Consider the following 57671-nt stretch of genomic DNA (forward strand, 5'->3'; position numbering starts at 1 on the left):
TTCGGCTTCCATCAAATAGCTCATCGGCTACAAAATCCATGCTCCAACACTCATTTTTGCAGCTTGCCAAGTTCGGCAATAGACGAGTCTTAAGACTGACCCTTCTTTTGGGAATCTTATTCCTCATTTTTGTATAATCTATAAACCCGCTTATGATTGATCTTCCATCCCTCTCTTTGCAATAGCGTATGAATACGCCTGTAGCCATATCTCACTCGTATTGAAGCAATTTCTTTAATTTTTAGCGTCAAAACAGCCTGGTCTCGCGCAACTGATTTATAGTAAAAGGAAGACCGATGAATCTTTAAAACCTTGCAAGCCTTCCTTTCGCTTAGTTTATAGTTATAGCAAATTTGCCTGACTAAAACTCGCTGACGAGCAGGCTTTAAAGCTTTTTTGAAAGAACATCCTGTAAAATCTGGCGATCTAAAGTCAGATCCGCCACCAGCCTTTTCAGACGGCTGTTTTCTTCTTCAAGCTGTTTAAGCCGTCTTACTTCTGATGGCATCAATCCACCAAATTTGCTTTTCCATTTATAAAATGTGGCTTCCGCTATTCCCATCTTGCGACAGATCTCAGAAACGGCTGTTCCCATTTCTGCTTGTTTCAAGGCAAATGCAATTTGCTCATCTGTAAACTTACTTTTTTTTCATATCAATCTCCCATTTTAAATGTCTTTATTCATAAAATTTTTCTCATTTAAAATGGTCCAGATTTTCGGGAACAGACCACAAATAGCTTAAAGATCAAAGAAATTGAGGTGCGCTCATACACAACTTTTGACAATATCTCTTTCCAGATTTGCTTTACCTGAATGCTTTCATACGCTTTTGACAAACACAAAATGCAATATTGATATGCCTTTCAATACTGAGACATTTAAAATATTTAACAATTTTCTCTTTAGAGGCCACATGTCCAATTTTTGGAGCTATTTTGCATGGTTGATTAGCTTTAGGATTCAGAGTGCTTTTGTTCTTCTTGTTTTAGCCTTTCAAGAGCTTCTTCATACGTTTCCTTGATTTTATCTTTATAGGACAATTGCTCTGGAGTATTTGTTAAATACATAATTACTCCTTCAGATGCAGCTACCGCACCAATATAAGGAGCAAAAATTTCCTTTCCATTAGAATCATAGTTAATAATTCCTAAACTAATATTACTTGGAGAGAAGGGATAATCTAACAGGTAGGGTCGTAAGGATTCATCCGAGTTAATATCTGTTAAAAATTCTTCTGCACATGCAACAATTAATCTTCTAGCTTCTTCTTGAGTTAAAGGCTCGCCATACCTGTGAAAATCAAGGATCATTAATCGCAGCCCATAAACGCCTCCAGCCCCAATAGCACTTGGCGACAAGCCATATTTTTGTCCGATTCGTTTTCCTGATTTATTTATTAAGGCATAGCAAAGTTTACCTTCTTCGAACAATCCTGAATTAAAAAGAGAACAACCAAAGATTCCCCCTAATAGAAGAATGCAAGCTAACTTCATTAAGATCTTCATGTAATTATTTAATATTTCAGGATTTAATGAATAAAACGATGACTATTACAAGCATTTGAATCGACTAACCTAGCGATTCAAATGAATAACTACCCTAATAAGCAAAGTATGTGATTTATTATTCTTAAAATGGGATTTTCTGGTGCCTTTCTAAAAATTTATTCCTAGCTAGATAGCTTTTTAATTATTTTGATTATGCGTTTGCTCTTCTTGTTTTAGCTTTTCAAGGGCTTCTTCATAAGTTTCTTTAAATTGAGAATTTTCATTTAACTGATCAAGAATATAAGTTACATAGCGAATATTACCCCTAGATAATGATACAACTCCAATATAAGGTTCGTAAATATCTCTTCCTTTATTGTCATAACTAAAAATAGATACATCTATATTTCTCTCAGAAAAAGGGAAATCCATTAGATATGACGTTAATTTTTCATCGGAGTTAATATCTTTTAAAAACTCCTCCGCACATAATATAATCAATTTTCTGGCTTCTTTTTGAGTTAAAGGCTCGCCATACCTGTTAAAATCAAGGATCATTAATCGCAGCCCATAAACTCCTCCAGCTCCAATACCGCTTGGTGACAAGCCATACTTTTGTCCGATTCGCTTTCCAGACTTTTTTATTAAGCCATAGCAAAGTTTACCTCCTTCCGACAATCCTGAATTAAAAAGAGAACAACCAAAGATTCCCCCTAATAGAAGAATGCAAACTAATTTCATTAAGATTTTCATGTGATTATCTAAATACTTCAGGATTTAATGAATAAAGCGATGACTATTACAAGCATTTGAATCGCTAGGATAGCCGATTCAAATGAATAGGCATCCTGATCTATAGATCACGCATACCGTATAAAGCTTGCTGTGCATCTAGATGTCCCTGTTCAGATGCTTTTGATAACCAAAAAACTGCCTTATCGGTATTTTTTTTAACACCTATACCTGCCTTATATAGCATGCCCAAGCCAAATTGAGCCTGTGCGTTATTTTGTTCTGCTGCTTTTGTAATCCATTTGATTGCCATGTTGTAATCTTGCTTAACTCCCTCTCCTTTTAAATACATGATGCCTAATTCTAATTGAGCTAGATCTTTTCCTTGCTGAGCTGCTTTTTCAAAAAAATTGGCCGCTTCTAAGTAGTCTTGCTGAACTCCTAGTGCTAAAAAATACATGATACCTAAATGATATTGAGCACCTGCCTCATTCTGTTCAGCTGCTTTCTTGAACCAATTAAATGCTCTTTCATAGTCCTTTTCTTCTTTATAATAACTTAAACCAATCATATATTGAGCAAAAGCTTCGTTCTGTTCTGCTGCCTTGGCTAACCAGGAGCGACCTTTCTTTAAGCTTTTTCCAATCTGCTTTCCTTCTAAATAAAGCATTCCCAATAGAATCTGAGATTTAGAATGTCCCTGTTGAGCCGACTTTTCTAAGCAGATAGCAGCTTCTTTTAATTTATTTTCTCTCCAATAAGAGACGCCCTTTAAATAGTCAATTTCGGCATTTCCTTCGTCTGTATATTGTTCCAAATTCTTAGCTGCTTCGCTAAATTTCTGTTGGCCAAGGTATGCTTTCGTCTGTTTTATAATCTCTTCTGGAGGCTTATTTTCTTCAGCATGACAAATCGAAACAAAAGAGAAAATTAGACTTAAGTACAGGCATGGTTTGTTGTGAAATAACATGAAATTTCCTTATTCATAAGTATTTTCAGGTAAAAAAATTCGGTATCTTTCTTTAATAGAGGCTAGATATTCAGTTTTGAAGCGGTCTTGCATGGTTGATTAGCTTTAGGATTCAGAGTGCTTTTGTTCTTCTTGTTTTAGCCTTTCAAGAGCTTCTTCATACGTTTCCTTGATTTTATCTTTATAGGACAATTGCTCTGGAGTATTTATTAAATAAGTAATTATCCCTTCGGATATCAATACAGTACCAATATAAGGAGCGAAAGTTCGCTCTCCCTTAGAATCATAATTAATAATCGCTATACTAATATTATTTGGGGAGAATGGATAATCTAACAGATAGGGTCGTAAGGATTCATCCGAGTTAATATCTGTTAAAAACTCTTCTGCACATGCAACAATTAATCTTCTAGCTTCTTCTTGAGTTAAAGGCTCGCCATACCTGTGAAAATCAAGGATCATTAATCGCAGCCCATAAACGCCTCCAGCCCCAATAGCACTTGGCGATAAGCCATATTTTTGTCCGATTCGCTTTCCAGACTTTTTTATTAAGCCATAGCAAAGTTTACTTCCTTTCGACAATCCCGAATCAAAAAGAGAACAACCACAGATTCCCCCTAATAGAAGAATGCAAACTAATTTCATTAAGATTTTCATGTGATTATCTAAATACTTCAGGATTTAATGAATAAAGCGATGACTATTACAAGCATTTGAATCGCTAGGATATTCTGATTCAAATGAATAACCACCCTGACCTTGACCCACTTTTAGGCCCATTATCACATAGGATTAGACTTGCTCTGGTCTTGGCCAAATAAATCTTGAATAGGCACATAAACCTGCTGCTTGATCTCAATGGCAACAACAGATAATTTAAATAAAATAGTTATTCAATTTTACTTGCTTCACTTCTAATTTTCTCTAGTGCCTCTCTATAATTTTCTTTCAAAACACATGTAAGAGAATATTTTTCTTCTGAATCACTCTGATAATAAATAATTTGCCCTTTATTCACTCCTGCACTGAAAAGACCTGGAGGGAATGATTGATACCCCTTTTTATCCAAAAAAATAATTGACAAATCAAGATTGTTTTCTGAAAAAGGATAATCTCTTAAGTAAGATTGAAATTCTTCTTTGCCATTAATTTCTTTTAAAAATTCTTCAGAAAATAGGATTATCATCTTTCTAGCTTCTTCAATACTCACAAGATCTCCTTTTCGGCTAAAGCCTGCAGTCATTAACCAACAGAGACCATTTATATCTCCTCCCCCAATAGCACCTAAATCCACTCCATACTCTTTATGCATTCGTTCACCAAATTGTTTAATAAAGGCATAAGACATACGGCTCTTTTCAGAAAGCCCGTCATTCATAGAACAGCTAACCATAAAAAAAAGGAATGTAATAAATAGCAAACCGCATATTTTTCTCATAAAATTATTGCTAACCTTAACTCATTTTTAGGCCCATTATCACATAGGATTTCTTGTTAATTTGGACTTGATCCAATTTCCAGATTTGCTTTACCTGAATGCTTTCATACGCTTTTGACAAACACAAAATGCAATATTGATATGCCTTTCAATACTGAGACATTTAAAATATTTAACAATTTTCTCTTTAGAGGCCACATGTCCAATTTTTGGAGCTATTTTGCATGATTGATTAGCTTTAGAATTCAGTGTGTTTTTGTTCTTCTTGTTTCAACTTTTCAAGGGCTTCTTCATAAGTTTCTGTAAATTCATCTTTATAAGCTAGTTGCTCAGGAATATTTGTTAAATACATAATCATTCCTCCAGATAACGCTACAGCACCAATATAAGGAGAAAAAATTTGTTTTCCATTAGAATCATAATTAATAATCGCCATACTAATATTATTTGGAGAGAAAGGATAATCTAACAGGAAAGGCCTTAAGGGTTCATCCGAGTTAATATCTGTTAAAAATTCTTCTGCGCATGCAATAATTAATCTTCTAGCTTCTTCTTGAGTTAAAGGCTCGCCATACCTGTTAAAATCAAGGATCATTAATCGCAGCCCATAAACTCCTCCAGCTCCAATACCGCTTGGTGACAAGCCATACTTTTGTCCGATTCGCTTTCCAGACTTTTTTATTAAGCCATAGCAAAGTTTACCTCCTTCCGACAATCCTGAATTAAAAAGAGAACAACCAAAGATTCCCCCTAATAGAAGAATGCAAGCTAACTTCTTTAAAATTTTCATTGATATCTAACCTTTTTAAAATTAACTCTTATAGAATCTTGAAAGGTTGGACTTTGACAACCATGATCATGCCAATCTGCATCAGAATGTGGATTTAAGTATATAATTGATTCATGGCAACGTATCATACCAATAGGATCAGCAAGAGGAACAAAATCTCTTTTACTTAATATATGGAAAACACTCTTGCATAATCCAGGATCAATATATCCTCCGGGCGCTAGCGCTATTACATCAATTCTTTGCCTTAAGTCCTCAGGGAACATAGCTAAACCATTTCTTGTATAACTTACACCACGACTATGAGGGATCATCGCAATTCTGTTATCTAGAGAACTCTTAAGAAAATTGTCCCACTCTTTACACATAACATCAACTGTTTCATAAGCCTTAAAACGGTAATGATTTTGAGAATAATAGTATAAATCCATCACGGGCCCGAACGAAGGCGAATAAATACCCATAACATTATAATTTAATGTTTTCGAAAGGTGAATCATATTTTCGATGCATTCTTTCTTACTCGTATTTATTCCATTTGAATAATAAACGCGAAAGTTTGGATCTTCTGGAAAATTAAATGCTTTACCTGTTTCCGGATCGATAAAGCCATCATTTAAGTTAAACACTGTAGACTGCTTATGATAAAAAGAATCTGGAATAGGGCGAGTTTGATCCCAATAATCTAACAATCCATCCTCTATGGGATAAACTTTATTTGATTCACATTTTGCCGACTGAATAGGAAGATTAATGGGATCTTGCATTGCATAGTTCATAAAGAAATTAATTGCAATTGGGAGCAATTCGGTAAACAGCCCAAACTGATCGTGGTAAATTAACGGGCTGTTATGCACATAGGCATATAGGTTAGGGCCGTCTTCAAAGCCGGCGGGATCCGCCGTCACCCAACGCCCTAAATCCGGATCATAGTAGCGCAGGCCAAATGCCACAAAGCCTGTCTCGCCATCCCAGCGCTTGTTGGCATAGCGCCATGGATTGCCTGTCAGGGATTCCGACAGCACTTGATCTGTAGAATCTAGAATTTGCGTTTCTCCAAAAGCTGTATAGCGATAGCGCTCAACCACTTGTCCTTGCAAATCCAGCAAGCAAGCGACATGGCCAAATAAATCTTGAATAGGCACATAAACCTGCTGCTTGATCTCAATGGCAACAGCCGGACTGCGCTTGCCTTTGCTAAGCAGCTTCAATTCAGTGATTGCTCCATTCTCCCATGCGCCAATTTCTTCCTGGCCTTGATAGAAGAAATGCTGGTCAGGCCTGCCCTCTTGCCTTTTTGTCAGCCTGCGGTTAAAGGCATCATAGGCATAGCGAATCACCATTCCTTCTTTAGAGACTTGAACAAGCCTGTCCAAGGCATCGTAAGTATAAGAGGTGGTCTCTGTACCCGTCTTTCGTTGAATTAAATTACCGTTGGCATCATAGCTATAGTGCTCTTCTCCCCGCTGGATAAGTTGGTTGAGCGCATTCAAGACATGCACTTGGCCGTCTTTCAACCTGCGATTGGCTAAAGAGTCATTTTGATAGGTATGTTGGACATGCCCGGCTTCCGCTTTGATTTGATAGAGGTCGTCGTATTGGAAGGAGTAGTCCAGCCCTTGCGCCTGATACTGGCGAAGGTTTCCAGCTGCGTCATAGCCGCCGGCAGGAACGCTCTGCCTTAAAGCATCTGCTTGAATACCTGTGCATCGGTTCAAGGCATCATATTGATAATGGATACCGCCATTTTGCCCGACTAGTTGCGCCTCTGTGGTCAATCCGGATAGGTTATGAAAGGATTCAATGTGCGAATAGAGGCGCTTGCCTTCCTTGAGACGATGAATTTCTTTAAGGTCAAGGGCATTGTAGACATACTCGATGCCGGTCTGGTCCGGCAAAATGACAAAGCGCGCCCGCCCGGCCCGATCAAAGCAATAGGCTAGGTTAAGGCCGTTGCCCAGTTTCTCGCCGATCACTTGTCCCAGGCTATCATAAGCGCGCTCGGTTGCCGTTTGGTGAATCAAGTCCGTGACCTTTACAATCTGATTGCTTCGATTATAGTCATAGATATACCAGAGTGTGCCATCCGAGGAACGCATGCTCTTCATGCGGCCTTCGGCATCATAGTCATAAAATAGGATGGTCCCATCCGGCTTGATCTTTGCGGCTTGCTGCCCAAATTCATTATAGCTATAACGCGTGATCTTCTGCTCCGGCTGCCAGGCGGCTTCAACCAGGGCTTCAACTTGATTGTCCAGCGTATAGAAATAAATGGTCTCGATTGCGCGCTGGAACTGTCCTTCAAGGATCACTCCATCGATCACGCGCACTTTATTGCCGCATAGGTCATAAAAGATATGCTGGTGGGCTGTCAGCACGCCAAAAGGATTGAGCCGCTTTTCGTCGACTAGGCGGTTGGCTGTATCATAGGTATGAATGATTTGATAGCCCAATGGATCGGTCGTTGTCGTTTGCAAGACATATTGCTGATATTCATTCAAGAAGGCTGTATTATATACAACATGCGTCATCTGCCCCAATGCATCGATGATTTTAACCGGATTGCCGTGCGCATTGTATTCAGTTAGCGTGACCTGATTGCCCGATTGCACAAGCGTTTTATTGCCGCGGCAATCATAGGCAAAGCGGTCGACATGCAAAACAGTTCCATCGGGCGCCTCAATGCGTTCTTCCGTAATGCGATCCAATAAATCATAGGCTTTGACATAGCGACGGAAATCTTGCGGCTGATCGCCGGTCAGCTCTTTGATTTCGACCAAGCGGCCTAGCGTGTCATAAGTATGCTCTTTGCGCTGGTCTCCTTTCACGAGAACGCTTAGGCGCCCGGCGCTATCGTATTCATAGGTTGTCAGCAAGCCTTCTTCATCTATGAAAGACAGCATATGAAAGGCATTGTAATCCCATGCCCGGCATTTTAAGATTTCGCCATTAGCGGCGTATACCGTCTCGGTTAAGACGCGACCTTGGTAGTCGCGCAGGTAAGCCGTGCGTTTGCCGTTTTTCTCCACTTTTTGCCAAAGCTGGCCATCTAATCGGTAAAAGAATTGCTCTTGCGATCCATCCGGATAAGTAATGCGAAGAGGCTGCCCGCGGATATTATACTCTGTCCTTGTGACTCTTCCCTTTGCATCCGTCACGCAAATGGGATTGCCTGCAACATCATACTCCTTCCTAATCACCGGATGCTCAAGCTCACCCCTTTCATTGGCAATGGCAGGCAGATGAATGGCCACCACGCGGCCTAAATCGTCATACTCCTGTACCGTTTCATGGCCATAGGGATTGACAGCCGCAATGCATTGGTTCAAGTAATTATAGCGGTTATGGGTGACAAAGCATTTGCCATCGGTATGTTTCTCCTCTTGACGTATGAGGCGGTTCGCCTGGTCATACGTATTGGCAATGCAATAGTCCAATCCGGGGCCCTGCTGGGATGCCAGATTGCCATATTCATCATATTTCCTTGTAATCGTCTCTCCCAAGGCGTTTGTTTCCCGGATGGCGTGGCCCTGGGCATCATAGTCCCAAAACTGCGAATAGACATATTGTCCGTTGCTATCGAAAATATCCTGCTTCAGAAGATGGCCTTCCGTGGAATAATGACATCCGGTTCGCTTGAGGAGTTTCTCCGTTCCGGAATAAGGATCCAGATACATCTCATCGATCCGCTCGGGCAGTCCGACGGGCATGGCCATGCGCGGAAAATAGTAAGTAATATGCCTCTCTTTAAAGCCTGTCAGATCATTTTCATCGCGGCTTGTGCCGTTATCGATGATTTTTTTAATCATGACGCCATTGTGATCATAATGGTAAAATTCACGCAGGCTAATTTGGTGGTTCACATAAGTGAGCTTAGAAGCAAGCAAGTCTGTTTTTGACTTATCCGGGTTTGTTTTATAAGTATAGCGGATGACCGTCCCATTACTATCTTCTTCTTTTTTAAGCAGGTTTAAACCGTCATCGGAATATTTATAAAATTTCCTTTCGCATTCGTAGCCATTATTCTTCGGCAGCTGGCTTTCATTTAATTCAATGTCCGGGCAAGGCAGACCTGTCAAGCGGCCGCATAGGGCTTTGACGGTCACATTGCCGCTTTCATCATAGGCAAAATAACGTCCATGATGGACACGGCCATCTTTATCTTTCAGGTATTTGCCAAGCAAAAACCCTTCATAGGGCGTCTCTTCTTTTCCCCAGACATACCCTTCCGTACTGTAGGGTGCGTAATCCGCTGTTCCCGTGTACTTCAAATGAGACTTCAAGCGATGGTTTCTATCGAAGGCATAGGTCTGCTTATGCCAATAGGCATCATAGACATTCGTTTTGCCGTCTAGCAGTTCCTCTTCGCCATGCGAATTTTTCTTCCGGTTGATATGATACTCAAAACGGTAAATGGGAATAAGTTCGCCGTCCTCGCCGACAGGCGCCCGCAGCCGTTTGACGCGGTCCAAGCGATAATCTTTCTTCTCCAATGAAATCGAGCCGATAGCCCCGCCGACATGATTAGTCGTCCTGTGGTAATAATCAACAGCCAGCATACGGCGACCGGCGATCCATTTATGAGAGAGGTTGAGATACTTATCGGATTCCCTCTCGCTATATTCATAACGCTCGGAAAGCATATGCGGCTTGGTTACTTCTTCAAGGTAATACGCGATAGGATATTCGTGCGGCTTGTGCTTATGAAACTTATAGCGGATGGATTTGCCATCGCTTGTTTTCAGATCAAGCGTTAAATGATCTCTAAATTTTCCAGGCTGCTTAAATTCTAAATAACTGTAATCTTGCTGGGTCGCCAAATTCCGGCAGGTAATTTTTTTCGTATGGAATTGGATATCTCCTTGCTCATAAAGAATAGCCGCCCCGTTGATTTTATACTCGGCTGTCTGGTGATATATTGTACCAGCATTTATCACAGCCCGTTTGTGATAATAGCGGATATGGCCGGCTCCGGAGACAATCTGCATGTATTCTTGCCCACCGAAGAAGAACACTTTTTGGTTTTTGATATTCGTCTTTCCGCTAATTTCATCCCCTCCATTCGTCAATCCTTTCGGGACAACTAACTGCGGCTCTACCGGACGCTTCTTCAGCTCGCTTTTCGTCAGCAGATCATGCTCATAAGTCAACCGCGCGCCGGACGACTGGGCGAGGATGAAAGATAGACATTTCGTATTTCGTTTGTCCGGATGCTGGGAAAAGCGTTCTGCGACACAGCTTATATCGCGCTGATTCGTACTCCATCCTCCCCCACCCCAACCGCCTATATCTTGGCTGGAATAAAAACGGCTCATCACAAGCGGTTCAGGGCCGGCTAAAACAGCATCGGTGCTTTGATCGACAAATTCGCCTGTAATAACACAGACGGATTGGTTGACAAGATTGGACGGCAAACCTTCTGTCGTTGCCACCGAACTCGAACCCGTCGGAAGCGAGCTTTCCTCTTCTGCAAAGAGGAAAACAGCGGCAAAGATGAAATAACTCAGAATGAATTGGCGGATTGCATGCATGAATAACCTTCCAAATTACACTTCAAATTTGAATTTAAATGGTAACGACCATAAAGAGGCTATTCAAAGCTGTCAACCAAATTTTAATTTACCAACAGGGCTGCTAGTAAGCAGAAAGAATATTAAAATTTATTTAAATTACATTGTGAAGCCATTTTTAGGTTTCCCAATGGCATGGCTGAAGTGTTTAAAACTTTTAAATGGGATGGAATATTTAGAACGTGTCTAGATGAATATTGGCTAGAAACTTTTATTCTCCTGTGTTTCCGAATTTAATTTCAGGGCTCTGATTGCTCTATACAAATTTTTTGTGAGAAAAAGAGCGGGGATTGCTGACGATCCCAATACGACTAAAGGAAATCCATTTCTATAGAATTTAAAACAATCAGTCCTAAAATATTCGCTAGATTTTGCCTAGAAATATTTGAAAAAGAACCACCTTAATTTTTGCCGCGAGATAATTCGAAAAGCCTTTTTTTATTACCTCCCTGCCCTTTAATTACATCTAAATGGTTATATGCTTGTGCAAAATTACCGCTAGATCTAGTGATAATCCCTTTTATTTTTTCAGAATCTTTAAGGGCTAAAAGCGCATTAAAAGCCCCTCTGATTTTGAAGCTCTTTGTTAATTGCTCATTTTCTAGCTTTAAAAAAACTTTGTACGTGCTCTTAAGCTCTTTTTCTAATTCTTTGCATCTAATCAAAGGAGTTTTCTTTATGTAAGACTTTATAGAAGCCATTGCCATTCGAAAGTCATCAAGAAGAAGAGGGTTGTTATTTCCTTTTATTTTTTTGGAGTCATCACACCTGAGACATAGAATTCCAATGGCAGGTCTGGAATAACTCCTGCTAAAGCGATCTTGCTACTTAAATCCGAAAGAGAATTCAAAATTTCCTGTTGTTTTGATTTTTCAAGCATAGGCCACATTTTGGTAATAAGAATTTCATGTGAGATATATAGTCCTATCACAGCTGCTAAATATCGATTCCAAGCCCAAATACCTGAAGCTGTCCCATCCGATCGAATAATAGCAATCAAAGCTTGCGGAAATCCTGCAACCATGAGTAAACGGCCCCCTTGCGCTTTCTCAATTAGATCTTCAGATAGATGTTCACTTACCTCTTTCAACCAATCGGGCTTTTTGCCAAAAGTAAGAATGTTTATTTCCTTTTGAGAATTTTGAATAGATTCTATCTCTTTTTTAAACGTTTCTAATTCAGGATTAAAGGCAGCCATTAATACTAATTTAGAATCCAAATTTAAAATAGATCGACATCGATTCAATACATTCTCATAGCTAGACAGAGAAAGAACTTGAGCTTCATCTTGCTGCTGACTGACATATTGTTTAAATAAAGTCATCGCTTTTTGTTGCGATTGATCGATATGCAATTGATAATTTTCGAAAAATACGTGAAGAGGAATCGGTGAAAATTTGTCGTTTTCCCCTCTTACTATAGCCCCTTTTTCCACTAATCGCTGTAAACAGCTATATATATTTCCCCGAGCAATATCGCATTTTTTGGCTACCTCATACCCATTCATATCTCCATGGCTCAAAAAAGCAAGATAAGCTCGGGCTTCATTGTCAGTTAAGTCAAATGTCTTTAGGTGTTGGATAAGTTCATTCATGAATCCCTCGTGTTTAATAATCTGCGTTAATAGTATCTCTTATGAGACATACTATTTTAATACAAGTCTATATTTGCTTCATGATATGAAAGCGTTGCTCAGGAAAAACCTCGGCAAACTAAATTGTCCGACGCAAATTCTTAATCCCCTTCCCCCATTCTCACATCAAGTGAATAGTCTAAACTGATTCATAATAAGTACTCTTAATTAAATAGAAGTTGTTTTAAATAAAAATAAATTTCATTAATTAAACAATAAAAAACATTAAAATATAATTTACTTTTACAGTAAATTTTTTATATAATTAAAGAAAAAAAACACTTAATAGGAGTTAATTATGAAGATTAAATTTTTGCAAAATAATATCGAGGGAATTACTTCGACACCAAAAGCAACGCCCCAAAAAATTAACCATAATGGAATAGAGTATACGTATGTTGGTAAATCTAAAGAATCCCCTGCCATGACTACTCGTGTTAAAGCTTTGTTTGAATGCTTTATAATGACTTTGGGAAGTTGTTTAGTGATTCCTTGTTTTTTTAAAGGTTTTAGAAAAACATTTAAAAATGCAGGACGTGAATTGTTATCTGGACAAGAGATTGTCAAGTATTATGCTATAAATCCTCATGTTTTCACTCAAAATAATAAGACACAAAATATACAGCCGCCTACTCCAGATGAAAATTTTAAAAGGGGTCTAGAAGAATCTAAAAATGTTGAATTTGACTAGTCTAAGAGACGTCTTCAAAACTGAAGCCATTCCCACAAATACATACTAAGATAAAAACTCGATAGGATCAAAGCTTTGAGCCATATCGAGTTGCCATTTTTCGATATTCTTTAATTTTACAAAACGGCATTCTCTATGTGGTTAATGACTTCGCCCATCGCTTTCTTTCATTTCTTGGCTAATGTTAATGAGCTAAATATTTTATGATTGATATTTTGCATAAAATATGGCGCTATCGCGGCATGCTCCCATTTTGAAAAGCCTTCGTCCGACATTTCAGGGTTTTCTCCTTTTTTCCGGTTTCATTCCATACTCATTACTTTAAGAGAGCGAAGTCCCTCACGCATAATATTGGGATCATCAGAATGATAACCAAATAACGTCAGTAAGGTGCTGCTGTAAATAGCTCTTAATTTAGCTAATGCCCAGGTTTCTTCCGTTATCTCCCCATAAGCTGTTCTAAAAGATTTGTGTGCTTGCACGGGTAAAAAACTGTGAGCAATCGCAAGATCAATTGCAGGATCTCCCCAATGGACATCCCCCCAATCGATAACCCCCACTAGATCATGTTTTTGATTGACAAGCAAATGTCTAACATAGAAATCTCCATGTACCAGGAATGAATTAACGGGAGCTTTAAAATGCTGTAAATTCTGCACCACGTCCTCAAGTTTTTTTCTATTTTCTAGCAATCCCAGTAAGGAAAGTTCTTCAAAATTTTTTCCTATTTTCGTCGTTAATAAGGTCCCATCGATTCGGAACTGATTATTTTCTGGAAGATGGCATTCTGAGATCTCAGATTTAGGCGTTGCGTGAAGCCTTGCAAGGAATTGAGCAATAGGTTCTGCAAGAGCTGCCCTCCCCTCTTCCAGAAGATTAGCATAACACGCAGTAAAACCGGAAATTAAGCGGTAACCAATAAAGGGCCATGGAAAATGAGAAGTTGGCGAGCCCTTCCATTGCGGGATCGGAATAGGCACAGGAAGACGTGAGGCCAACTTAGGCAACGCACACCATTCGGCCTCTAAAAGAGGAAGAGCAATCTCTCTTCTTGGGAATCGAAAGATTAATTCTTCATCAATGATAAAGGCTGTATTATCCCAACCAGAGCCTAACAAGCGAATATTTTTAGCAGAAAGATTTGGAAATTGCTCCCTAATTAATTGCAAAGCCAAGGGAGGTTCAATCATTTGCTGAGGTTCCCATTGATGAGTCATATGATTTTTTTAAGTAAAATTTGCACAAAATCTTGTGAATTAATTAGCGAGTATATTTTAGATTACCCTATTTCAACAAGGGCCCAGATTGAAAAGGATACTCTTAAAGCAGCTGAGACATTGAAATATGGCTGTATCAATGGCAAAGCGGTTTCATTTAAACCACTCTCATGCATTCGAATGCGTAATCTGAAAGAATAAAAAACCTGAACATGGGCAATCAAGCATGATCAATGAAAAGTGCTCTTCTTGAGATATAAAAGAAATGGTCACCCTAGTTTTCTATTCAGCAGCAGCCATTTCCAATTGATCCACATCTAGATGGCAGAGAAGCTTCAAATGTTTATTGATTTTTTCAATGCTCCAATCCCACCAGGCAATTTTCTGTAAACGGTCAATAGTCTTATCATCAAATCGCATCTTTACGACTTTAGCGGGATTGCCTGCAACGATCGAATAAGCAGGAACATCTTTAACGACTACGGCTCTTGCTGCGATAATTGCTCCATTGCCTATTGTTACCCCATTCATCACTAGAGACTCATAGCCGAACCAAACATCGTGGCCGACAATAATATCGCCTTTGACAGGCAAATCATAAACATTAAAAGCAGACTCCCAACCATGGCCAAAGATCGGAAAGGGATAAGTGCTAATGGCATCAAGCTTATGATCTCCTGTCATAATAAAACGCGTTCCTGCGGCAATAGCGCAGAACTTGCCCATGACAAGTTTGACTTTGGAAAAATCATAGTTATATAAAACATTGTACTCTTCAAATTTATCCGGGCCATAGCGACGATCATCAAAGTACGTGTAATCTCCAATGAAAATATTACTAGCTTTAACAAAATTTTTCAGAAAGACAAGCTTATCGTAATCCTTAATGGGATAGAGGGAGTTGGGATCGGGTCCTATCATTTTTTCTTTCTCCAGTTATAAATCTTTTTTCAGCCACAAAATTAAATCATCATCTAATGGATAAGGCTCTCCCGGCACGGTTGATTGGTATTTATATGTGATTCCATGACCATCCGGTAAATACCCTAAGCGAACGTAGAGCCTTTGTGCCGCGCCATAATCTGCATAAAGGCCGACACCAATGCCTATTTCTTTATAGCCCTTCTCTTTAGCAAGCGCTTCGAGCCAATTGATCAATCGGCTACCTAAGCCCCTTTCCCGATATTCTTTGTAAATCCAAACATCGTGGATCTCTGGAATCCCATAAAAATAAGGGTATTGGGATTTAAGGAGCAGACTTCCATAGCCCACTATTTCGCTATTTTGTTCTATTATCCCTATGGTGCGGATAGCTGATTGCTGCTCTTTGTAATACGCATTCCACTTCTTCCTTGTTTCTTGAACAGTTGTCCAAGGAGGGCAACGATCAATTGCAATGACTTTTATGTCGATTGCATGCATGGGGCGGATGATGATTGCATTATCGAAACTGACTTGATTAATTTTCATAGTTTTTCCCCATGGCTAGATCATAGATGTTTGGCGATTCGCCAGTAAAGTCACTGAATGGCATCTTGACATAGCCATTTATGATAAGATTTTTAAATATTTAAAAAGACGCTGATATCATTTCTGGATACAAATCAGTTAAAATCAAGTCTAATCAAACCATTCCATCATTAATTGAGCATTAGATGAGGTAAAATATCACGAAATGAGTAGAATCCGGACAAAAATTTCCGGCATAATGCTAATTTTTGTTGTGGAAAAGAGTTAGGATAAGAGAAAAAAGCATGTGTAGAATAGCTGTAGATAACAAATAGAAAAGAATGGGGCAACTTAGATTTGAACCAAGGACCAGCGCGGATTATGAGGCCAGTCGCCTTTCATATTATCCCTTATCATCTAACCGCCATGAGCAAGATGTTAAATGATTTCCGATCAAAATGCTACTGAATTTTGTTGGATTTTGCTGGTTAGATAGGTCAATCGTTGCACCGCCATTGCACCTTCTAAATAGTTTGCCTTATTCGAAAAAGAAATATCTTATACCTGCATTAACTCTAGGGTTTTGCGAAAGCGTGCCAGTGATATCACAAATAAAATTGTACCAAGTAGTATAAGGGCAAGGAATTGAGGCCAAACGGTCAAAAAGCCTGCTCCGCGAAATAAGATCGCCTGTGCCAACATGACAAAATAGGTATTGGGTGCGGCCAGCATCATATTTTGAATGAATTCAGGCATGCTCTCACGCGGTGTAATACCTCCCGATAATATTTCCAACGGTAGCAAAACCAGTATCGCCAATAAGCCAAATTGAGGCATAGAACGCGCCATTGTGCCAAGAAAGATACCCATAGAGGTAGTGGCAAACAATTGCAATAAAGCGCCTGTCAAGAATAAAGGAATGGAGCCCTGAATGGGAATGGCGAGTAGACCTTGAATGACAAGAGCCATTGAACAAGCTGTCGCAACTAATACAACTAGAGCCATCGCCCAAATTTTACTGACCATGATCTCGACGGGAGTAACGGGCATCACCAATAGATGCTCCACAGTGCCATGCTCGCGTTCGCGGATAAACGCAGCTCCAGTCAGGATAACGGAAAGCATGGTGATACTATTAATGAGTTCCATGACTGCCCCAAACCAACTCTGAATTAGATTCGGGTTATATAAAACCCTTAAAGCCACATCCACTGGAAGTGTCGGATTTGAACGGTACCTCTGCGAAAAAGCAAGAATTTCTTCTGTGATAATATTCTGGACATAAAGATGGCCTGTAAAAGCTTGACTCATCCTAGTCGCATCGATGTTGACTTGAATAATAGGTTTTCTTCCTGCCAAAAAATCCTTTTGAAAATTTGGAGGAATATCGATAATAAAGGTATCTAAACCTGCATCCAATCGGGCGTCTTCTTCCTCCCATGTAATCAGTGAAGGTACCATAAAATAGGGGGGATAGAATGCATCGTCTATCCTTTCGGAAAGCTCTGAATGGTCTTCATCAATGATGGCGATGGGGGCCTTGTGAAGAGTTTCAGGGAGAACTTTAGCAGCAGCATAAATGGAGCCGCTAAAGGCATATATGATCAAGATAATCATGATGGGATCTCGCCTTAGAGTGCGTAACTCTTTAATACCAAGTTGCAAGATGTTAGCACTGCCCATCGTTATGTTTCCTGTTTTTTTAGCAAATTCACTCCCAACGCAATCAATAGAGGAAGCGTAATCAACAATGGAATGAACCAAATATAAAGTTCATGAAATCCAAGACCTTTTGAAAATGTCCCTCTTGCAATAATGATGAAATAAGTTGTTGGATAGATCTTTCCGATGAAAGCCCCTAATCCTTCAAGCGAAGAAACGGGATCCATTAGGCCTGAGAAATTAATGGCCGGCACAAGAGTCAGAATAGTCGTGGCAAAAATAGCTGCAACCTGGCTACGAGTGAAAGTCGAGATTAGCAATCCAAAGGAAGTGGTAATACAAACATAAAGCAATGCAGCGATAGACAAAGTCAAGAAACTTCCCTTGACCGGGACCTTGAAAAAAAATACCGATAAGGCCACTAGAAGCAGAAAATTGACCATCCCCATCACTACATAAGGAATCTGTTTGCCAATCAGAAATTCGAAACGCGTCACTGGCGTAGCATAAAGATTGACAATCGAGCCTAGTTCTTTTTCCCTTACCACTGATAAGGAAGCGAGGATCGCTGGAATCAGCAAGAGGAGCAAGGGAATCACTGCAGGCACCATAGCGGGCAGACTCTTAACATCTGGATTGTACTTAAAACGCGATTCAATAGAAATCTCTTGTCCCGCTGGAACATTATGCTCTTTTCTTGCGAGATACTCTAGCCACATGAGATGAGATCCCTCCACATAGCCACGTTCAACCTCAGCCCGCCTTGGCATAGCCCCATCAATCCATACTCCAATCTCGACCGGTCTTTCATGACTCAAGTCCCGGCCAAAATCGGGTGGAATCTCTATTGCCAGACTGATCTCTCCGGCATGCAAACGCTTTTCCATATCGGCATAATCTGTGATAGGAGGATGTTCGGTGAAATAGCGTGACCCAGCAATATTTAAAATATAGTCTTGGCTCAAAACAGTTTGATCTCGGTCGTATACTGCAAAGGAGAGGTTTTCGACATCTAAAGTCACCCCAAAGCCTAATGCTATCATCAAAATGAGGCTTCCAAATAGAGAAAGAGCCAGTCGGATAGGATCACGGCGCAATTCCAATGTCTCACGCACCAAGTAGCTTATCATGCGTTGGAAGCTAAAAAACTCGCTCTCTGTAGACGAGGGAGCAGGGAATTTTGTTCCTGTCGAGGAAATCTTATCGCCAGGAATTTCCGTTGCAGTTTCAGATTCTCGAATCTTTATTGCCTCTTCTAAATACCCAATAAACGCCTCCTCTAAAGAGCGGGCTTTGCGCTTCTTAACCAAGGCTGCCGGTGTATCACTATCCAAGACCTGCCCTGCGTTCATTAGAGAAATACGATCGCATCGTTCGGCTTCATTCATAAAATGCGTGGAAAGGAAGATAGTGACCTTATCGCGTCGTGACAAATCGATCAGAATCTGCCAAAATTTATCACGGGCAATGGGATCGACTCCCGAAGTGGGCTCATCTAATATTAGCAACTCAGGGCCATGAATCATCGCCACTCCTGCTGAAAGTCTCTGACGTTGCCCAAGAGGCAAATCATCCGGCAAGCTATCCATCACATTTGTTAAGCCGAATCTATCTGCAATTTCCTTTATTCGCACAGGAATGCGATCTTCTGGAATAGAGTAAAGACGAGCATGAAGGATAAGGTTTTGCTCAACTGTCAATTCTGAGTAAAGAGAGAAGGCTTGTGTCATGAATCCGACACGCCGACGCGTAGCGATATCATTTGGATCCACTGAATGACCGAATAAAAGAGCTTCGCCTTCAGTGGCTGGTAATAAACCCGTCAACATCTTCATAGTGGTTGTCTTTCCACAGCCATTAGACCCAAGAAAGCCAAAAATCTCGCCGCGTTCAATGCGAAAATTCACATGATCGACTGCAGTAAAATCGCCAAATCGCTTGGTGAGGTTATGGGCTTCAATTGCGATTTCACTCCCCGCTTCTGCTGGACGTGGAGGAAGAACAATGGGTTTATATCCCATGCGTTGAGATTCAGGAAGAAGAGTAATAAATGCATTCTCTAAAGTAGAAGCTCCCGTCCTTGTTAATAGCTCTGAAGTGGTTCCCGTTGAAAGCACTTGGCCTGCATTCATCACTACCAACCAATCAAAGTCGGCAGCCTCTTCCATATAGCCAGTAGCAACGAGAACGCTCATATTGGGATTTCCGGCGCGTATGTGGTCAATGAGCTCCCAGAATTGTCGACGGGATAGTGGATCTACACCTGTTGTGGGTTCATCAAGAACCAATAGATCAGGGTCATGAATCAGTGCGCAACAGAGTCCCAGCTTTTGCTTCATCCCCCCAGAAAGTTTTCCTGCAGGACGGTGAATAAAAGGAGCTAACCCGACTGCATGCACAAGTTCGTCGATGCGGCGTTCCCGCTCTTGGCGTTCATATCCAAATAAGCGGGCAAAAAAATCAATATTTTCAAATACGGATAAAGTCGAATAAAGATTCTTGCCAAGCCCTTGGGGCATATAAGCAATACGTGGACAAACTTCTAGGCGATGATGCTTATCGGCCATATCACCGCCGAGAACTTCAATTTTTCCTGATTGAATAGCTCTTGCGCCAGCAAGCAAGGATAAAAGGGTAGACTTTCCAACACCATCAGGTCCAATGAGACCAACCATGCAGCCAGATGGAATATCAAGATTAATAGCATCTAAAGCTAGGGTTTTTCCATAGGATAGACTCACCTTGCTTAAACGCGCAACTGGTGGCTTTATTGGCATCCCGTTTGCAGTGGATCCCTTTAGAGCGCTCATAGTTTGACCTGCAAGGAAGCCGGCCATGGCTTGCTAGAATCAAGCCGTACATAGGCAACGCCAGGCAGACCGGTCTTGACCATGGTAATATGTTGTTTGAGTAGCTCTGCAGGAATATGGGCCTTAACTCTAAACATCAATTTTTCTCGTTCAGTGGCTGTCTCTACTGTTTTAGGAGTAAATTGGGCAACATCTGAAATAAATGTCGCATACGCCGGGATCACCAATTCAGGTGCGGCGTCGACCACTAACCTCACCTGATCGCCAATGGCAATCTTTCCAGCCATATCCGTTGGCAGAAAAAAAGTCATATAAACATCAGTCAAATCCACCATCCGAAGCACTCTTCCCCCTGCTGGAAGCACTTCTCCAGGCTCGGCAACACGGTATTGTACTCTTCCATCGCGTGGAGCTCTAAGGACCGTATCATCGATATCCGCTTGGATCCGTTCTATTGTTGCCTGCGCAGCCTTGACGGCAGATTCCGCTCCGACGACTTGCTCGCGAGCAGTCACAATAGCCGCTTCATCGGCTGCTACCTGCGCTAACGCCGCATCTTTGGCTGCTAAGGCGCTTGTGTAACGCGCTTCATCGTCATCCGCCTCTTGTTGCGAGGTCGCTCCTGTTGACACTAAAGATGACGTACGCTTCAATCGTTTTCCAGCTACAATAATTTCAGCCTCGCGCTGCTTGACAACTGCTTCTGCAGCCAATTTTTCGCTCTTCCGTTGGTTAAATTGGCTATGAGCTACGTCTACATTGCTAAAGGCTTTAAGCAATTGCGCCTCAGCTTCTCGAAGCTGAGCATTTAAGACATCGGTATCCATATACGCAATAATCTGCCCAATCTTTACAAAATCTCCTTCATAGACTAAGATTTCTTTCACGCGTCCAGCCAGCTTAGCCGCAATATCAATTTCCGTCGCTTGGATGCGGCCATTGGCACTGACAATATTCTTATCCCCATTTATTGCTTTATAACCTTTCCACGCCAATACCGCCACAACGACAGCAGCAAGCACTATGATGGCACTTTTTAACCATTTTTTTTGTTGTTCTGTCATAACTATTTCCATAAATGCCGCTAACAATCTTTAGATGTTGAATCGTTTATTCTGAATATTTTCTATTTTGTTTAAACTCAAATATCACAGTCATTTATTTCGTACAACTTGTGTTAAATATAAATTTTTAATAGCTTTCATTTTTATTATGATTTAATAAAAAAACCGACAATTTAAAAATAAATTGAAATTAAAAAATTCTCCTTCCCGGAGAATACTTGCTTTGATGGCCTAGACATTTGAAGGGCTCAGAAAAGGCGTGTTATTTCTTGTAAGGCGTGTTATTTCTTGTATTGATCAAAGTTGCAACTGCCTTGCTTGATTTCTCGTTTGCTATCGGCAGCTCAATCATGCGTCTCCTGTTTGCGGTCAAAAGGATTGCAGGCAATAGAATAGCTATTAAGGGTTCAAATTAATTCTTCTATAGGTTTAATTGAAGAAAAAATAATTCACAGACGATTGAATATAAAAAGTAATACGATTTTTCGCTATAACGTGTTTTCGCGTGTCGCCTCAATGCTATCGTTGAACGTTAAATTCCCTTGAAAAATAAGTTTTGCCGGCACTGGCGTTCTTTCACGCATAATACAAAGGAGGCAGATAAACCACACGAGTATAGGCCTCAATACAAGTTCGGAATTTAAAATAGCTAGCAACAAAGCTCATTGCTGAAGCACTGTTTTAATGAGTTAATGCTAGAATAGTTCATGGCAAATAGGAATCGTCTATTTTAAGGAGCTATAACTTTTTTAATTCCTGTTTTTGTATCGTCGAAATAGGCAGGTCCGCAGAGCACGATAACTTTTTTGATAGTGAGTGAAGAGCTTGCATTTTGTTTATAGAGAAAATTCTGTGTTTGGAATGCTTCAGATGCGCCACTAATGACATAACCCGCTACTTCGGCCGTTGGAGAATCAATCCCTGCATCTTTCAGATCACTGGCATGAGAATAACTCGATACACCAAGCCTTAATGCCTCTCTCATACCTGTAAGACCGACTAACTTCATAATCTCAGGCTTAAAATCGTTTCGATTACCAAGACCAATGATCAATAATTTTTCAGCAGGAATTGTATTTGAGGGAGGGGTTATCAAAAGAGTTTCAAGCAATTGCCCTTTAAACTGATTAGATTTTCGTAGATCAGTAATCAATCCATTCAATGCTTCATCGACATGGAGTAAACCGTTTAGATCTTTCGGCAAAGCGGGAGGTGACTTTGTAAGATCGCCTTCTTTATATTCAAATGCACAAACGATTTGTAATGGAGTTTTTTGCGCAGCCGGACTCTGCACCAAAACTTCGACATCAACAGCCCCTGCAGCTTTTCCAATATTTTCTTTTGTGCCAAGAGCAGCCTCAGCAGCGAACCCATTAATAGAAATCGAAAGGGCAATCCCACATATAAAATATTTACAGATAAAGTTCATTTTATCCCCCGTGATATATGTTCGATATAACACGGCACTATAAAACATACAAATTATATTTTTACTTGACACACCCGAAGCCTAAAGCTACGTTAACCTTCATAAGTTAAAGAGGGATTTATGACAGATCTGAAAAACTTGCTTCTATTCAATGGGAAAATCACAACGCTTAATCCAAAACAACCTGAAGTAACTGCAATATTTATTTCAGATGGTGTTGTGGAAGCGATTGGAAATGATAAAGAAATCCAAGCTCTTTCAGACAAAAATACAACCCAAATAAACTTGGGAAAGAAACGAGTAATCCCCGGCCTTAATGATTCCCATATTCATCTTATTAGAGGTGGCCTCAACTACAATATGGAACTTCGATGGGATGGCGTTCCTTCCCTTGCATATGCGATGGAGATGCTCAAAGATCAAGTTAAACGCACACCGCCTCCACAATGGGTAAGGGTCATTGGAGGATGGTCTGAATTCCAATTTGCAGAAAAAAGAATGCCTTCACTATCGGAGATCAATGCCGTAGCCCCGGAAACCCCTGTATTTATTTTGCATCTCTACGATCGCGCTCTGCTAAATGCAGCTGCATTGCGCGCTGTAGGTTACAACAAAAATAGCCCAGATCCTATTGGAGGACGCATTGAAAGAGATAAAAATGGAAATCCAACAGGGGCTCTCATTGCAGAACCGAATGCACTAATATTGTATTCGACATTAGCAAAAGGCCCTAAATTGAATCCTGAAGATCAAATGAACTCAACAAGGCATTTTATGCGAGAGCTCAATCGATTAGGCCTGACAAGCTGCATAGATGCTGGAGGCGGTTTTCAGAATTATCCTGAAGATTATCAAATCATCGAACAATTGAATAAAAACGATCAACTTACTTTACGCATTGCCTATAATTTGTTTACTCAAAAGCCAGGCCACGAACTTGAAGATTTTCAGAGATGGTCAAAAATGGTTGTCCCGTATTCCGGAAATAGCATGTACCGCAATAATGGTGCTGGAGAAATGCTTGTCTTTTCAGCAGCGGATTTTGAGGATTTTCTTTATGAACGCCCAGATATGCCTGCAAAAATGGAAGGGGAACTAAAAAATGTAATCCGTTTTCTAGTAGAAAATCGTTGGCCTTTTCGTTTGCATGCGACATATGATGAAACTATAAATCATGCTTTAAATGTATTTGAGGAAGTAAATAGAGAAATACCATTTAAAGGTCTATGTTGGTTCTTTGATCATGCAGAAACAATCACAGACCATAATTTGGAGCGCATTAAAGCGCTTAACGGAGGCGTTGCTATTCAGCATCGGATGGCTTATCAAGGTGAGTATTTTATCAATCGATATGGCAATCAAAAGGCAAAAAGGAGTCCTCCCATTCGCAAAATGCTTCAATTGGATTTACCTGTAGGAGCCGGTACTGATGCCACTCGCGTTGCAAGCTATAATCCTTGGGTATCTTTATATTGGATGGTGACAGGAAAAACTGTTGGAGGCACCGAGCTCTATGGCCCTGAAAACAAACTTGAGAGATTAGAAGCTCTTTATCTATATACTGTGGGAAGTGCGAAGCTGTCGCGCGAAGAAAATTTCAAAGGAAGCCTTTCAAAAGGAATGTATGCTGATTTAGCTGTCCTTTCCGATGATTATTTTGCTGTTCCCGAAGAATCAATTAAGGATATTGTATCGCTTCTCACGATCGTTGGAGGAAAAGTGGTTTATGGCTCACAAGATTTCCGAGAATATGATACTCAAAAGCCTTTGCCGGTAAGCCCTGATTGGTCTCCGGTTAAAAAGTATCAAGGTTACTTTCAGCATGATCACCACCACCAATGCTGTCATCATCAAAAAGCTTCTCTTGATGTTATTCTTGGGACTAATAAACATGCTGAAGCGCCATTGAATCCATGGTCGTTTGGATGTGATTGCTTTGCTTGGTAGCAAGAAACGATGTTGACGCTTGCGTATCCTTTTAACTCTATTTTTTAGAACTTTTCTCTTTTTGTCCGAGATAGCAAAGCTAACGAAAGCCAAAGTTCTGATACTCCAATAGGTCCATCCCCTTCCCAATCGATGGATAGAAGATTGGTCTGTTTTAGCCCATCTAGAAAAGCCAAGAGACCCATTTGATGTTATTTATGTTCAACCGCACAACTGCAAATACAACGGGGCGTCCAGGAAACTATACGGGAACTTATTTTCAAACGCATATAAACTGCTAAATGAACCCACATATTAAAAATGCCATTGGGATCTTATATTTTAAGACCGGAAAAGTTATACGAAGAGCTAGTAGACATAGCTCGCTTTATATTGGAATAGAATCAAGTTCGGATTGGTAAATCTTAGAGTGTTTCAATTTTAAAATTAAAAAATTTACTTGCAACTCCAATTATTAGGTAGTATATAACCAAAATTAAAGAAGGAGTTTTTTATGGCTATCTTCCAATCAGATGGAAAAAATGAAATTCACGATGGAATTAAACACGCTCCTGGTGCTGGCAAAGGCTTGCTCGATCCCACTGATACAGCTATTTTGTTACTTGACCACCAAGCAGGCCTCTTTCAAACTGTGAAAGATATCAACATTGCCGAATTGCGAACGAACACAACCATGCTTGCTAAGCTGGCGTCTCTAGCGAATATACCCGTCATCTATACTGCCTCCGAGCCCAAAGGGCCCAACGGACCAATTATGCCTGAGATCCAAGAAGCAGCACCGCATGCCGTCTATGTTCCTCGTAAGGGCGAAGTGAATGCATGGGATAACGAACTTTTTGTTAAAACAGTTCAAGATACTGGCAAAAAGACTTTAATTATGGCTGGCGTCTGGACGAGTGTTTGCGTTATGTTTCCTGCACTTGATGCCAAAGCAGCGGGTTTCAAGGTATACGCGGTTATCGACGCTTCAGGCGATCCCAGTGAAATGGCATCTAGAACCACTTTGGCACGTTTTATTCAAGCCGGAGTAATCCCCACCTCTACTAATGCTGTGCTGAGCGAAGTTCAGCGCACATGGAACCGTCCGGATGCGAATGATTATGCTAAATTGTATACCATGGTAGCCCCCAACTACGGAGCGCTCATCGAGAGCTATCAGAAAGCGCAAGAAGTTGTAACGCAAAAGAAATAGAAAGTAGGTTTAGTTCGACCGTTTTAAACCTAAAAAATGTTTCACTATCCTATTTCCAAAAATGTACGACTGTCTTACATGAAACTTTATGAAAAAGATACAGGTAGAAGCAAGAGAATGAAAACAATTTCTGGATTTACAAAAAGTTGAATTAATGTAAAACCAATGCTATATTGGGTACGCTAATATCCAATATCTTGTCCAAACAAGTTTAAAAAATGCACTAAACGTTCCACACAAAAAAATCAAAGGTTTGCGGCGCAATAAGGCGGAAACTTTAGGTTAATGGGTGCCCATCATTTCAGCAGCGTTTGCTTGTATGAGCTTGCATTTTTAATAATATGATCAATTTTCCACTAGTACAGCCAATCCCTTATTTCGCTTGGGCAATGAATCCATTGTTCGTTTACCTCGTATTGAACGGGTAACTGAGAACGTTAAAAAAACAATTTACAAATAGGAAACACGTGCTCTGGAGTCTGCCTTTGCCATTAATTTTTCATCTAACTTTGGATATATTTTTTTCATAATGAGATTTTATTAAAACGATTTACTTAACTTATGACTTGTGCATTCTCTCAATACGTTAATTGCAAATACACGAGTCCATTCACTTAAGGAGGAAACTATGTTTGGTATAGAATACGATGTGTGTGATGTCAGTTTAATCTATGACAAATCTAGTGGTTATGAATACTCTTTACCAAGAACTATTTTAGAAGGTTTCCTGACAGGAAAAGCTTTTGATCATCCTAATTTTTATTCATTGGAAGAATCACGAAATTTACGTGACGACATTAATGAACTGTATCAAAATATTTTGTCTAGAAATCCGATTAAAGAAAATATGGCCATTATTACGGCTGGAGCTCCCGGAGCTGGAAAAACTATTAAATTACGTCAAAAGTTAGAAGAAAACGCCTCAAAAGGCAGAAATTTTGCCTACATTTGTCCTGATGATGTCTGTCTACAACATCAAACTAGAACTTATAAAGCAGACCTTGAAAAAAGTGAGGGGTCAAAAGAAGCTCGTCAAGACGCTTATAACAAATGGAGACCGGGGTCAAATGCTTCAACACATTTAATTCTCGCAAACTTGATTCGTGAAAAATATGCGTTTTACTTTGGAACCACTTCATCTGGCTTTGCTACGAATATTTTTTTTAATTTTCTTAAAAAACAACATTATCAAATTAGATTAATACATATAACAGCTCCAGATGATATCCGTTGGGAATCTATCAAAGAAAGGGATAAGACTTTTATACAGACAACTGAGCAAGACATAAAAGAGAAAGGACTATTGCTACCTCAGCGCATCAATGACACTTTTCTAGCATATGCTGATGAAATTGAGTTTTACTATCGTGATGAAGTTCAACAAGATGCGCAATTAGCCGCTAAGTGGATTAGAAATACGGATAACTCTGAAAGCTTAGGTACATTGCAAATCATTTCGATATCTCAATATGATAAGATAAAGATGAATCACAACGCAGCAATAGAAGTATTAAAACGACCAGACCTTTCTTGGGAATTAACTGTCGAGAAAAATTCCCAGATTTTTAATAAAATTTAGTTGCTACACATGCATGAGAGGCCGAAAGGCCTCTTGCTAAGTAATCAATTAAAGCTTTTTTTTCTAAAAACGACTGAAAAAAATTATTGGACTATACTCTCTTACCAAATGAACCCATTTTCAAAAGACAAATTGACATCAACTGTAATAAGCGATCAGACCGTCATGCCTTGCGCGCTTTGTATTCTAAGCAATTCATGATAAGACTGATAAAGAGATTTCTCTAACATTATCTCATAACGAGAACTCGCTTTAACATTTTTTAATTTGAAAGACCTCATGATTGAGTGAACGAAAGGTCATTAATATTCCTCAGGTTCACTTCTTAATCACAAGAGCATGCACTGGGTCAAAAATTTTGAAGCACATTTGGCATTGAATGCCTAGCAGCATCTGTTTCGCGTTGCCAACCAAACTTTTGGCCCAAGAAAAAAAATCGTGCATAGGAATTTTTGCTTAGCAGTTTCTCTGCTAAGATGGGCAGCAGAATGCCTAGCAGCACTGAAATCGAGAAAAGTGAAAAATGGTCCGCAATCCCCATTTGCTGCAAAATGATACGGCTTCCGGAGGTGAAAAAAGTGTGAAATAAGAAAATGGAATAGGCAAAGTTTCCAATGTAAGCGAGCCATTTGAGCTTGAGTTGGCCTTTGATGTAAAAGAGACATATCATTCCTGAAAAGCCTTCGATGAGATTTAAACGCCAGGAAATAAAATATTGAAAATCAACTACTTTAAACCATGTCAACTGCTGAAATGTAAAGCTCAGCAAAAAGATGAGAAAGAGTGGAAAGATGAGCCGCCGCTGAAAAAAAATAGGGGCAAATCTCTTTAAACCTATGCCAAGCAAAAAAAATGGAAAGAGATAGAGAAACTTAGTGAAGCTAAAAAGTTCCACATTCAGCGGAAATGAATTGGCTAAAAGCACTGCTACAAAGCAAAGCGCCCATAGAAAAAATGAGTGCAAAGGGATCCTATTTTCTACGCAACCAATTGCTATTAGCATTAGCATAAGAGCCTGTAAAAACCAAAACTGCGCATAAGGATAGAAATATATCAACCAAAGACTGCTGAGGCTGGTTGGATGATGGACGTAAGGCACGATGCTGGCGATGATAAATTGTAACGTTCCCACACAAAAGAAGGGCACTAAGATGCGGCGCCCCTTGCCAACAATAAACTTGTATAACTCCCCTTGTCGCACTGGTTTAAGTGCATAAACGAATCCTGAAATGGTTGTAAAAAGGGGCAGGCGCAAATATTGCAGGGAAAAATAGGCGAAGTGATAATAGGAGTCATCAGAGATCTTCAATCCATATTCTCGAGAGCCTCCAATGGCGTGACCTATCACAACTAAGAGGATTGCTAGTCCTCGCAAGGTTTCAATATTTTCATCTTTTGGTTGCATTCTAAAATTCCATTTCGATTTCAGCCAATGCACATCTTCGATATTTTTTTCAAAAAAAAGAACGTAGCAGGAAAGAAAATTTTAGCAAATGCAGATTAGAAAAAAGGGAGAATTAAAAGCCGAAGTCCTTGGAATTTTCTTGTAAATCTTGTTAGCGGAAGCGTCGGAAAAGTTTTACAAGTTAGAGGCAGCCCATCATTAGGTCGAATCATGACCTGATAACTGGTACTCCGTTCTTATTCTTCCTTTTTTGAATGATTGCCATGTTGCTCAATCTCCGCTTTTAAAGTTTAAACGATGAGCAATGATGAGAATTGGATGATGGCTTTTGCTGGAAAGTGTTGAGATGTTAGGAAGTCAAATTAAAAAGAATGGGGGCGGTTGGACGGGTTCAGAACTTTTGATTGGAGTAAAATTGTACAAACTCTTACTGAATATATGGTGAAGATTCCTTGACTGGATGTACCTATTTTACGCTAAAGCAACTGTTAACTGTATTAATGATTGATAAGATTATCAAAAAATTGATGAACACTCCCTCGATTTAGCTTGATTGAGGGAGTTAAATCGAAAGATTTTATTATTTATCCTTAACTTCTTGTGACAAGCGATCATCAGTTTTAACAGACCAAAATGAATTAGATATTTTTTCACTTTCTACTAATCGAATCAAGTTTGTCATATTGTTAACAAAAGAAGATTTCCATTCCTCGAAGCTTGAAGAATAGTTGCCTGCAGGAGGAATTGATTTTACAAAGTCTTTTAACTCTGTACTCATTGGGCAATTAATTTTTATGTCTATTGCAATGTCATGTGATTCTTCATCTACCTTTTGGTTGACAGATTGGCTATTTTTGAGTTGAATAATAATAAGTTCCACTGGTTCAGAAGAATTATTTACGCTACGATGCTGTTCATTTTCTGGGTCAGCTTTTCTAAAAATAGCTTTACCTGTTGGGAATTTTACGTCTGTTGTTCGCCCATCTGCCTCAAGACGAGTAATCGTTCCTCCTTTTAAGGCAATAACTACTTGTGGATGCATATCACGATGAAGACCAATTTCTTCATGAGGTGCTATTGTTGCTTTGCCTATGCAAATTTGATCATTTTCAAATTGTTGCTCGTATTCTAAAGCTTGAATTTGGAAGAATCGTGAACACATTAATATGGCTAATACCTTTTTCATAAAAACTCCGTCTAGTTTTTCCAATTGATGAGCAGCCGGCCTCGTTGCACGAAGATTCTCTTTGGCATATGATATCAAAAATGTGGAAAAAAATCATCTAAAAGCTACTTAAAATTAAGAAATTCATATTATGAAATAATTTAAAACTTTCCCTATTGCGAATTATCACTTGCAATGCATTACTTTAAAGCACTTTTAATCTCAGTCTTTGCAACTAGAAGCAATTTGTATAAAATGATATAAGTTTTGGTAAAAGCAATCGAGGATCCATGAGCTCAGCAAACTTGACATCAATTAATCCTGATAAATATATCGATTTTTTGGATCAAATTAAGTCTGATATCCAGCAAACCCAGCTTAGGACTGCTGTGTCCATTACCAATGAACTTACCCAGCTTTATTGGCGTATCGGTACTGCTCTTTCAAAAAAAGTATCAGAGGAAAAGTGGGGAAGCAAGATAATTGAAAAATTTGCTAATGATATAAGTTCTTTAATTCCTAATTCTTCCGGATTTTCTCATAGAAATTTAAAATTTATGCGTCAGTTTGCTGAAAGTTATCCTGATGGTATTAGGGAAACAGCTGTTTCCCAAATTCCATGGGGACATAATATTGTATTACTTCAGAAGCTTAATAATACAAAAGAGCGGTTGTGGTACGCGGAACAGACGATCGTAAATGGTTGGAGTCGCAATATGCTCGTCAATTGGATTGAATCTGGTCTCTACAACCGCCAAGGAAAAGCAATCAATAATTTTAAAAGGACTCTCCCTGAAATTCAGTCTGATTTAGCAGAACAAACCCTTAAAGACCCTTATAATTTTTCATTCCTTTCCTTAGATACAAAATATCGAGAACAAGAATTAGAACAAGGGTTAATTGATCATATTCAAAAATTCTTAATGGAATTAGGACAAGGATTTGCCTTTATTGGACGGCAATATAGCTTAGAAGTTGCGGGTAGGGAATACGCAATTGATCTTTTATTTTATCATTTGAAGCTGCGGTGTTATGTTGTTGTAGAACTCAAAGCAACCGATTTTGATCCAAGAGATGCTGGACAAATGAGCTTCTATCTTTCTGCTGTTGATGATCTGCTCCGCCACCCAGAAGATCGCCCAACAATTGGAATGATTTTATGTAAAACTAAGGATAAAATCGTTGTAGAGTATGCTCTTCGAGATAACTACAAGCCAATTGGAGTAGCAAGTTATGAAACCAAAATCATGGAATCTTTACCTGATAACTTAAAAGGTAGCCTACCAACAGTTGAAGACATTGAAGCAGAGTTCTCGCCTAATGAATTAGAACAATAGCTCAAATAATAAATAAAGATTTATGAAAGATGTAAGTGAACTTCTCGCTAAGCACCTAAAGAGGTTAGAAGCCCCTTTTTCTCGAGAATGGCTAGCCGATTTTTCTGCTTTTATGCAGTTCATGCAAACAAATTCCTTTAACATTCAAATTCTTGAATCGATAAAAAAAGAGAAGGAAGAAGCCCATGCCTCTTTAACTTGTAATTTAAAGAGACTTTTCGAAGATGGCAAGAAATGCTTTAAAGAGATTCAAATCAAGATAGAGGCAACCAATCATTCTAGTAACCAAATTTCCAATCTTTTGAAATCAAAAGTTAATTCCAAAGATTTGACCAATCCTTTTTTCGAATTAGAATCGCTTTATTACGAATATTATAAAGCCTTCGCTTCTCTCTTGAGAAACCTTGCTGAAGATGACCTGAACATATTCATTTCAAAATATTGCCTATTAAGCTGCATGAAATTGCAAGGAGAGGTTCATGTAAACGTCGACTTGTCTTTTTCACCTTACCTTCAAAAATGTCAGCAAGAGATTGAAATTCTTTCTGGACAGCGCACAAATTCTATGTGGGGCAAGTGGGATGTATTGTTAAAATGGGCCGAGTGGACAAAGAATGGTGTTGCACCAACTAATGATGCTTTTGAGCGCAATTTATCTCATTTATTTGTTGGTCTAAAAATACCAGAAACCGTTCAAAGCTTTGGACTCTTCCTTTTAGAGCGACTCGCCAATGTAAAGAGGAGTATCAATATTCATGAAGAGGTCAGCTTAAAAGCGTTGGAACTTTTCCTTGATAAGCAAGAGCAGTATTGGATTATTGTCCATAAAGGTGGGGAAAATTTGGATAAAGAACCATTTTTTATCAAAAAGCTTCAGCGCTTCACGCGTTCTTACAAGCTCTTAAAGTTGCTATTAGGTGCCGAGCCTTACTCAATTATTGACTTTCCAACCCTTTCGCATACTTTAGGAGAATTAGAACTTAAGAAGGAATTAAAAAAAGTCTTTTTTCCTACAGATAAATTTGCAGGCTCACTGGTTCAACTTGGCGACCTTAATGTTGAAATTGACCCAGCTAAACTCTTAGGACATCTCATAAGTATCAAGAAGACAAAAAAGCATCTTCCTTCCTTTAATTGGGGCGATTACTTCAGCTCCACTTCTCTTCATTAAAATTTCCGACATTTTTCCGACAAAAACATAGGCTTTTTAGAACCTTTCCCTAGGAATTCTTTTTCGGGGTTCCGACACTTTCCGCCTTTTTCTATTTTACCCAAGCCTTGACGTAGACTGTGGGCATGAAAGACAGCAATTTTAATGCCCACATTCAATTGAAAAAAGATTTGCCTACTGAGCAACCAGCAGAAGCATCTTCTAATCGTTTGGGAGCATTTTTTAATTTGCTTCTTCAAATAGACAAGCGTAACCATTCGGAGCGTTATGAGCATTACAAAAGTGGAGCTTCTCCCGATTAAGCCACAAAATGGCTTGATTGCCTTTGCCTCTGTGGAGATAGACAACCAATTCTATATCAGCTCAATTGGCGTCCATAAAAGACGCGATGGAACAGGCTATCGCATTACTTACCCAACAAGAAAAGTGGGAGAGCAAAATGTGGCCATTTTTCATCCAACCACTCTTTCTCTTAGCAAGGAGATTGAGAAAGCTATTTGCCATAAAGCCGAGGAGGTCATGGGTCTATGAAATTTCAAAAAAATGTAACAGAAAGGTGAACTTATGAGTGATGAACTCTCTTATCCTCTTGCTGATGGCTTTGAAATTAATCAAGCAGGCGTCTGGTTTTCCAAGGGCAATGCAAAGATTTTTGTATGCTCCCCTCTTTATGTGCTCGCTTATGCAAGAGATGAGCGCAATGAAAATTATGCTAAGCTATTAAAATTCTCTGATCCAGATGGCAAGTCACATCATTGGCTGATGCCGCAAGAGCTTTTAGCAGCCGATGGCAGTGAAATTCGGAAAATGCTTCTTTCTAAAGGGCTCAAGCTTGGAGAAGATCGCCAAGCAAAAGAATTTCTTACCCGTTATCTTTTATCCTGCAATCCTACTGAACGAGTAAGAACCATTGATCGCACCGGCTGGCATGGACAATCTTACGTTTTGCCAGAAGGTCCAATAGGAAAACAGATGGGAGAAAAAGTGCTGTTTTTAGGACCCTCCATTGGACAGCCGATCTTTCATTCTATCGGAACACTAGAAGATTGGCAAAAACGAATAGCAGCTCATTGTATTGGCAATTCTCGCTTGATCTTTTCGCTAAGTGCCGCTTTTGCGGGTCCGCTCCTTGGTATTTGCCACGAAGAAAATGGCGGCTTTCATTTAAGAGGAGCAAGCAGCACGGGTAAAACAACCTCTCTTTATATCGCCGCTTCTTTATTTGGTGGAAAAGATTATATCCAAAGATGGCGAGCAACAGCCAATGGCTTAGAGGCGACGGCAAAAATGTATAATGACCTCCTCTTGCCACTCGATGAAATGGGTGAAATTAACCCCAAAGATGCCGGCGAGGTTGCTTACATGCTTGGTAATGGAACGGGTAAAGCGCGGGCAGATAGAGGTGGAGGTGCCAAAGATAAAGCTAAGTTTCGCTGCCTCTTTCTCTCTACTGGTGAAGTAAGCCTAGCTCAACATATGCTTGAAGATGGCAAGCGAGCCAAAGCTGGACAAGAGACGCGTATCGCTGACATTCCAGCTGATGTTGGATCTTTTGGGGTATTTGAAACTCTTCATAATTTTTTTGATGGTGCTACATTTGCTAATGCAATGATGGAAGCTGCAAGAGAATGCCACGGAGTTGCTGGCCGCGAATATATCATGCATCTATCCGATGACTTTGAACTCGTTAAAACAGCTGTTGATGCCACAATTGACGGCTTTATAGACACCTATGTCCCAAAAGGCTCTTGTGGTCAAGTCAAACGCGTGGGTCGTCGCTTTGGCCTGGTCGCTGCAGGCGGCGAGCTTGCCACCTATTTTGGTATTACCAAATGGGAAAATGGTACGGCCGTTAAAGCTGTCGGGCAATGTTTTACTGATTGGCTTGAAAACCGAGGAGATGACCAGAATTTAGAAGAAAGAAAAATGCTCTCAAAGATTCAGCTTTTTTTTGAAATGCATGGAGACAGCCGCTTCTCTTCTTGGTATGGAGAGCCAGATAGTAAGACCTACAACCGAGCAGGGTTCAAAAAAGTAGAAGGTGATCGAATGGAATATTATGTCCTAGAAGAGGTGTTTAAAAATGAAATTTGCCAAGGGCTAGATTGGAAGCAAGCGGCTAAACTTCTTATTAGAAAAGGCTACCTCAAACCATCGACCGACGGCAAATCGACACGCACGGAAAGCCCACCAGGCGTTGGACGAATCAGATGTTATCGCTTTGAAAAGATCCCAGTTGGCAAAGAAGAAGTCATCTAAAATTTTTTAAGTGAGATAGGTGAGAATGTGAGATCTCACTTTCTCACAATTCTCACCATTAAAAAGGAGATACCATGGCAACACAAAGACAAATTGAGGCCAATCGCCAAAATGCGAAGCACTCAACAGGCCCTATTACTGAAGAAGGTAAAACAATTGTCTCACAAAATGCCGTTAAACACGGCGTCTTTAGTAAGCAAATTCTTCTAGAAAGTGAATCCGACGTAGAGTTTGAATCCTTGAAAGCTGAGTTCTATCAACAATTTCAACCTCAAGGCTTTTTAGAAAAATTATTTTGGGAGCGCACGTTAGTCGCGGCTTGGAGATTATCGAGAATTACTCAGCTTGAATCCATGCTCATGAATTATGCCGTTAAAAAATCTTATCTCGGCAAAGGTCTTATCGAAGTACTAGATGGACGGCGGGGTGATGAGCTTACGCTTTTGTCTCGCTATGAAACCTCTTTGGAGAGAGTTCTTTTTAGGTCTTTAAGCGAATTAAAAGCTCTTCAGTCTGCAAGGAAAATTGGCTTTGTTTCGCAAAAAGATAATGAAGAAGTTAAGGAACTTATCAAAGAAAACTGATAGGATACTTGGCAAAAATGTAATAAAGGTTTAACCATGAAAGCAATCTTGCTGGCTCGCGTCTCAAGCAAAGAGCAAGAAGAAGGACAATCCATTCCTGCTCAAGAAAGACGCCTACGTGAATATGCAGAAAGAAAGAGCCTTACTATTGATGAAGTCTTTAAGATTACCGAATCTTCGACAAAAGATACCCGCAAAGAATTTGAAAAAATCATTGAACGCATACGCAAGTCACGCGAACCTCTGGCATTAGTTGCTGATACGATTGATCGCGTACAGCGCAGCTTCAAAGAATCGGTTATCCTTGAAGACTTGCGAAAAGAAGGTAAAGTTGAAATCCATTTTATACGAGAAGGGCTAATTCTTAACTTAAAGTCCAATTCTGCTGATATTCTTCGCTGGGACATGGGAGTCATGTTTGCTCGCAGCTACGTCCTTCAGCTGAGCGATAACGTCAAGCGAAGTAAAGAACAAGCAGTTAAAAGCGGAACGTGGATTGGCCTGGCTCCCCTTGGCTATATCCATACGATAAATAACTCCGGCGAAAAAACCATTATTCCCGATCCAGAACGGGCTTCTTTTGTGAGGCAGCTATTTGAATGGTATGCGACGGGAAACTATTCCCTTTTAAAGCTGAAAGAGAAAGCAGAAGAGCTTGGATTGAGAACTAGAAAAGGGCAAAAGATTGCCAAATCTCAAATTGATCAAATTCTCAAAAATCCCTTCTATTGCGGGAAGATGAGAACCAAATATGGGTTAACAGAACATCATTACTTACCCCTTATCTCCCCTGCCCTTTATCAACAAGTTCAAGACGTAGCAGCCGGCTATCATAAAAAGCCTCATAAGAAAATTACGGAGTTCTTCATTCTTCGAGGATTAATCACTTGCGCACATTGCGGGTGTCTGGCAACGCCTGAAAGGCATAAAGGACGCTATATTTACTATAGCTGCACAAATGCAAAAGGGTTGTGCCAAAAGGTTTATGTAAGAGAGGAACTCTTAGTTGAGTCATTGGCCAATTACTTCGACCACATGACGCTAAATGACGAGCAAATCGACGACGTCACAGCGTATCTCAAGAAAATTCATGAGTCCGAAAGCTTATTTCATACGGAAAGCTTAACAGCTCTTCGAAAAGAGCAAGACCGCATTCAAAAGAGATTAAGCCAAATGTATGATGACAAACTCGATGGCCTCATTGACGAAAAAATGTATCTTGAGAAGTTAGGGGACTATAAAGCTAGACAGACGGAAATTCTTGAACAAATGACGCGCCATGAACAAGCTGATCAAAATTTTTATATCCATGCCAATATGGTCATGAATTTAGCAGCTCGTGCAAGGGAAATCTTTGAAAGTTCTGAAGTAGAAGAAAAAAGGCAACTTTTGAATTTTGTATTTCAGAACTTAAAATTGGACGGCAAAAAGTTACTTATACAGACATGTGAACCATTTACTACTCTAGTGGACTATAAGAGGCGTCCAAAAGAATGGGGCAACTTGGATTTGAACCAAGGACCAGCGGGTTATGAGTGAGGTGGATTTCCACATCAATCAGTACCATCCAACCGCTATGAGCAAGATGATGAAGGGATTATGCATAAAATGCTACTGGATTTTACGGGATTTTGATAGTGCAATGTGGAATTCAGTGGACCAACAGTACACCGCAAATTTTTGTAGTTAGTGAGTTTTGTGATAGATTAATTCCTAGCATAAATTATTATTTTAATATCCGCAGCTAAACATTTCTATTTTAATTATAACTGAATAATAACTGTTTTATTCATATGATTATAATATATTTTTTATTTAATTAATCTATTTTTAATTTATAAATTTAGATCTATCAAATATAATACCTTTATTAAATTCAGTATATAAAAAGAGGCTTGCATGAGTTTTTCCTATACATCAGACTTACACTCGCTAATGAGTACTTCTTCAGGTCGGTACGAATATAGTCAATGGAAAAAGAAAGCGATTCAAGAAGTATCAAGCAATCCTGATGCACTCAAATATGAATCTGAATGGTGGCATCGTGATGCTGAAATTGTACGTGCTGCTATAATCGCAGATCCTTTTGCTCTCCGCTATGCCCCATTCTTTCAGAACGATAAAGACATTGTACGTTTAGCAGTAAAAATTAACGGATTGGCTCGTGTGTGGGCAGATAAAGACCTTCAAAATGACCCTGAGATTAAGGAAATTGCTGAAAATAATTTACCAATAACGCTTCCCTCCAGACGAATAAGAAAATATTTCAGAAGCCCGCACTTACGAGACATGCACATTTATTATACCAATTATAATCAATGTAAATTGCTCAAGAATGTTTGTAATCTTAATGAAGCTCGATTGGTTGATAAGGCTAATGACTCAAACTCATTTTTTATTAGAGACTCAAGTGTAACACTTTTTGAAGGCAAACGGTTAATTCCATATTCTTTTAAGAGCTCAACCTATCATGATTTATTGAAAGCAAGCCTTCCTGAATCGGCTAATCATTTTCTACTGAATTCAAAAAGTTTGTGTGGCAAGGGATTTCAGCAATGCAATGTGGACCAAGCAATGATAAATGCTATTGATTTTGACATTCCTTTTAAAAGAGGAAAGACCTGCATTGAAGGAGGAAATTGTTTTCTTTTTAATGATATTGATGGACGGAAAGCAGTTCTTGGGGAAATCAGTCTATTTTTGAGTATGATTGCCCTTGAAGAACAAGGGTATTTTGATGATAAGATTACTGAGATTAGTTTGGAGCCTTCCCCTGATGCGTTGAGAATCGCACGAAATCGGAATATTTCTTTAACAAAAAATCAGGATAACAAAATCGAATTAAATCAAGTATTTACAGATCCTGTCACTAAAGAAGATGAAAAAGCATATTATTCAGAAGCAAAGATTATTGAAGCTAAGCTAGCACTTACGAAAATTTGTATTGCAGAAGAGTTGGAAATTCCACTTAGCAAGATTGTCTTTCTTCCTCAAGGAAGTTTTCACCTTGATATGGAATTGTTTATAACACCACATGGTGAAGTCATATTGCACGATGATGGAAAAGTTATAGATTTTTTAAATGAAGATCAGTTTTCTGAAATTCAAGACAAAGATATACAAGATCTTCTTATAAAATATAAAATCAATGCAGAGAATAAATCTAGAATTTTAACAATATTTTTTAAAAAGAGAGAAGTAGTTTTAAACTCTGCTCAAATAAGATACAGATATATTCCAGCAGTTTTTGAGTCACCTGAATCTAATAGTGCCTTAAACTACTGCAATGGTATTTTCTCTTTAATAGGATCTAAGGTTACGGTGAGATTCTCGGATGATAATATATGTGAGGGGGTTGTAAAAGAAGACGGGTATAACTATATCACTACAGGCCCCTCCACTGATGTTGAAAAAGCATTTCATCTCAAGTTTATTAAGTTGTTTCAGCAGATATTTCCAGAATACAGAATTAAAGGTATTCCTGATTTATCAAAATTTGTTGCAAGTACTCATGGTGGTATTCACTGCCTTACATTTGAGAATTATTTAGTTACGGATTTAACAAATGCTTTTGGTTGATTGATTGTCATGGTTCAAAATTCGGCAAAATTAGGCAACAAAGAGGATGATCTTGAGATATTGTCAAATGTTGTGTATGAGCGTTCCTGAGTCTGTCAATTTTTCTGTGTAAAACATTTTAGCCATTGGCTGATGCTACCGTCACTATTCTTACATTCATCTATTCCTTTCACGGCAGAGCCCTTTTCTTCTTGGTTATTGATAAGGTTAGCTGTTGTTTGTGAGGAAATGATTGTACTTAGTTGTGGTGATTTGCCAGTGAGTGGTTCACCTCTGGTCCAAACGGCCTTTTCTAGCTCTTCATCTAAATTGATAATGCTTGAATATTCCGTTTCACACATATTCCTAAGCAATAAAAGAAAAGAGTGAGGCAACTTGGATTTGAACCTACGACCAGCGGGTTATGAGGGCGGTTGCCTTTCATATTACCCATTACCATCCAGCCGCTATGAGCAAGATGATGAAGGGATTATGCATAAAATGCTACTGGATTTTACGGGATTTTAACGATATAATAGGTCCTTTGCTGCACCGTTCGTGCACCGCCACTATTCAAATATTATAAATAGCGAAACACAAATAATTTCTAATTTGGAGAAAAAGTGGAAGTTTATAATTTGGTCTATATAACAATATAGATTACGTGACTTTAATAAAACTAGCAATATAATATTAACTATCCATTTATTAATAATAATTTTAAACTTTAAGGATTAAAAATGAGAATCGGTGACTATATAAATTCTTGCAATTTTGCCAGTGAATTGCCCGCTATAAATAATTTACTCACGAGCGCTCAAGGGAGTGTTTCTTTTTGGGGAAAGCGAGTCATTACAGTTGCTGGGTATGAAGGTTCTTTTTCATTAGATGAATTAGCTAGAAAAGTTTTACAGGCTGGTGGTCAGCGTTCCGACTCGGATGACTTGACAACTCAGGAACGAGTTGCAGGAATAGAAATTAGAAATAAGCTGGAAAACCTTTATAAGGTTACTGATACTAAAATTAGTCAGAGAAATTGGTTTACCAGACTGTGTAATTGGGTGCGCGAATTCACATTTTTCCCTTATACTCCGCGTTTTTACACTGAAGACGGTTTAATGGAAAATTATTTTCGAGGATATAGCGAAAACAAGTTTGTTCAAGAGTTTGGAGGAGTTAAAAGAGGAATGTTTAATGAATATGAAAATTCTGATGGATCCTTTGGACCGCCATTGCGAATAATGGCTCGGGAAGAGGCTATTAGAGCAAAATTAACTCAGTAATTCATTTCCTGGCTATTACTAATAGGCCTATTACTTAGCGTGTATAGGCCCAATTAATTTTTATATTTACGAAACAAAGCCAATCTCATTAGTCATTCGTCCATTAATATCTATTTAGAGAATTAACAACAGGCAATCTTAAACGCCTCTCTTGCAATCTCTGAAGCTCTTTTAGGGCTTTATAGAATACTCGCTCTAATGCAGTTTCATAACAAGAAAGGTTTTGAATAGCTATCCGTTTCACTCTTTGTGTTGTTTTCCTTGCATATCCACCCATTCTTCAAACAGATCGATTCGGATAAGCAATCGCTTGCCTATTTTGCGTACAGCTTTATGTAGACCTGACGCATGACGCCGTTTGAGCATGTGTCTAATTTGTCCCATAGTAAAAGGGTATTTCCCCATTTCCATAATCTGCTTAGGTGATATGTAAATTTGATTATCCATATGTTTTCTCCAGATGAATTTTGTCTGTTTGGAGTCAACTGTAATGAATAAGGCTAGATTGTGTCGCAATAGCGCGAAGGATAGTTTTTTAGATTCTAATTATCAAAGAGATGGGTGTTGTAGTCATATGAACACACTTCTTCATAATCAAAATAGAGGAAGGATGAAAAGGTGACTTTTTGAAAATCATCCGGCAAATTTTTTAAAGCTGAAGAAAACGAGGTACGAAGGGCTCTAAGAGAGCTTTGGAAGGTGATTTTTGAGTTAGGATTTAGCTCAGCCAACTGATTCAAATATTTGAACAGATGCTCAGAAATAGATAAGGAAAACTCGCCCCTTAGCGTAGGAATTGTTATTCCTGGGTATGTGTCGTCTGGCATATCGCCTCTTTTTCGCCACAAAGAAGTGACAGGGATTGCATGGATGTTTTTGATGCTAGAAGGGTGAAGTATCCGTGATTTGGTTAGGCACAGCCAGCACAGCCCCAAGACTTGAGCTATCAAGAATTGAGCGTTGGATCGCTTCGTAAAAAGCATGTCGACAAGAGTCTGAAGAATTTTTGAAGCTTAAAATAGATCTAGAAGTCTTTGTGGGGTATGGTGTGGCGTGATTATTCCTGCCTGTTTGGAAAATTCCATTCCAGAAGGAAACAGGATATCAAGAAAGCTACCCGCCACCTTCGAGCGCTCTCTTAAAAATTAACAAAACTTTTCAGTGAAATGCCTTCTTGCTGCTTCCATCCAGACTGTATGTAAATTTTTCTATGTAACCTGTTCAGATAATTAGCTAAGGTCTCATTTTCTTGCGGAGGAGGAATTGCCTGAGTATCTATTCCATATAAGGCGTAATCTTCATCTGCTTCACTGTCGGAAGTCGCAGACATAGAAAGGTCTGAACAATTTGTGTCTGCTAATCCCTGATACATCCATTTTGTGTAGTAAGACAAAGCGGACTCATCTTCTCCAGGGAAATGGCTGGGCAACTTTTTATATATAAAGTCCTTGGAAAATAGCATAGTCAGTACTTGAAAAAATCCAAGAGCAAGCTTCGATTTTTTGATGAGAGAAAGGTGTTCTCTGCTTTTCAAGATTGATCTCGCGTTTCAGCTCGTTTATGGTTTCTTTAATTGGGCCTAGATCAAACTTAGCCATAAGCCCTCTCCTATTTTGGCTCCTCTATCTCTGCGACATGGAGAGATCGTTCCAACTCAGCTTCAATTTCTTCTACGGTAGGTAAAGTGCCTTTGAGATTTTCTGGGAGAGCCTTTGCCAGTTGAGTTTCAAAATTTGCGACGCTAATCGGAGACGTATTGTTTCTCAAAGCATATTCAACGATGAGGTTGTCCTTGCCTTTGCAAAGAATAAGACCAATTGTCGGATTATCCCCTGGCTGTCTCATTTTATCGTCGATGGCAGCAAGATAGAAGTTGATCTGCCCAGCAAAGTCTGGCTTGAACTTGACAGCCTTCAGTTCGATTAAGAAATAGCAGCGAAGTTTGATGTGATAAAATAGAAGATCTAAATAGTAATCTTCATTCCCGACGCGTAAAGGGACTTGTCTGCCCACAAAAGCAAATCCACTTCCTAACTCTAATAGAAATTTTTGCAGATGATCCATAAGACTGTCTTCAATTTCTTTTTCCCTGGCTTCATCAATGAGTGTCAGGAAATCGAAACAGTAAGGGTCTTTAATTGTTTGATGAGCAAGATCGGAATGAGGAGAAGGGAGGGCTTTATGAAAATTGTTAGGAGCTTTTCCTTGACGGTGAAAAAGTCCTGTTTCGATCCACATTTCAAGAACAGATCGGCTGCAACCGTGTTCGATCGCTCTGCGGGCATACCATTCTCTTTCAATTAAATCCTTTACTTTGCTTAGGAGGACAACGTTATGTCCCCATGGAATATTAAGGCAATAATCTGGAGGAACTTCCGAGAATCCAACAGCCTGTTGGACTCTTGCGTAACTTGTATAAAATAGGCGCATATTGAAGACATTAGACCGTGAAAAACCCTTTAGCCCTGGAAAATCAGATTGAATGTCTTTACAAAGTCTATCAATTACCTGGGATTTCCAACCCTCAACTTCTTGACGGCGTACGATTTCTGACCCGATCCACCAATGCAGCTTGATTAATTCGTGGTTAACCGCCATAGCGGCTTTGACCTGCGACTCTCGAATGCGCGTTTTTATATTTTCTAGGAGAGCAGGGTAGCTTTCGGGAAGTGATAAAAGAGCGAGGTTTGGTTAGTCATAAATCCTACTATTTTAATTTCTCCGCAATGTATGAATTTAAGCTCATACCAACTGCTTTGGCTTTAATAGATAATTTTGCATGCAAATCGGGGTCAATTCTGAGGTTAAAAGTGCCTGAGAAAGTTTTTTCAGGTTTTTCCCCTCGTTGTTCACAAAGGTCAAGATAAACATCTATCGAAGCTTTGAATGACTGTTCAAGCTCTTCAACTGTTTTACCCTGGAAATTCATCGCATCTTTAATCCCTAGGACTTCTCCATGAAAAATTTTTTCATCATCATCGTATTCGACGCGTCCAAAAAATCCTTTATATTTCATCATATTTTGCTTTAATTTCCGACGGTGGAAAGTTTTAAATCAATTTGATGAGGTAAGGTCTTTTTCCCTTCTTTAACTCTAACAAAGCTAATATCTGAGGGAGAGCAAGAAAATAGACCAGCTATTTTTGCGACCTTGAATCTTTGATCTTCAGAGTCAATAGCTCTATTAATCAAAATAATTTCATACTTTTTTCTGTGTGCATATTGAGCAATAGTAGACATCAATTCGTGGTCATAATCATTGAATCGCACGCCAGCGATAACGATTTTTTTTGCGAAACTTAGCCATTTTCCAAATAGGTTTTCTATCCCAAACATTTTAGGAACAATAGAATCATTCGAGACAGAGTAATAGTATTTTAAAGTATTAACTACACTTTCGTTTCCTTCCTTTTTTGCTAATTCGTCCAACTTTTGGTTTACTTCGCTGAATAAAACTGCTCGCAAGGCTCTTTGACTGATTGTTTCTGTCGGCAGTATAATGCTGGTCGGATAATCGCAGTGTCCATGTAGGTGCGCTATATTTTTAATCTCCGGATTTCTCCATAAGGTACTATCCCAGTTTGTTGTAACACAGGCAGAAGAAATGTCTTTTATGCCCTCGCCTTCTAAAAGATCCCACACAGAATTTCGAATTCGTAGAGCATCTCCATTTTTCCGATAAGACTCTGCTAAAATATGTCTAAAGGTGTATGAGTATGCACATAATTTCCATGTACATAGTTCAAAACCTGATGAAAGACCATCCGAGGCAAGATTGGGTAAGGCACCTTTTAAATATAAAATTAAGTTTTCAAATAACCCGCTCTCGAATTCTGAAACGCATGAAAGAGATGAGATTGATCCCAACAGTTCAGGGTCAAAGATGAAAAATTTTTCTGTTTCAAGCTCCTTGAGTGCTCTTTTTAAGGGTACATCTCCATTTTCGATTACCCCATTTCCAAGAATGAAGAGAGTTTCCAAATTCAAGGATTCATTGCCTCGATACAGTAAGAGGTCGACATCTTTTGGGGATTCATTCTGCATATAACTCCTTTCTAAAAGCAAGGAAACAGTACCACAAAGTGGTACTGTTTGGTAAGAAGTTATTGAGAGATTTATTCGTGCACAACTTTTTCTCGCAGAATTTTTTCCGAAATGCCCAAACTGAATTTTTTTGTCATTTGCACATCTAGGTGAGTGTATCGCTGGAGCATTTGTAGCGTCCGGTGTCCCATCGCTGTAGCGAGTTCCATATTGGAACCGCCTTGTGCGGCTGCAAGCGTCGCAAAAGTATGTCGCATATCATGGGCACGACAGTTTTTGATGCCAGCTACGCGAAGCGCAGCTTGCCAGACTTTTTTGATATCAACCCGTCCAAAAGCTATTTTAATTGTAAAGACAAGGGGTTTCAATGGATGACGAAGTTCGTATAGTCCCTTGAGTTCGGTAAGGACTGGCCCGGTGAGTGAGATGCTGCGAGGGCGTCCATTTTTTGTTTCCTTGCGGTAAGCCAAGCGATTGTCGAAGTCAACGTCTTTCCATTCTAGGTTTAGGATTTCTCCTTGCCTAGCTCCTGTGGAGAGAGAGATCAGAACGATGCAATAGAGATATGGTGAACGACTTTCTCGACAAGCCGCAAGAAGCTTTTCAATTTCGGATTCGGATAGAACCCGATCACGACCCGGGTTTTCTTTGAGTTTGAGTAAATGGACGCAAGGGCTTTCGTCGATCCAGCGTAATTGACGCACAGCATAAGAGAACAAGGCTGATAAAGAAGCTGTATATCGATTTATTGTGGAGGGCGTGCGTTTCTGACCCGATTCTGCAGGCGTATTCCACAAAAGCATTCTTTCTTTAGCGATTAGTTCAGGGGTAATATGAACGAGAGCGTAGGACTCAAAACGAGATTTCCAATAAGCTAAATGACGACGAGTATCATTCGCGGAGCGATGATGTTCTAAAGCGCCATTATTGATGTATTGATCAAGAAGTTCGGGAAAAGTATGAAGTCGTTTGTGTTGATCGAATTTAAATTGACCAAGCTTGATTTTGCGTTCTGTTTCGTGTGCTCAATCTTCAGCTTCGGGTTTTCTATCAAAGTGCGCGCAAGCTATGGGGTAGCCTTTAATGCGGACGACTGCTCGCCAGCCTTTACCGTCTTTTCTTTTATAAATTGATGCCATAGTTCCAACCTTTGGTTTTGAGATTTACAGGCTGGATTGCAGTGCTGGATAAAGTTACTTCCCGTTGCACCGTAAGCGAAAAAATTTAATTCAAGATGACTTTATCATCAAGAATTAAACGCTTAAGTGCTTGAGATTGCTTAGGTTGAAAAAGTGGGGCAACTTGGATTTGAACCAAGGACCAGCGGGTTATGAGGGCGGTCGCCTTTCATATTATCCAATACCATCCAACCGCTATGAGCAAGATGATAAAGGGTTTATGGCTAAAATGCTACTGAATTTTGTTGAATCTTAATCGCAAGCTAGGTAAGCCGTTGCACCGCCATTGCACCGTTTATGGTTTAAGATTTATTTTTTATGCAACGAAGTATATAAGCATGCTTGATTGGAAATTTAATATTTTTAGAGGATATCTCGCAATTATTTAAATCCAAACAACTGAGACCAGTTACGTTAAATGAAGACTGAAGAAACGAAATCATTGGATCGCTTTCATCAATAATTACTATACGTGAAATTTGTGTTAGTTCTTTTTCGGAAAGAATATTTTGAATTTTTGTAGCAACAACTCGATATGACTCAACATTGCCAGAGTTAAGCCAGTCAGCTGAAATTATAAGATCCCATTTATTTGGAGAGTCTTCTCTTAAAAATAGAGCAAAAAATACAATATCTCCATTTTCCTTAATAAGTTCAGCAAGAATGTTTTTTAGTTTTTCAATTATTTCTTTCATAGCTCTCTTAGAATTTTTTTAGCAGCATCTAACATACCAATCACATCTTGCTTGTTCTTAGTTCGGCATGCATAACGTGTCTCTGGATTCCATTCATTAATAATCGACCACTCTGCCAAAAATGCTTTTTTAATTTTTTTTTCTTTGCCACTCAAGCACAAAAGAGAATCTAAGTTATGAACTTTGAATGAATTTAGATTTTCAAATTCTTTTTTATTATTTGGAAAACCATCCCAATTTAATGCTTTGCATATTCTTCGTTTTAAGGCTAGCTCGATGGCATAACCGCAAAGGTAATAGGCACCATCGTACCTTTTTGCCTTCATTAAAATCTCCGCATCTTTAAGGCGATCTTTAATCAGTTCGTTAAGTTCTTTGATCGTAATCATTTGTGATTAAACTTGTATTAATCCGAATGGATGAATCATGCTAGTAATTTCCTTTTCACAATCCCAACCTCTTAGCCAGCCTGCAAGGACAAGCCGGAATTGACAACATTCAGCTTATCGAAAATACCCTCAATAATATTCTTCTTAGTAACAAACAACATATCAGGGCCGCCACAGTGAAGATTGCTGAAGGGAGGTTCATAAAGAGCGGAAACATCCATCATGCCGCGTGCGGTGAGTTGATCTATTACCATTTCGATAAAACGAATCTGTTGAGGAGAGAGGCTTCGGTCTGTTAAGAACTCAGCAAATAGAGAGTGAGCAGCAGAACGGTCCAACCCTACTAAACTGCGGACAAAATGGGCCAAGGATGGAGCGCCGCTCCTAATAAGCAATCCAGAAAGCAATGTTTTTCCATCTTCTTCGCCGATTTCAGCAAGCGTAGTCTCTAAGCCATGTAGATCAGTGTCAGTGAGGGGTTGATTGGTCCGCAAACGATGGATCACAATATGATTATGATGATTGCGGAGAAAATCCTTGACCTTCTTTTCGTACTGAACTCCGGTCATTTTAGGCATATAGATAGCTTCTTCTTCCCGAACCATCATAATTTCGTCCTTAAAGTCGGTGTAAACAACTGTCCGTTTCTTTTTATCTAGAAATGGCACCAATTCGCGTAGACGCAAACGCAATTCTTCTAAGCTATCCAAATTGATTCCATCCCAGAAAACGGATTCCTGTATGGATGCAAGATAAGCAAGCTGAACTTTTACAGACGGAATAGCGCTCTTTTCTTCGAGCAACATAGCGATCTCCATTACGCGCTGACGGCAGCGCTCAAACATCCCAGTCTCACCTTTGGCGTGAGCGAGTTGCATACGCAAAGCGATCAAGTCGAACTGGCGCGACTCTATCTCGTCATTTTCTATCTCGCTAGGAAGCCCTGCGACATCGCGCTGAAGAATTTCAAGGTCGGATTCGCTCAGTTGATCCCACACCTCGCGATTTTGAAAACGCTCCACAGCTTCAAGGCGCATCCGAACGATAAAATTCTCTCGATTCATCAACGAGACTTCCTCATGCAGTCCCTTGACAAGAGATCTCTTAAGAATGGCTTCAGTATTCATTTCGGGCAAAGTTTGAATTTGAGCTAACAACTGCACGCGTGCCTGGAAAAGGCGAGCACTTAGCGAAACACCCCCGCTTGCTTCGATGCCGTCCGGATTTTCTTTGAAGTAATCAAAGTTGAAACAGAAATCAAATACGCGGAAGTCTTTTTTATCTTCATTGGGCCCATACAAATCAGGACACAGTCTTGTGCCACGGCCAATCATTTGCCAGAACTTGATCTTTGAATAGACAGGTTTGAAGAAGACTAGATTGACGACCTCCGGCACATCAATGCCTGTGTCGAGCATATCTACTGAAATCGCAATATGCGGCAATTTATCCTTTTGCGAGAAATCGTCGATCAAGCTCTGCGAATACTTGGCAAAATTGTCGATGACGCGGGCAAAGTGTCCTTTATACTGCGGATAATGGTGGTTGAACCGCTTTTCGATAAAGGCTGCATGTTCATGATTTCGGGCAAAAATAATGGTTTTTCCCACCCTATCGCCGCTTTCAACCTTATGGCCATTTTCCATTAGGTAATGGAGAACCTTATCTACAGTATCTCTATTAAAGAGCCAGTTATTGATGGCTGATGCATTGATTTTCTCAGGCGCTTCACGCGAATCTCCCTCATCTCCCCAGTCTAGGCTCTCCCACTGCTCTTTTTCTTCATCGCTGAGAGCATAATAGTCAATGCCTTCACGAGGAAACCTCAGATCTACTTGTTTTACTCTAGGTGGAACGAGGAATCCATCCGCTACTGCCGTATCTAGCTCGTATGCATCGGTTGGCACTCCAGATTGTAGGTCGAATAGTTCGTAGGTATTTTTATCCACCTGATCTCTAGGTGTGGCGGTCAGGCCAACCAGGAACGAATCAAAATACCGGAAGATTGCACCATATTTCTGATAGACCGAGCGGTGTGCTTCGTCAATGATCACCAAATCGAAATGTCCGACACCAAACCGCGCCTCATTACCCGTTGTCTCGTCAATCAACCCCATCATTGTCGGATAGGTACTAACGTAGATCCTACCTTCCTTCTCTTTTTCAGTGACGAGATTGACCGGGCTGGACTCCGTCAGGTGCTTTTTAAAAGCATTAACTGCCTGATTTACCAAAGATTTCCTATCTGCCAAGAATAGTACCCGCTTTACCCAGCCCGCTTGCTGCAGTAATTCCACCAGCGCAATCGCTGTTCGGGTCTTACCCGTGCCAGTTGCCATGACTAGCAACGCCTTGCGACGCGCTTGAGCAAACTGTTTTGCGATACTGCCGATTGCACGCTTTTGGTAATAGCGACCAGCAATTTCGTCTTTTATCTTTGCTACATCTAAGGGTTGTTGATTTGTTCGTCGCCGGATTAAACTGTTCAGCTCTTCTTTCTTATAAAAGCCTGATACTAGACGGGGAGGATAGTTAAGATCGTCCCATAGGTAGGTTTTATAACCGTTTGTGTAAAAGATGATCGGTCGCTGACCATGCATTTTCTCAAGACAATCGGCATAGAGTTTAGCTTGCTGCTGTCCCTTTTCCGGATTGGTGGTGGACCTCTTCGCTTCTACTAAAGCGAGCGGCTTGCCATCGTCTCCCCATAGCACATAGTCGACGAAGCCGATGCCATGGTTGTTTGGCATACCTGTGACTTTATATTCTCTGTCACGCTTCTGATCCAATCTCCAGCCTGCCCGCTGTAATTCTGCATCGATCAAATATTGGCGGGTTTCCGCTTCAGAATAATCATGTGTGTCGACCTGTTGCTGGGCCGCCATGCGAACTTCGGCTAGTTGCTCACGCAGAGCCTTTAATTCAGTATCGAGTTTATCCCTTTCCTGCTGCTGTTTGAAAACGGCGGTACTCTGCTCGGCTAGTTTCTTCTCAAGTATTTCCAATTCCTTGCGAGGCACAACCTCGCCATGGCTCGCGGACGGTACGCATTCATCTCGCCATTGTGACTCTGCCGGCGTGGCGAGAGGAGCATATGTACGCACAAGCCAATAACAGATGTGATAAAGTTCCTTGACCGCTTGCAGGGCATCATATTGGCGCACCGGGCGCACATCATGCACGGCCTGATTGCCGATCTTTAGAATCAGGCGAGCCTTTTGAAATAGCGCTTCTGGGAGGAGGTTTTGGAAGCTGGGTTCGTGTAAAAGCGCACCTAAGCTCTGATCATATGGCATCCGCAGGCTGGCATCATGTCGATAGAGCCAGTGAATAATCGCTTCCAGGGTGAATCGGGCATGAAAACACGCGGCCCTTGGGTCATCCATGATGTAGCTTTCCGCCTTAATAGCAGATTCTTTAAGAGCGCGGAATTCAGAAGGCAGAAAAGCAAAGTTACTCATGGCTACAGCTCACCATTAAAGGCGCGTTGTTGTAGGGAAGCGAAAAGCGCGTCGAGTTCGGCTAGGTGAGCGCGCAACCTAACCTTCTGACGTTCGACGGATTCGACAATAGCAGCGAAGCGGCATTGAAGGTCTACGGGAGGTTTGGGAATAGGAATTTTTTGAAACTCCTTAGCATTGATATTTGCCATACCCACAATATTTTTACAGTTGTTCCTTAAGAACGTCTTTATCTGAGGAGTATTCATAAAGGCACCAATGTATTCAGGATCAGCTAATTCATTCACGATTCCTCTAACAAGATAACCTGCAAATGCCATCGGCTCACTCTTACGAAAAACCGCAGTTTTTCCTACAAGTTCCTTGCTGTTTGTTCTATTAAATAGTATTTCTCCTCGATGAACTAAGTGCTTTGGCAATTCTTTCTCATCAAGGTCAATATATTTCAGACTACTAAAGTCCCATTCACCAGAATAGGTAATGTTGTTCATACGAAGAATAGGATAGCTGCCTTTCTCAGAGTTAGCCTTTTTGCTTGTACCATAATTAGCGGATTTAAGAAGGTCACCGATCACCCCCATTTCCCATCCCATAGGATTGGTAATGGGATCGCCAAACATATCAAGGAAAGTAGATTGAAGGAGAGTATCAAGCAATGCGATGGACTCGCGGCGCTTGGCCCGCAAAGCGTCCGCTACATCCAGAATCGCTGCAATCCGCTTCTGTTCAGCAAATGGTGGAAGAGGGATCTGGAGATTTAAAATTTTTTTGTGATCAAGATTTGAGATATTTGTTGTCTGATTTCCAAAAGAGCGTACTTTTCTTTGTATCTCATCTGACGAAAACCAACGATAAAGGTAGGCTGAATCTAATTCATTAGTCCTCGTTCTGAGAATTGAGATGAACCCTCCTGCAGTACTAGGGTATTGAAGCTCTCTGACCTGACAGCACTTGCCAACAAGATTCCAGCTGTTTGCACTTGATACAAGGATATCTCCTTTTAAAATCATTTTCTCTGGGTTTTTGATAAGGCTTCTAGGAATTGCTATTAAATCACTTGTGTCCAGAGTTGCTTGAACGTTTTTCGTCCGCAGACAAATTACGGCTTCCTTATCCTGCAGATCGCATATCTCATTTGGTTTGAATGTGATCCCTCTAATTAACTTTGCGTGTACACCAAGTGATATAAGATTCATTGGAACATCTCCTCAAACTCCGCATGTCCCTGCGTAATCTCATCTTCCAGCTTCTTAAGCCGTGCAAGAATAACCTTAGGGGCGTCATACTCTACTGTCTTGTATGTCACTTCTTTGTAACGGTTAATCGAAAGATCATAATCGTTGTTGACTATCTCAGCCTTGGGCACCAAAAAGCTTTTATCCGTGCGAGCGCGATCAACCTCAGCATCACGTTTCTGCCAACGGGCAAGAATATCCTCAAGGTCACTCTTATCTGGCTGCGGAGTACGCTTATCATCGAGCGAGTATCCATCCGACTGCATATCGTAAAACCAGACATTGTCTGTCCCGCCGGAATTGGTCTTAGTGAAGAATAGGATAGCGGTGGAGACCCCAGCATAGGGTTTAAAGACCCCGGATGGCATGGATATAATGGCATCGAGCTTTTGGTCCTCTACCAAGATTTTGCGCAGCGTTTTATGGGCATTGCTTGAGCCGAAAAGTACCCCATCCGGTACGATGATCGCTGCACGTCCCCCTACCTGAAGCAATCGCAGGAAAAGAGCTAGGAAGAGTAGTTCAGTTTTCTTAGTCTTGACGATCTGCTGCAGATCTTTGGCCGTGGACTCGTAGTCAAGACTGCCGGCAAATGGCGGATTGGCCAGAATCAACGAATATTTTTCTGCATCGTCATCATCACTTTGAGCTAACGAGTCTTTATAGCGAATATCCGGATTCTCGATACCATGCAGCAACATATTCATACTACCGATACGCAACATCGTGTTATCGAAGTCATAGCCATGGAAGGTGTCCTCATTGAAGCGGCGCCTAGCCTTGGCATCTTTGTAGATCGCATCACTATGATGTTTGATTAGGTACTCAGAGGCGGCAACAAGAAAGCCCGCTGTACCGCAAGCGGGATCACAGATCACGTCTTTTGGTGTGGGAGCCGTCATTTCCACCATGAGTTGAATGATATGGCGGGGAGTACGAAATTGCCCGTTCTGACCGGCGCTGGCGATTTTGCTCAGCATGTATTCATAGAGATCCCCTTTAGTATCGCTAGAATCCATGTCGATACTGTCAAGTTGATCCACTACGTTAGCCAGTAAGCGAGGAGTGGGTATCATAAAAAGGGCATCCTTCATGTGATGAGCATACGTGCTACCCTCTTCGCTTTTATTACCCCCTTTCGACCCAAGAGTCTTAATAAATGGAAAGACCTCATCGCGTACAATCTTGAACATTTGTTCCGGAGCTAATTCTTTGAACCTTGACCAGCGCAATGACTCCTGATCGACCCTAAACACCGGACTCTCAATTGGTTTTCCCAAACGAGCAGCTTTGGCTTCTTGGAGCGTATGTAGCTCATCAAGCCGCTTTATGAACAGCAGGTAAGTTAATTGTTCGATAATCGAAAGTGGGTTCGAAATACCACCAGACCACATGGCATCCCAAATTCTGTCAACTTTTGATTTTAGTTCACCTGTAATCATGAATATCCCTTCCGTTTTTTACCGTTGCAATGACAATTATAATCCAACAAATTAATGAGATGACAATAAGCTTGCAATTGTGTTGATTGCTTACCGGTCTATCTTATCAAAATGAGGCAGCGGCCTAAAAAAAATACTTAAAGCGTTCTATATTAAGGCAATCAGAATTTTTGCGCGAGAATTATGTGAAGCAAGATACCCATCCGGCCAAGTATCCTCTCTGCTTTTAATGATTTTTTCTCCAAAACAAACCCAATTTCAAAAGACTCCTTGTAACTTTTTTAACATAAGGAGGTTTTGAAAAATTGATTTTTGCAATGAACGGTCATATTTTAAAATTTTATCTGCAATTTCCGGTTGGGGAATCATGGCAAGCATCGTACTGAGTTGATTGACATTTGCATGATCAAGTTGGCGTCTTTCTAAATCCTTGATCTCATTTTCGAGACGTTGATCTTGCTTTGCATAAATATCTAGGAGCTTTTGAGAAATTGCTTCCGCTGAAGAATATCCATTTTTATTTAAAATGTCTTTGAGTTCCATAAAATGATAAGATTCATTGGCCAGCTTCTCCTTCTCTTTACTACTAAGACTGCCTATGGTTTTAGCTATTAAGTAAAAATCTTCGGTCATATCACTTTCAATTTCTTCGCCAGACCATAGAGGGTCATCAAAGCTAACCAACCCTTTTTTAAGGCTTGCCAGGTAGGCAGCGATCCAAGCTCGACACCCCTTTTTCTCCTCGATTTCTTGATCAATTTCGTTATTATTTTTTCGTCCGTAAGAATAAAAATCTTTCAAAAGCGTCTCGAAAGACTTTTGAATGCTGCCTGCTTCAAATTGTATCACTCGCTTCAATCGCCAAAAATCCATCGCTATTTTTTCAACAAGTAAACTTTCCATTTGATCTTGCGGTAGGAGACACTGTTGCAGATTACCTAACATTTCTCGGTAAGCGTCTTGATCCTCTTGACCTATTAAAGCAGCAGCAAACAAGTCTTTAGTAAAGATCCCATGCTTAATCGCATTGGCAGAAATAACTTCTTTCCCTTTAGCTGTCATAGGGCCTGTGGAAAGTAGAGCATTTTTTTGGTTGGCCAACAGTTGTTTTGAAGAACTCATATATTTTCCCTCTTAATTATTTTTTGGTGAGAGAGGTGAGATGCGTGATATTTCTCCCTTCTCTCACACCTCTCACTTATTTTTTATACATCGTCAGAAAAAATTTTATTGCCATCGAAGCGATAACAACGTGTCGTAGAATTAATCGAGCATGGAAGGTGCTCTGCTCGCGTGCTCTTTCCCTCAGAGTCTGGCAATAGCCAACCTCTTTCAATAAGGGTCGCGGTCGCTACTTGAACGTCAAAGCCAGAGCAAATATCCTGTTTAAAGCTCTCGGGTAAAGCAAAATAATGCCAATTTCCCTCCACCATTCTTTTATAGCCTGCTCGATTGATCGTTCTTTGTTCATCAGGGCTTCCAATTAAGGTAAAGCGAGAATCCCCATGCTGCTCAAAATAATGCCTTACTTGCCGCAGAATCTCTTGCCCTTCTTGAGCTGAAATACCCCCTCTATTTTTGAGCCAAGCTTCAAAGCATGTTTTAGTTGCCCAATTAGCATCTTCTTCCGGCCATCCGGTTATACCAAGCTCTGTCGCTAATGTGCCAGCGGCGGCCACAAGAGCAAAGCGATTGAGCACGCGGAGCACTTGGCCATCAGCGTTTGGTGGCGTATTCTCTTTCTTAAATTCTTCGCAGAGAATTTTAATGCGTTGAATATGCGTAGGCGTATCCTTAATAATTTCTCGAATAAAGGCCTTGCCAGCAGTTCCATGATATTTTTCGGCATTGGCACATAGCATGCGGGAAAACTCATCGCCAGAGGGAAAGAAGTGTAAATGATCAAAGACGCCATAGGCACCTGTAAAGGCAGGAATATCCACAATCCTGACTTCATGTCCGCCTCTTACCTTCTGGCCAGCTTGCCTAATTAGATCGGGAAGCCCGAGTTCTCCATTGGATAAGAAGAGAAGCCTCCAGGCTTGTTTGGTTCGAGCTTGCCCCAATTTATCGCAGCGCTGCTTCCCACCACCATTGACGAGAAGATAAGCCGCCTCTCCTGCAAGTTTAGGCTCCAGCTTGCCAATTTCATCTAGGCAAAGCAAACAATCATTGTGAAGAGTTGCAATGGATTCAAGACCATTAGAAGTAGCCCTCCAAGAGTGCAGCATTGCCTCCCCTCCATAAACGGATAAGGCTACTTTAATAGCTGTCGTTTTTCCGCCACTGCTTGGTCCTCGAAGATGGAAGCCTCCATTTTCTTCGCCAAGCAAGTGAATAAGAGGAGCTGCAAATGCCACGCAGACGCAAAAACCAAGCCGAGAATTATCAACACAATATTTTCCCACTTCTTTTTGCCATTCACTTAACGTTCCTTTATTTTCGTGATGCGCGATAATTGGCAGGCGAGCTTGAAAGACAACCTCTTCGTCCTTCACCTCTCCTATTGTCTCGTCCGGTAGGATGTAAAGATTTCCATACCAACCCAATTTGTTCACACAACGCATTCTTTTGTCTGGATTTGAGCTTTGGATATACCTGCTTAAAAGCTCTCTTCCTTGCCTGCCCTCTTTGATCTGCAAGCCGCTAGATAAAAGAAATTGCCTATATAAGGTGCCATCACCTGCTAAATATTCCATTGGCATAGGCCAGAGGTGTTCAACTCCATCATAATCGAAAAACCTTAGTAATTTACCGTGATTTTGATTATCATGATCTCGAGTAATGGCAATTATTTCGAGTGGAGAACAGACCCATACTGGATCTGATTGCCCACTTTGGGCGTTTGGAGGAGGCATAAACCAAACGCCTTTTTCATCGAGAAAGAAATTATCCATTTTTCGCCTCCTTTTGCGCTTCGATCCAAGCTTCAAAAAGATCAACTCTTAAGAGGATGCGCTTTCCAATTTTGCGCACGACCTTATCGAGTCCGTTTTTGTGGCGATGGATGAGATAATGGCGAATCTGCCCTATGGTAAACGGGTATTTGCCACATGAGACAATTTGTTGAGGAGACACATATTCAAAATTGGGCATAAAAACTCCTAGTTTGGTGTTTATTTATGCCTAATCTTCGCTGATAGGGTGGATTATCCCGATTGCATGGTGGGTGACAGTTTTTTATTTATAAACGCTCGATGACCAATAGCCTCGTGTGGTGCGCTCATGAAGGTAAGAAAGGTAATGTTGCCAAGATTGCAGGCTTGCTTTGAGGCTTTGACTCCTTTTTCCTGAAAGGTGCGCAGTAGCGAACGCCATGGCAGTGAAAAAATGCGATCAGTAGTTGGATCTCGTGGCAAAGCCAGTAAGAAATGGTAAAGCGTTTTTGAAATTGGAATATCAATAACACCGAAAAAGCTCTCTATTCCAATGCTATATTCTCCCACTGGGTTTGCCTCTTGGATTTTAAGCTGAGTAATAGGCGTAGCGAACACAGCCTCTTCTCGCGTCATCAGACGACAAGCGCCAACTACATGGCAGAGCCAAGCAAAGCCCAAGGCCTCAGCTGCGGAGCGTTGAGAGTTTGGACGCCCTTCAAGAAAAGTTTTTGCTAAATTCTTGATAATATCTGAGGCAGTCAAGATGTCAATTGGATATACGGCGTCGTCGACTCGACGCAAAATATAGCGACGCTCGACCTTTTCAACTTTTTCTCCGACACGTTCAAAGGAATAGCCCGGCCTAAATTCCATTTTATAAGGAAAAAGGCTCTCAATGGCTCCTTGCTGATCAAAGTCTGTATCTTGCCTTAAAAACTCAAGAAAGGAGCGCAAAGATTTAATCCAAACAGAGCGATGTTCATTCTGCTCCGATGCCATTAAGGCCAATTCCTGCAAATAATCGCCAAGGGCTTGGCTTTCGCCTGGCGGTGGAATTATATAGCCTCGATAAAGAATATCTTTTTCTTCATCTTGCCATTGCAAATAAGCTGGGAAAGCGGATTGCTGAAAATAGTCGGGTAGAGCTAGCTTTGGTCTATGCATAAAGGCGCGAAAGTCCCAAGCTTCCGCATACAGCCAAATATAGGCATCTTCTTTTTCCCAATAATCATCAGACATACATTCATTTTGATCAAATTCAGGCATTTGATCCTTAATTGAAAAAGATGTTGCATGCATGGGAGCAGAGATAGCTGCGCGGATCTTTTTTAACTCTTCAATTTCAGCTAAGAAATCTTTTATTACTTGTTTGGCCGGCTCTAGATTTGCCTTCATAAGGTCTCGCTTTGATGCTCTAGTCGCTGCCTTGCCAGTTCGATCGCTTTATGCAATTTCTCTTGTAAAAGCTCCTTTGGTGGAAGAATGGTTAAGTATTCCGCAACATGGATACCCGATCGGTCTAATTCTAATAATTCAATTCTTTCCTTCTTTTTGCCTGCGCAAAGAATAAGCCCTAAAGGCGGCTCTTCTCCTGGGCGGCGCTCATGTTTATCAAGCCAGCGCAAATACAGCTCCACTTGACCCTTGTATTCAGGTTTGAAGTCTCCGAGCTTTAATTCGATTGCGACGAGTCGTTTTAGGTCTCGATGAAAAAAGAGAAGGTCTAAATGAAAGTCTTCGTCGTCGATCGTCATCCGCTTTTGCCTGGCAAGAAAACAAAATCCTTTACCTAATTCTAATAAGAACTGCTCAAGCTCTCGCATGATGGCATCTTCAAGGTCCTTTTCAAGGTAGCGGTCATTGAGGTTCAAAAACTCTAAGACATAAGGATCGCGAAAGACAAGGTCAGGCGTCAGTCGGTCGTC

Annotated in this window: 50 protein-coding genes and 1 pseudogene (1 of these 51 running past the window's edge); 14 read left to right on the forward strand and 37 right to left on the reverse strand. The window is 40.3% G+C overall.

Annotated elements, in window-relative coordinates:
- Positions 1-116 precede the first annotated feature (116 nt).
- The 9 genes and pseudogenes from BN3769_RS15200 to BN3769_RS00910 all read right to left on the reverse strand — a co-directional run bounded on the left by BN3769_RS15200 (position 117) and on the right by BN3769_RS00910 (position 10949).
- Positions 117-353 carry an IS3 family transposase gene (locus BN3769_RS15200; protein ID WP_079989353.1) on the reverse strand — a complete coding sequence of 79 codons (237 nt, stop codon included), beginning with the start codon at positions 351-353 and terminating at the stop codon, positions 117-119.
- A 32-nt stretch (positions 354-385) separates the two neighbouring features.
- Positions 386-637 (reverse strand): annotated as a pseudogene (locus tag BN3769_RS00875) (transposase); the annotation flags it as partial.
- Positions 638-954: 317 nt separating this feature from the next.
- Positions 955-1494, reverse strand: a complete 540-nt coding sequence (locus tag BN3769_RS00880) for a hypothetical protein (protein ID WP_068466621.1) — start codon at positions 1492-1494, stop codon at positions 955-957.
- 192 nt (positions 1495-1686) lie between these two features.
- A complete protein-coding gene (locus BN3769_RS00885; protein WP_068466623.1) occupies positions 1687-2241 on the reverse strand; it encodes a hypothetical protein in 555 nt (184 codons plus the stop codon).
- 100 nt (positions 2242-2341) lie between these two features.
- The gene (locus tag BN3769_RS00890; RefSeq protein WP_068466625.1) at positions 2342-3190 is read right to left on the reverse strand and encodes a tetratricopeptide repeat protein; all 849 of its coding nucleotides are present in this window, start codon (positions 3188-3190) and stop codon (positions 2342-2344) included.
- Positions 3191-3295: 105 nt separating this feature from the next.
- A complete protein-coding gene (locus BN3769_RS00895) occupies positions 3296-3847 on the reverse strand; it encodes a hypothetical protein (protein ID WP_068466627.1) in 552 nt (183 codons plus the stop codon).
- A 232-nt stretch (positions 3848-4079) separates the two neighbouring features.
- Positions 4080-4568: a hypothetical protein gene (locus tag BN3769_RS00900; protein ID WP_154017764.1), complete on the reverse strand. Its 489-nt coding sequence runs from the start codon at positions 4566-4568 to the stop codon at positions 4080-4082.
- A gap of 298 nt (positions 4569-4866) precedes the next feature.
- Entirely contained in the window at positions 4867-5418 is a 552-nt protein-coding gene (locus BN3769_RS00905) for a hypothetical protein (protein WP_068466630.1), read from the reverse strand.
- Entirely contained in the window at positions 5415-10949 is a 5535-nt protein-coding gene (locus BN3769_RS00910; RefSeq protein ID WP_068466632.1) for an RHS repeat-associated core domain-containing protein, read from the reverse strand. The genes BN3769_RS00905 and BN3769_RS00910 overlap by 4 nt, the downstream gene beginning before the upstream one ends.
- Between BN3769_RS00910 and BN3769_RS00915 the strand changes: the two genes are divergently transcribed.
- Positions 10948-11178, forward strand: a complete 231-nt coding sequence (locus BN3769_RS00915; protein ID WP_068466634.1) for a hypothetical protein — start codon at positions 10948-10950, stop codon at positions 11176-11178. The two genes, BN3769_RS00910 and BN3769_RS00915, sit on opposite strands and share 2 nt — an antisense overlap.
- A 211-nt stretch (positions 11179-11389) precedes the next feature.
- On the opposite strand, the gene BN3769_RS00920 is transcribed toward BN3769_RS00915, so the two are convergent.
- Positions 11390-11695: a pyridoxal-phosphate dependent enzyme gene (locus BN3769_RS00920; protein ID WP_068466637.1), complete on the reverse strand. Its 306-nt coding sequence runs from the start codon at positions 11693-11695 to the stop codon at positions 11390-11392.
- A gap of 38 nt (positions 11696-11733) precedes the next feature.
- Positions 11734-12582 carry a TrmB family transcriptional regulator gene (locus BN3769_RS00925; RefSeq protein ID WP_068466639.1) on the reverse strand — a complete coding sequence of 283 codons (849 nt, stop codon included), beginning with the start codon at positions 12580-12582 and terminating at the stop codon, positions 11734-11736.
- Positions 12583-12919: 337 nt separating this feature from the next.
- On the opposite strand from BN3769_RS00925, the gene BN3769_RS00930 reads away from it, so the two are divergent.
- Complete coding sequence (locus BN3769_RS00930) at positions 12920-13312, forward strand: hypothetical protein (RefSeq protein WP_068466641.1); 393 nt, start codon at positions 12920-12922, stop codon at positions 13310-13312.
- A gap of 302 nt (positions 13313-13614) precedes the next feature.
- Here BN3769_RS00930 and BN3769_RS00935 read toward each other — a convergent pair whose 3' ends face one another.
- The 7 genes from BN3769_RS00935 to BN3769_RS00970 form a co-directional block, all read right to left on the reverse strand.
- Complete coding sequence (locus tag BN3769_RS00935; RefSeq protein ID WP_195155524.1) at positions 13615-14487, reverse strand: phosphotransferase; 873 nt, start codon at positions 14485-14487, stop codon at positions 13615-13617.
- 324 nt (positions 14488-14811) lie between these two features.
- On the reverse strand, positions 14812-15465 hold the full coding sequence (locus BN3769_RS00945) for a CatB-related O-acetyltransferase (RefSeq protein WP_068466647.1): 654 nt from the start codon (positions 15463-15465) through the stop codon (positions 14812-14814).
- Positions 15466-15999, reverse strand: a complete 534-nt coding sequence (locus BN3769_RS00950) for a GNAT family N-acetyltransferase (RefSeq protein WP_068466649.1) — start codon at positions 15997-15999, stop codon at positions 15466-15468. It abuts the gene before it with no gap.
- A gap of 537 nt (positions 16000-16536) precedes the next feature.
- Positions 16537-17661, reverse strand: coding sequence for an ABC transporter permease (locus tag BN3769_RS00955; RefSeq protein ID WP_068466651.1), 1125 nt, complete (start codon positions 17659-17661; stop codon positions 16537-16539).
- A gap of 2 nt (positions 17662-17663) precedes the next feature.
- The gene (rbbA, locus tag BN3769_RS00960) at positions 17664-20450 is read right to left on the reverse strand and encodes a ribosome-associated ATPase/putative transporter RbbA (protein ID WP_154017765.1); all 2787 of its coding nucleotides are present in this window, start codon (positions 20448-20450) and stop codon (positions 17664-17666) included.
- Positions 20447-21514 carry an HlyD family secretion protein gene (locus BN3769_RS00965; RefSeq protein WP_068466653.1) on the reverse strand — a complete coding sequence of 356 codons (1068 nt, stop codon included), beginning with the start codon at positions 21512-21514 and terminating at the stop codon, positions 20447-20449. Before BN3769_RS00965 ends, rbbA begins: the two co-directional genes overlap by 4 nt.
- Before the next feature lie 730 nt (positions 21515-22244).
- Positions 22245-22943 carry a M17 family peptidase N-terminal domain-containing protein gene (locus BN3769_RS00970; RefSeq protein ID WP_068467466.1) on the reverse strand — a complete coding sequence of 233 codons (699 nt, stop codon included), beginning with the start codon at positions 22941-22943 and terminating at the stop codon, positions 22245-22247.
- A 120-nt stretch (positions 22944-23063) separates the two neighbouring features.
- Between BN3769_RS00970 and BN3769_RS00975 the strand changes: the two genes are divergently transcribed.
- The 3 genes from BN3769_RS00975 (at position 23064) to BN3769_RS00985 (ending at position 27661) form a co-directional block, all read left to right on the forward strand.
- A complete protein-coding gene (locus BN3769_RS00975) occupies positions 23064-24890 on the forward strand; it encodes an amidohydrolase (protein ID WP_068466655.1) in 1827 nt (608 codons plus the stop codon).
- Positions 24891-25383: 493 nt separating this feature from the next.
- Entirely contained in the window at positions 25384-26082 is a 699-nt protein-coding gene (locus BN3769_RS00980; RefSeq protein ID WP_079989356.1) for an isochorismatase family protein, read from the forward strand.
- A 628-nt stretch (positions 26083-26710) separates the two neighbouring features.
- The gene (locus tag BN3769_RS00985) at positions 26711-27661 is read left to right on the forward strand and encodes a zeta toxin family protein (RefSeq protein WP_068466657.1); all 951 of its coding nucleotides are present in this window, start codon (positions 26711-26713) and stop codon (positions 27659-27661) included.
- A gap of 349 nt (positions 27662-28010) precedes the next feature.
- Here the strand turns inward: BN3769_RS00985 and BN3769_RS00990 are convergent, their stop codons facing one another.
- Complete coding sequence (locus BN3769_RS00990; protein ID WP_068466658.1) at positions 28011-29066, reverse strand: acyltransferase family protein; 1056 nt, start codon at positions 29064-29066, stop codon at positions 28011-28013.
- Positions 29067-29646: 580 nt separating this feature from the next.
- Positions 29647-30252, reverse strand: coding sequence for a cupin domain-containing protein (locus BN3769_RS00995; protein WP_068466661.1), 606 nt, complete (start codon positions 30250-30252; stop codon positions 29647-29649).
- A 269-nt stretch (positions 30253-30521) separates the two neighbouring features.
- Here BN3769_RS00995 and BN3769_RS01000 point away from each other — a divergent pair, with 269 nt between their 5' ends.
- The 9 genes from BN3769_RS01000 (at position 30522) to BN3769_RS01050 (ending at position 40423) form a co-directional block, all read left to right on the forward strand.
- On the forward strand, positions 30522-31568 hold the full coding sequence (locus BN3769_RS01000; protein WP_068466663.1) for a PDDEXK nuclease domain-containing protein: 1047 nt from the start codon (positions 30522-30524) through the stop codon (positions 31566-31568).
- 22 nt (positions 31569-31590) lie between these two features.
- Positions 31591-32739, forward strand: a complete 1149-nt coding sequence (locus BN3769_RS14960) for a hypothetical protein (RefSeq protein ID WP_228840583.1) — start codon at positions 31591-31593, stop codon at positions 32737-32739.
- Between the two features lie 125 nt (positions 32740-32864).
- Complete coding sequence (locus tag BN3769_RS14595; protein WP_154017766.1) at positions 32865-33041, forward strand: hypothetical protein; 177 nt, start codon at positions 32865-32867, stop codon at positions 33039-33041.
- A complete protein-coding gene (locus tag BN3769_RS01020; protein WP_068466667.1) occupies positions 33007-33270 on the forward strand; it encodes a septation protein SpoVG family protein in 264 nt (87 codons plus the stop codon). The genes BN3769_RS14595 and BN3769_RS01020 overlap by 35 nt, the downstream gene beginning before the upstream one ends.
- Before the next feature lie 33 nt (positions 33271-33303).
- Entirely contained in the window at positions 33304-34998 is a 1695-nt protein-coding gene (locus BN3769_RS01025; protein ID WP_068466669.1) for a DUF927 domain-containing protein, read from the forward strand.
- A 74-nt stretch (positions 34999-35072) separates the two neighbouring features.
- The gene (locus BN3769_RS14315; RefSeq protein ID WP_079989357.1) at positions 35073-35582 is read left to right on the forward strand and encodes a hypothetical protein; all 510 of its coding nucleotides are present in this window, start codon (positions 35073-35075) and stop codon (positions 35580-35582) included.
- A gap of 36 nt (positions 35583-35618) precedes the next feature.
- Positions 35619-37121, forward strand: coding sequence for a recombinase family protein (locus BN3769_RS14320; RefSeq protein ID WP_079989358.1), 1503 nt, complete (start codon positions 35619-35621; stop codon positions 37119-37121).
- Between the two features lie 360 nt (positions 37122-37481).
- The gene (locus BN3769_RS01040) at positions 37482-39161 is read left to right on the forward strand and encodes a DUF4116 domain-containing protein (RefSeq protein ID WP_068466670.1); all 1680 of its coding nucleotides are present in this window, start codon (positions 37482-37484) and stop codon (positions 39159-39161) included.
- A 719-nt stretch (positions 39162-39880) separates the two neighbouring features.
- The gene (locus BN3769_RS01050) at positions 39881-40423 is read left to right on the forward strand and encodes a hypothetical protein (RefSeq protein ID WP_068466674.1); all 543 of its coding nucleotides are present in this window, start codon (positions 39881-39883) and stop codon (positions 40421-40423) included.
- A gap of 240 nt (positions 40424-40663) precedes the next feature.
- Here BN3769_RS01050 and BN3769_RS01055 read toward each other — a convergent pair whose 3' ends face one another.
- From BN3769_RS01055 to BN3769_RS01135, 17 genes are all read right to left on the reverse strand, one after another.
- Positions 40664-40807, reverse strand: a complete 144-nt coding sequence (locus tag BN3769_RS01055; protein WP_154017767.1) for a hypothetical protein — start codon at positions 40805-40807, stop codon at positions 40664-40666.
- Positions 40808-40965: 158 nt separating this feature from the next.
- A complete protein-coding gene (locus tag BN3769_RS01060; RefSeq protein ID WP_068466679.1) occupies positions 40966-41250 on the reverse strand; it encodes a hypothetical protein in 285 nt (94 codons plus the stop codon).
- Between the two features lie 311 nt (positions 41251-41561).
- Positions 41562-41957, reverse strand: a complete 396-nt coding sequence (locus BN3769_RS01065; RefSeq protein ID WP_154017768.1) for a hypothetical protein — start codon at positions 41955-41957, stop codon at positions 41562-41564.
- A gap of 74 nt (positions 41958-42031) precedes the next feature.
- Entirely contained in the window at positions 42032-43060 is a 1029-nt protein-coding gene (locus tag BN3769_RS01070) for a PDDEXK nuclease domain-containing protein (RefSeq protein ID WP_068466683.1), read from the reverse strand.
- 70 nt (positions 43061-43130) lie between these two features.
- A complete protein-coding gene (locus BN3769_RS01075) occupies positions 43131-43442 on the reverse strand; it encodes a type II toxin-antitoxin system HicB family antitoxin (protein ID WP_228840584.1) in 312 nt (103 codons plus the stop codon).
- A gap of 8 nt (positions 43443-43450) precedes the next feature.
- Positions 43451-44467 (reverse strand): hypothetical protein, encoded by a 1017-nt coding sequence (locus tag BN3769_RS01080; protein ID WP_068466687.1) that lies wholly within the window; start codon positions 44465-44467, stop codon positions 43451-43453.
- Positions 44468-44538: 71 nt separating this feature from the next.
- Complete coding sequence (locus tag BN3769_RS01085; RefSeq protein WP_195155525.1) at positions 44539-45264, reverse strand: site-specific integrase; 726 nt, start codon at positions 45262-45264, stop codon at positions 44539-44541.
- A gap of 683 nt (positions 45265-45947) precedes the next feature.
- A complete protein-coding gene (locus BN3769_RS01090) occupies positions 45948-46340 on the reverse strand; it encodes a hypothetical protein (protein WP_068466691.1) in 393 nt (130 codons plus the stop codon).
- Positions 46337-46729 (reverse strand): HEPN domain-containing protein, encoded by a 393-nt coding sequence (locus BN3769_RS01095; protein WP_068466692.1) that lies wholly within the window; start codon positions 46727-46729, stop codon positions 46337-46339. Before BN3769_RS01095 ends, BN3769_RS01090 begins: the two co-directional genes overlap by 4 nt.
- A 71-nt stretch (positions 46730-46800) precedes the next feature.
- On the reverse strand, positions 46801-50190 hold the full coding sequence (locus BN3769_RS01100) for a DEAD/DEAH box helicase family protein (protein ID WP_068466694.1): 3390 nt from the start codon (positions 50188-50190) through the stop codon (positions 46801-46803).
- A 2-nt stretch (positions 50191-50192) separates the two neighbouring features.
- Complete coding sequence (locus tag BN3769_RS14325) at positions 50193-51386, reverse strand: restriction endonuclease subunit S (protein WP_079989360.1); 1194 nt, start codon at positions 51384-51386, stop codon at positions 50193-50195.
- Complete coding sequence (locus BN3769_RS01110) at positions 51383-52867, reverse strand: type I restriction-modification system subunit M (RefSeq protein ID WP_068466697.1); 1485 nt, start codon at positions 52865-52867, stop codon at positions 51383-51385. The genes BN3769_RS14325 and BN3769_RS01110 overlap by 4 nt, the downstream gene beginning before the upstream one ends.
- A 258-nt stretch (positions 52868-53125) precedes the next feature.
- Positions 53126-53989, reverse strand: a complete 864-nt coding sequence (locus BN3769_RS01115) for a hypothetical protein (RefSeq protein ID WP_068466700.1) — start codon at positions 53987-53989, stop codon at positions 53126-53128.
- Positions 53990-54072: 83 nt separating this feature from the next.
- Positions 54073-55764, reverse strand: coding sequence for a DUF927 domain-containing protein (locus tag BN3769_RS01120; protein ID WP_068466703.1), 1692 nt, complete (start codon positions 55762-55764; stop codon positions 54073-54075).
- Entirely contained in the window at positions 55757-55963 is a 207-nt protein-coding gene (locus BN3769_RS01125; protein WP_032123677.1) for a hypothetical protein, read from the reverse strand. The genes BN3769_RS01120 and BN3769_RS01125 overlap by 8 nt, the downstream gene beginning before the upstream one ends.
- 53 nt (positions 55964-56016) lie before the next feature.
- On the reverse strand, positions 56017-57141 hold the full coding sequence (locus BN3769_RS01130; protein WP_068466706.1) for a hypothetical protein: 1125 nt from the start codon (positions 57139-57141) through the stop codon (positions 56017-56019).
- A protein-coding gene (locus tag BN3769_RS01135) for a PDDEXK nuclease domain-containing protein (protein ID WP_228840585.1) crosses the window boundary here: on the reverse strand, positions 57138-57671 show its 3' portion. 456 nt of this gene lie beyond the right edge of the window; 534 of the gene's 990 nt are visible here — the last part of the coding sequence; the start codon falls outside the window, past its right edge; the stop codon is at positions 57138-57140. Before BN3769_RS01135 ends, BN3769_RS01130 begins: the two co-directional genes overlap by 4 nt.

Origin of the sequence: Candidatus Protochlamydia phocaeensis (genome assembly GCF_001545115.1) — a bacterium.
Lineage (GTDB): Bacteria > Chlamydiota > Chlamydiia > Chlamydiales > Parachlamydiaceae > Protochlamydia_A > Protochlamydia_A phocaeensis.

What these genes read in the sequence shown, in the direction of transcription:
- BN3769_RS00880 (WP_068466621.1), bottom strand. Translation starts at nt 1,494, where the DNA reads ATGAAGTTAGCTTGCATTCTTCTATTAGGGGGAATCTTTGGTTGTTCT.
- BN3769_RS00885 (WP_068466623.1), bottom strand. Translation starts at nt 2,241, where the DNA reads ATGAAAATCTTAATGAAATTAGTTTGCATTCTTCTATTAGGGGGAATC.
- BN3769_RS00890 (WP_068466625.1), bottom strand. Translation starts at nt 3,190, where the DNA reads ATGTTATTTCACAACAAACCATGCCTGTACTTAAGTCTAATTTTCTCT.
- BN3769_RS00895 (WP_068466627.1), bottom strand. Translation starts at nt 3,847, where the DNA reads ATGAAAATCTTAATGAAATTAGTTTGCATTCTTCTATTAGGGGGAATC.
- BN3769_RS00900 (WP_154017764.1), bottom strand. Translation starts at nt 4,568, where the DNA reads ATGAATGACGGGCTTTCTGAAAAGAGCCGTATGTCTTATGCCTTTATT.
- BN3769_RS00905 (WP_068466630.1), bottom strand. Translation starts at nt 5,418, where the DNA reads ATGAAAATTTTAAAGAAGTTAGCTTGCATTCTTCTATTAGGGGGAATC.
- BN3769_RS00915 (WP_068466634.1), top strand. Translation starts at nt 10,948, where the DNA reads ATGAATAACCTTCCAAATTACACTTCAAATTTGAATTTAAATGGTAAC.
- BN3769_RS00910 (WP_068466632.1), bottom strand. Translation starts at nt 10,949, where the DNA reads ATGCATGCAATCCGCCAATTCATTCTGAGTTATTTCATCTTTGCCGCT.
- BN3769_RS00920 (WP_068466637.1), bottom strand. Translation starts at nt 11,695, where the DNA reads ATGGCAATGGCTTCTATAAAGTCTTACATAAAGAAAACTCCTTTGATT.
- BN3769_RS00925 (WP_068466639.1), bottom strand. Translation starts at nt 12,582, where the DNA reads ATGAATGAACTTATCCAACACCTAAAGACATTTGACTTAACTGACAAT.
- BN3769_RS00930 (WP_068466641.1), top strand. Translation starts at nt 12,920, where the DNA reads ATGAAGATTAAATTTTTGCAAAATAATATCGAGGGAATTACTTCGACA.
- BN3769_RS00950 (WP_068466649.1), bottom strand. Translation starts at nt 15,999, where the DNA reads ATGAAAATTAATCAAGTCAGTTTCGATAATGCAATCATCATCCGCCCC.
- BN3769_RS00955 (WP_068466651.1), bottom strand. Translation starts at nt 17,661, where the DNA reads ATGGGCAGTGCTAACATCTTGCAACTTGGTATTAAAGAGTTACGCACT.
- rbbA (WP_154017765.1), bottom strand. Translation starts at nt 20,450, where the DNA reads ATGAGCGCTCTAAAGGGATCCACTGCAAACGGGATGCCAATAAAGCCA.
- BN3769_RS00965 (WP_068466653.1), bottom strand. Translation starts at nt 21,514, where the DNA reads ATGACAGAACAACAAAAAAAATGGTTAAAAAGTGCCATCATAGTGCTT.
- BN3769_RS00970 (WP_068467466.1), bottom strand. Translation starts at nt 22,943, where the DNA reads ATGAACTTTATCTGTAAATATTTTATATGTGGGATTGCCCTTTCGATT.
- BN3769_RS00975 (WP_068466655.1), top strand. Translation starts at nt 23,064, where the DNA reads ATGACAGATCTGAAAAACTTGCTTCTATTCAATGGGAAAATCACAACG.
- BN3769_RS00980 (WP_079989356.1), top strand. Translation starts at nt 25,384, where the DNA reads ATGGCTATCTTCCAATCAGATGGAAAAAATGAAATTCACGATGGAATT.
- BN3769_RS00985 (WP_068466657.1), top strand. Translation starts at nt 26,711, where the DNA reads ATGTTTGGTATAGAATACGATGTGTGTGATGTCAGTTTAATCTATGAC.
- BN3769_RS00990 (WP_068466658.1), bottom strand. Translation starts at nt 29,066, where the DNA reads ATGCAACCAAAAGATGAAAATATTGAAACCTTGCGAGGACTAGCAATC.
- BN3769_RS00995 (WP_068466661.1), bottom strand. Translation starts at nt 30,252, where the DNA reads ATGAAAAAGGTATTAGCCATATTAATGTGTTCACGATTCTTCCAAATT.
- BN3769_RS01000 (WP_068466663.1), top strand. Translation starts at nt 30,522, where the DNA reads ATGAGCTCAGCAAACTTGACATCAATTAATCCTGATAAATATATCGAT.
- BN3769_RS14960 (WP_228840583.1), top strand. Translation starts at nt 31,591, where the DNA reads ATGAAAGATGTAAGTGAACTTCTCGCTAAGCACCTAAAGAGGTTAGAA.
- BN3769_RS14595 (WP_154017766.1), top strand. Translation starts at nt 32,865, where the DNA reads ATGAAAGACAGCAATTTTAATGCCCACATTCAATTGAAAAAAGATTTG.
- BN3769_RS01020 (WP_068466667.1), top strand. Translation starts at nt 33,007, where the DNA reads ATGAGCATTACAAAAGTGGAGCTTCTCCCGATTAAGCCACAAAATGGC.
- BN3769_RS01025 (WP_068466669.1), top strand. Translation starts at nt 33,304, where the DNA reads ATGAGTGATGAACTCTCTTATCCTCTTGCTGATGGCTTTGAAATTAAT.
- BN3769_RS14315 (WP_079989357.1), top strand. Translation starts at nt 35,073, where the DNA reads ATGGCAACACAAAGACAAATTGAGGCCAATCGCCAAAATGCGAAGCAC.
- BN3769_RS14320 (WP_079989358.1), top strand. Translation starts at nt 35,619, where the DNA reads ATGAAAGCAATCTTGCTGGCTCGCGTCTCAAGCAAAGAGCAAGAAGAA.
- BN3769_RS01040 (WP_068466670.1), top strand. Translation starts at nt 37,482, where the DNA reads ATGAGTTTTTCCTATACATCAGACTTACACTCGCTAATGAGTACTTCT.
- BN3769_RS01050 (WP_068466674.1), top strand. Translation starts at nt 39,881, where the DNA reads ATGAGAATCGGTGACTATATAAATTCTTGCAATTTTGCCAGTGAATTG.
- BN3769_RS01055 (WP_154017767.1), bottom strand. Translation starts at nt 40,807, where the DNA reads ATGGGACAAATTAGACACATGCTCAAACGGCGTCATGCGTCAGGTCTA.
- BN3769_RS01060 (WP_068466679.1), bottom strand. Translation starts at nt 41,250, where the DNA reads ATGCCAGACGACACATACCCAGGAATAACAATTCCTACGCTAAGGGGC.
- BN3769_RS01075 (WP_228840584.1), bottom strand. Translation starts at nt 43,442, where the DNA reads ATGATGAAATATAAAGGATTTTTTGGACGCGTCGAATACGATGATGAT.
- BN3769_RS01080 (WP_068466687.1), bottom strand. Translation starts at nt 44,467, where the DNA reads ATGCAGAATGAATCCCCAAAAGATGTCGACCTCTTACTGTATCGAGGC.
- BN3769_RS01090 (WP_068466691.1), bottom strand. Translation starts at nt 46,340, where the DNA reads ATGAAAGAAATAATTGAAAAACTAAAAAACATTCTTGCTGAACTTATT.
- BN3769_RS01095 (WP_068466692.1), bottom strand. Translation starts at nt 46,729, where the DNA reads ATGATTACGATCAAAGAACTTAACGAACTGATTAAAGATCGCCTTAAA.
- BN3769_RS01100 (WP_068466694.1), bottom strand. Translation starts at nt 50,190, where the DNA reads ATGAGTAACTTTGCTTTTCTGCCTTCTGAATTCCGCGCTCTTAAAGAA.
- BN3769_RS14325 (WP_079989360.1), bottom strand. Translation starts at nt 51,386, where the DNA reads ATGAATCTTATATCACTTGGTGTACACGCAAAGTTAATTAGAGGGATC.
- BN3769_RS01110 (WP_068466697.1), bottom strand. Translation starts at nt 52,867, where the DNA reads ATGATTACAGGTGAACTAAAATCAAAAGTTGACAGAATTTGGGATGCC.
- BN3769_RS01115 (WP_068466700.1), bottom strand. Translation starts at nt 53,989, where the DNA reads ATGAGTTCTTCAAAACAACTGTTGGCCAACCAAAAAAATGCTCTACTT.
- BN3769_RS01120 (WP_068466703.1), bottom strand. Translation starts at nt 55,764, where the DNA reads ATGGATAATTTCTTTCTCGATGAAAAAGGCGTTTGGTTTATGCCTCCT.
- BN3769_RS01125 (WP_032123677.1), bottom strand. Translation starts at nt 55,963, where the DNA reads ATGCCCAATTTTGAATATGTGTCTCCTCAACAAATTGTCTCATGTGGC.
- BN3769_RS01130 (WP_068466706.1), bottom strand. Translation starts at nt 57,141, where the DNA reads ATGAAGGCAAATCTAGAGCCGGCCAAACAAGTAATAAAAGATTTCTTA.